Raw genomic sequence first — 57,394 nt, forward strand, 5'->3', positions numbered from 1 at the left:
CCAACTGGTTTTTGGTTGTACATAGTATAGAATGTAACTACCTCATATACCTCAATTGGAGTTATATTTAAAATTTCTGCAACTTTATCCATTAGTTCAGCACTTAACCAATTGTCATGAGCATCTTGTACTTCATGTAAAACAGGCAATAGAGCTGATTTCCTTTTATCAGCAGGGTAGTGGCTTAACAATTCGTCAATACGTTGTTGAAGCTCTGCTGTGATATTGATATTTTGTTTATATTTCTTAGTTTCCATGATATTAAGCGTCTAATTCTCCTGCAATAATATTTAAACTTGACAAAGTGATAATCGCATCTGAAAGCATTCCACCTCTCACGATATCATTATATGCTTGATAGATAATGAAACAAGGTCTTCTAAAGTGTAAACGATAAGGTGTTCTACTACCATCAGTTATAAGGTAGAAACCTAATTCTCCATTACCTGCTTCAACAGGGTGATACAATTCTGTAACAGGTACAGGAATCTCTCCCATAATAATTTTGAAGTGATAAATTAGAGCTTCCATATTTGTGTACACGTCTTCTTTAGGAGGAAGGTAGTAATCTGGTACATCTGCGTGGTAAGGTCCTTCTGGCATTTTGTCTAAAGCTTGTTTGATAATTTTTAAACTCTCCCAAACCTCTGCATTTCTAACACAGAATCTATCATAGCAGTCACCGCTTGTTCCTACAGGAATTTCAAAGTCAAAATCTTCATAAGAGCAGTAAGGAGTTGCAATACGAACGTCGTAATCTACACCTGCAGCTCTTAAGTTTGGTCCTGTAAAACCAAAGTTTATAGCCTCTTCAGCAGATATTCCACCTACGCCAATTGTTCTGTCCATGAAAATTCTATTACGAGTTAATAGACCTTCAAATTCACTCCAAATAGCGGGGAATTCAGCTAAGAATTCATCAATAAGTTGATATACTTTTGGACTCCAGTCTCTTTCGAAACCACCAATTCGTCCCATATTAGTAGTTAAACGAGCACCACTAATTTCTTCAAATATTTCGTATATTTTCTCTCTGTATTGGAATACATATAAGAAACCAGTTAAGGCCCCTGTATCTACTCCCATAACAGAACTACATACAATATGGTCAGCAATACGAGCTAACTCCATTACGATTACTCGCATATATTGTACCCTTTTAGGGATATCAATACCTAATGCTTTTTCAACAGTCATCCACCAAGCAGTATTGTTGATAGGAGACGAACAGTAATTTAAACGATCTGTTAGTACGTTAATTTGAAAGAATGGCCTGTTTTCAGCTATTTTTTCAAATGCTCTGTGTATATATCCTACAGTACCTTCACCATCAATCACTTTTTCTCCATCAAGTAAAATGATGTTTTGAAAAATACCGTGAGTAGCAGGGTGAGTAGGACCTAAATTTAATATTTGTAGTTCAGTTCCATCTTCTTGAAACTTCTCTTCAATTAGCTTTGCGTAACGCTCTTCAGGAGGTAATAATAAGTCTGACATAATCTTTTTCCTTTCAGTTTGTATTATGAATTATGAACTGTTCTACCAAAGAATCTATCATCTTTGTCAGTACGTCCTGAATCTTCCATAGGGAATTCTTTTCTCAACGGGAAAGATTCCATTTGGTCCATATTCAAGATTCTTTTTAATTGCGGATGATTTTTGAAAGTAATTCCATAAAAATCATACGTTTCTCTTTCTTGCCAGTTTGCACTTTTAAACAAATCTGTTACAGAATCAACAACAGGATTTTTGATATCTATATACGTTTTAATACGTATTCTTACATTATCTATCCAATTATGCATATGATATACAGTAGCTAATTGTCTGTTATCAGGGTTTTCTGCATAGTGAACTCCACAAACATCAGTTAGGAAATTGAAGTTCATTTCTGAATCTTCTTTTAGAAACTTAATAATGTTATGTAAATCATTAGAAGCAACTTCAAATGCTAACATTCCATGTTGTTCATGAAATTCTGATACTGACATACCGAAGTTGTCAATTAGTTTCTTTTGAATTGTATTATTATCTAATGCCATACTATTTGTTTATGTTGTAAGAATCTAATAAATCATCGTATTCTTTAGTTCCTCGTCTATTAACAGATTCAGATTTTATGATTTCTTGTAGTCTAAGTACCCCATCTAAAATTTGTTCAGGTCTTGGAGGACATCCAGGCACATAAACATCAACAGGGATAACTTTATCAATTCCTTGTAATACAGAGTAAGTATCAAAAATTCCTCCTGAACAAGCACAAGCACCAACTGCGATAACCCATTTTGGTTCCGCCATTTGTTCGTATACTTGACGTAAGATAGGTGCCATTTTTTTAGATATTGTACCCATTACCATTAACATATCAGCTTGTCTTGGAGAGAAACTCATACGTTCAGATCCAAAACGTGCCACGTCATAAGTAGCAGCCATAGTTGCCATAAATTCGATTCCACAACAAGAAGTTGCGAAAGGAAGAGGCCACATTGAGTTTGCTCTTGCTAATCCGACTACAGAACTTAATTTTGTTGCAAAAAATCCTTCTCCTACATATCCTTCAGGAGCTTCTACTGTATTGTATTTTTTATCGCTCATCTCTTTCTGATTTTTTAGTCCCACTCGAGACCTTTTTTCTTAAATTCATATAGTAATCCTACCAGAAGTAGGAATAAAAAGATTCCCATTTTCATTAATCCATCCCATCCCAATTCTTGGAAATTGATAGCCCACGGGTATAAGAAGATTACTTCAACGTCAAATAATACGAATAATATAGCTACCAGGAAATATTTTACGTTGAAAGGGATACGAGCACTACCAAGTGACTCTAATCCACATTCCCAAGTACTATCTTTAATTTTAGAAGATTTTTTTGGTCCTAATTTACCAGATACCCAAATTGTCATTGAAACAAAACCAGCTGCAAGCGCTATTTGCATCAGAATAGGTATAAAATCGAGTTGACTTGACTGCATAAGTTAAAGTATTTATATTAATACAACATACAAATATACTGCCGAAGTATCGTTTTACAAAGTTTTGTAACTCTATGAGTTGTAGCATTTAACTCGATAGTGTCAATATGTATTTAGATTAACTCTAAATAGAAGTTAAAGGCATAAAAAAAGCTATTCTTTCTACAAGAATAGCTTTTTAGTAATTGAAAATTATATGTCGTAAAATTAATTTCCTATCACTTCTACGTCAACAGCAATCAATCCTTTTTTACCTTTTTCTTCGTTGTAAGAAACGTGATCACCTTGGCTAACATTTTTAGTTTTTAATCCTGTGATGTGAACAAAAATGTCTTGTTTTGTAGCTTCGTTAGTAATAAAGCCAAATCCTTTGTCTTCGTTGAAGAACTTAATTACACCTGTATGCATTGTATTGAAATAAATAAATTATGTTCAAATATAGCGTTTGTTTCTAACTAAATTTAATTTTTTTTAATTTTTTTTAAAAAAGTGATTAAATCCATTTTTCTGTTAAAAAAAATGGGATTGTTAGCTCATAGCCTTTAAAGTTAATTTATTGTGATATAATAAAGCTTTTTTATTGCTTCTTTAAATGGTAGAGAAAGAAAAAGCCAGCTATTTAGCTGGCTTTTTAAATTATATTTTATTCTTCTTCCAATGGTTTCATTACAAATGTATCCATAAATGCAGTAGTGTAATTACCTGCTACATAATTAGGATCATCCATAAGTTGTCTATGGAATGGAATAGTTGTTTTAATACCTTCAATTACGAATTCATCTAACGCACGTTTCATTTTGTTGATTGCTTCTTCTCTTGTTTGAGCAGTAGTAATAATCTTAGCGATCATTGAATCGTAGTTTGGTGGAATAGAGTATCCAGAATAAACGTGAGTGTCTAATCTAACTCCGTGTCCTCCAGGAGCATGCATCGTGGTAATTTTACCCGGTGCAGGTCTGAAGTCATTAAACGGATCCTCTGCATTGATACGACATTCAATAGCGTGTAATTTAGGGATATAGTTTTTACCAGAAATAGGGGTACCAGTAGCCACTAAAATTTGCTCTCTAATTAAATCGTAGTCAATTACTTGTTCTGTAATCGTATGTTCTACTTGAATACGAGTGTTCATTTCCATGAAATAGAAGTTTCTATCACGGTCAACTAAGAACTCAATTGTTCCTGCACCTTCGTATTTAATGTATTCTGTTGCTTTTACAGCAGCTTCACCCATTCTTTGACGTAAATCATCTGTCATAAATGGAGAAGGAGTTTCTTCAGTTAATTTTTGGTGTCTTCTTTGGATAGAACAGTCACGTTCAGATAAGTGACAAGCTTTTCCATATTGGTCACCAATAACTTGGATTTCGATGTGACGTGGATCTACAATAAGTTTTTCCATGTACATACCGTCATTTCCAAAAGCAGCAGCTGCTTCTTGTCTTGCACTTTCCCAAGCTTTTTCAACATCCTCTTCTTTCCAAAGCTCTCTCATACCTCTACCACCACCACCGGCAGTAGCTTTCATCATAACAGGGAAACCAATTTCTTTGGCTACTTTTTTAGCGTGTTCTAATGATTCGATAAGTCCGTCTGAACCTGGAACCGTTGGAACACCTGCTTTTTTCATTGTTTCTTTAGCAGTTGCTTTGTCTCCCATTTGTTCAATCATCTCAGGTCCAGCTCCAATGAACTTAACACCGTGTTCTTGACAAATTTTAGAGAATTTAGCGTTCTCAGCTAAGAAACCATAACCTGGATGAATTGCGTCTGCGTTTGTAATCTCAGCAGCTGCAATAATATTTGAAATCTTTAAATAAGATAGGTTACTTGGAGCTGGTCCAATACAAACAGCTTCGTCTGCAAAGCGAACGTGTAAGCTATCTGCATCTGCAGTAGAATAAACTGCTACAGTTTTTATGCCCATTTCTTTACATGTTCTAATAACACGTAGGGCAATTTCACCTCTATTAGCGATTAATATTTTTTTAAACATCTCTTGAAACTTTAATTTGTACTCTTGTTAATTCGTACTATAAAATAGTGCGATAGTTTGTTTTTAAAAATTTCTTAAGATGGATCTACCAAGAATAATGGTTGGTCAAATTCTACTGGTGAAGCGTCGTCAACTAATACTTTAACGATTTTTCCTGAAATTTCAGATTCGATTTCGTTGAATAATTTCATTGCTTCAATTACACAAACTACATCTCCTGTTTTGATTGTTTTTCCAACTTCTGCGAAAGGCTCTTTATCTGGAGCTGGTTTTCTGTAGAAAGTACCGATAATAGGGGATTTAACAGTAATGAATTTTGAGTCATCATCTGCTTTAACTTCAGTAGCAACTGGAGCTGCTACAGGAGCAACACCTTGTTGAGCAACAGGCGCTTGAGCCATAGCTGATGCAACAGGTACTTGTTGAATGTAAGTTGTCTCAGTGTTACCTGCTTCAGTTGTTTTAATGGTGATTTTAAAATCATCCATTTCTAATTTCACTTCTGTAGCACCTGATTTTGCTACAAATTTGATTAAATTTTGAATTTCTTTAATATCCATACCTAATGTATTGGTTAGTTGTTTTTTACTTTTTTGTATATGCCCACTTTAAATAAATAGAACCCCACGTAAATCCTCCTCCAAAAGTAGCGAAAATAATATTATCTCCTTTCTTAAGTAGGTGTTCGTAATCGCAAAGTAATAGTGGTAAAGTGGCAGATGTTGTATTTCCGTATCTTTCGATATTCATTAATACTTTAGAATCATCAAGACCCATTCTATGAGCAGTTGCATCAATGATTCGTTTGTTTGCCTGGTGTGCTGCAAGCCAAGTTACATCATCGTGTGTAAGGTTGTTGCGTTGCATAATTTTTTCACTAACATCGGCCATATTTGAAACAGCATATTTGAATACTGTTTTTCCATCTTGGAATACGTAATGTTGTTTGTTAGCTACTGTTTCGGCATTGGCAGGTAAAATAGAACCACCTGCGTCAATTTTAAGATATTCACGACCGATACCGTCACTGCGTAAGTACTCATCTTGTATTCCTAAACCTTCTGAGTTAGGTTCGAATAATACTGCACCAGCAGCATCTCCAAAAATAATACAAGTTGCACGATCAGTATAGTCGATAATTGATGACATTTTATCAGAACCAATTAACAATACTTTTTTGTATTTACCTGATTCAATATAAGCAGAAGCTACAGACATTCCGTATAGGAAGCTTGAACAAGCTGCTTGTAAGTCAAAAGCAAAAGCATTTACTGCTCCAATTTTTGTTGCTACATATACACCTGTTGAAGCAACTGGCATATCTGGAGTAGCAGTAGATAAAATGATTAAATCGATGTCTTTAGGATCGGTTCCTGATTTTTGTAGTAAATCTTCGGCAGCTTTAATAGCCATAAAAGAAGCTCCAGCACCAGGTGCTTTAAGAATTCTTCTTTCCTTGATTCCTGTTCGACTAGTTATCCATTCGTCGTTAGTGTCAACCATCTTTTCCAGAAGAGCATTTGTAAGCTTATCTTCCGGCAGGTAACATCCAACTGCGGTAATGGCTGCATGTATTTTTGTCATATGGTGTTGCTTTACTTTATAAAAACATTCCAAAAAGAGACGAAAATTACAAAAAAAAAACGAATTTTCGGCCTTTCCGAGCTATAAAGTACTTTTTTTGGCTTTTTATGTCCAAAAAAAAACTCTCACACATTGTGAGAGTTAATCTGTACTTTTCAAAAGTTATGCCTCTACTGCAGCAGTCTTGTCAATTACAACTTGCCCTCTGTAGTAAAGTTTTCCTTCATGCCAGTAAGCTCTGTGGAATAAGTGAGCTTCTCCTGTTACTGGACAAGTAGCGATAGTTGGAGCTACTGCTTTGTAATGAGTTCTTCTCTTATCTCTTCTTGTTTTCGAGGTTTTTCTCTTAGGATGTGCCATTTTACTATATTATTTATCCGTTAATAGTTTCTTTAATTCTGACCAACGAGGGTCAATATTGTCATTATCTTTAATATCTTCTTCTATTTCTTCCTCTTCATCAATATCGTCAAGATCTAAATCATCAAATAAATCATCGTCTTCAAACAAATCATCTATTTCTTGATCATAAGTACCTCGATATCCTAATATATCTAAAGCTTCAGAATCTAATGTTCCGTCTAAAACACCAGGGTGAACCCTTTTTTGTGGAATAGCCAGAGCAATTATTTCATATATGTATTGAGCAACGTTTACTTGATGTTCAGAAAATGGGATGATTAATATCTCATCGTGATCATCGTTGTATTCTTCGCCAAACTTAACAATTATGTCGATATTTCCTTCAATCGGAAGGTCAAAATCTACATTTGTTACATCGCAAGGTACATTTGCAATACCATTTACTGCGATATTTAATTCTAACAAGGTACTTTTTTTGTCAAGAAGTACTGTTATATCAGCATTTATGTTGTTGAAATCGTCGTAATTATAGTTTTCAAAAAAACTATTGTCAACCTTAAATTCAAACGTATGCTTACCGTTTTTCAATCCAGTAAAGTGAATTGAAAAGTTTTTTTCAATATTCATGGAATACATGATTTGAGCGTGCAAAGATAAAAAATAATTACAATTACAAGCTAATTATCAATTTTTTTTGTACTAAAATCTTTTTCTTGAGGCTGTAATGGGTTCTTAGCAGATTCTAAATTTCTGTTTCTATTATTATAGATATCTATGGCTAAGTACACAGCTTCTCTAAAAGAAGTTACGTCTGCTAATCCTTTTCCTGCTATTTCATAAGCTGTTCCGTGATCAGGAGAGGTTCTAATTTTGTCAAGTCCTGCTGTATAGTTTACACCTTTTCCAAACGAAATTGCTTTAAAGGGAGCTAATCCTTGGTCGTGGTAACAAGCAATTACTGCATCAAAATGTTTATAGGTTTCAGAGCCAAAGAATCCATCAGCGGCAAAGGGACCAGATACTAAAATTCCTTCTTCGTGTAATTTTTTAACGGTCGGGATAATTGTTTCTATTTCTTCTTTACCGATAACACCTCCGTCGCCAGCGTGAGGGTTCAATCCTAAAACGGCAATTTTTGGAGTAAATACGTTAAAGTCCTTTTTTAAGGTATTATTGATTGTTTTTACCTTTTGTTCTATCAATTCAGGTGTGATTGCTTTTGCTACATCTTGAATAGGTAGGTGATCTGTAAGTAATCCTATTTTTAACTCATCACTAACTAAGAACATTAAGGCATCTCCTTCTAATTGTTCGTTTAAGTAGTCTGTATGCCCAGGGTATTTGAACTCTTCGTCAACACTGTTATATTTATTTATAGGAGCTGTAACTAAAACGTCAATTTCACCATTTTTTAATGCTTCAGTAGCGCTTATGAATGATTTAATTGCATATTTCCCAACTAAAGGATCGTTTTTTCCAAAAGAAATGTTGATGTTTTCTTTCCAAAGATTGTAAACGTTTAATTTATTTGGGATAACTTGTGATAGACTATCTATTCCTTGAATAGCAGTATTATTTCCTATTGTTTTTTTAACGTATGATAGAGGTTTTGAATTTCCAAATATTATAGGAGTGCAAATTTCAAGCATTCTACTGTCCTCGAAACATTTGAGTATAACTTCACTGCCAATTCCATTTAGGTCTCCTATTGAGATCCCTACTTTTATAATTTCTTCTTTCTGGCTCATAGTTTCGTTTAAATTATTGCTACTTTTGAAAGCAAATTTAATAAAAATAAATGGAGTTATGTTTACAGGTATTGTTGAAAACATCGGAAAAATAAAAAGTATTGTAAAAGAACAAGAGAATTTACATATTACTGTACAATGTGGTTTTGCACAAGAACTTAAGGTAGATCAGAGTGTTTTACACAATGGTATTTGTTTAACGGTTGTTGCTGTAGAAGGTGACAGTTACCGTGTAACTGCTATTAAAGAGACAATAGCTGTAACTACTGTTGGTTATTGGCAAGAAGGTCAAGAGTTAAATTTAGAAAGAGCAATGCTTTTTAATGGGCGTTTGGATGGACACATAGTTCAGGGACACGTGGACCATATTGGAGAATGTATTTCTATTGAAGAAGCGGGAGGAAGTACCTATTTTGGTTTTGAATATAAGAATGATTCACAACACGTTACTATAGAGAAGGGGTCAATTACGATTGATGGAACAAGCTTAACAGTTGTTGATTCTGGTGTTAATACATTTAAAGTAGCTATTATTCCGTTTACAATAGAGCATACGATATTTAAGAACTATACGATAGGAACAAAGGTAAATCTTGAGTTCGATGTGGTTGGTAAATATGTTGCTAAGTTGATGAGTGTTGGTAAATTATAGTTTTACATTTTAGCTTTTATCTATAAAAAAGTTTAATTTGTATGCGTAAATAAAAAGTATGAAGTTTAATTCACAGAATAGTAATTTTGCGGCGATGAATGATGAAGAACTGGTTCAGTTTATTGTTCATAGCGGTAATACTAATTTATTTGGAATACTTTACGATAGGTATGCGCAGAAAGTTTTTGGAAAATGTCTGGGTTTTGCAGAGTCAAGAGATGTAGCAGAAGATTTAACACAAGATATCTTTGTTAAATTATATTTGAATTTGAAGAACTTTAGAGGGGATTCAAAGTTTTCTACTTGGATTTACTCATTTGCATATAACCATTGTGTAAATTATTCTAAATCGGTTTTAAAGAAAAAGAGAAAAGAAGAGAATTTGAGCGACGAAAATCAATATGATATTGCAGTTGAAGATGAAATCAGTGATGAAGAAATCTTTGCATTAAGTGTTGGTAAGTTACAAGAGTCTTTAGTAAGGCTTGATTCTGAAGATAAGATTCTATTATTGATGAAATATCAAGATGATAAGCCTATTAAGGAAATATCTGCCTTGTTAGATTTGGGAGAAAGCGCTGTTAAAATGCGTCTTCATAGAGCTAAGAAAAGAATTGTAGAAATTTATAACTCATTGTAATTATGGATAATCCGTTCAAAAAAATACTTCAGGATGAAAAATTACCAGATTACTTAAAGGATAGGGTAATAGATAATCTTAATTTTATTAAGTTGTCATTGGATATGTCAGAGTTATATACCGTTAAAATTCCTCAGACAATCCAAAGCTTAATGGGAGAAAAAGATATAAAAAGAGAAAACGAAATAATCGAGAAAATTAAAAATAGTAAGAATGATGGAACTTTATAGTTTTGAGTATCCAAGCCAAATGATTAGCTCAGTAACAGGGTCTTTGTTAAAGGGATTGATGGGCTTTGTTTTTTTAGTAGGTTATATTTTGCTTTGCTGGTTAGTGGTAAAGTTGCTTTCTTATATTTTAAAGAAAGTTTTTAAAGTAATTAGATTAGATAAAATACAAAAGCTAATAAATGAGAACGAGTTTTTAAGTAAGCTAAACTTTTCAATAAAAGTAGAGAGTATATTAATCTTTTTTGTAAAGATTTTTGTTGTCTTTCTTATGGTTGTTGTAGGAGCTGAGTTATTCGGACTTGATATTGTTTCTCGAGAAGTAGGGAATTTAATGCTTTATGTTCCTAAGGTTTTTGTAGCATTGCTAATCTTTGTAGGAGGGCTGTATTTTGCTTCTTGGATCAAGAAAGCCGTTGTAGGAGTTTTGAAAGCTGTTGATTTTAGTGGCGCTCGTATGATTGGGAATATACTTTTTTATTTGATTTTAGTGTTTGTAATTATTACTACATTAAACCAAATGGGTATAAATACTGATATTATTACAAGTAATATTTCTATTATAATAGGAGCTTTGTTGTTAACAGTAGCTCTGTCTTTAGGATTAGGGTCTAAAGATGTTATTACAAGACTACTATATTCATTTTATGCGAGAAAGAACTTAGAACTTGGTCAATTGATTCGAATTGATGGATTAGAAGGATATGTGATTTCCATAGACAATATCTATTTGTGTTTATTAGTAGAAGGGAAAAAGCATTATTTGCCGATAGCAAAAGTTTCAGAAAGTCATATTGAAATTATTAAATAAGAATTGTGCGATTGTTGAATAGAAAATAATTGGCAATGTAGCGCAAAAGAATATATATATTTAAACTGCATCATATACGAAAGTATAGGTGCAGTTTTTTTTATGCAGTTTTTTGTTGGTGACATTGAAAAGGGAAAGGAGATTCGCTGTTTAATAGAGGACTTATATTTCTTTATAGGATAGGGCGAACAAGAAGAAGTATTCGAAAGTGAAGCGGCTTTTTGTTGATACTTAGTCGACTCTTGTACCACATAGACACCACATAAGTACCACACTTGTTCGGAAATGAGGGGTGTTTTCCGAGTGAATGTGGGCGATGTGTCGAAGATGTGTGGTACGAGTGTTGTACAAGATACGCATAAGCCTTGCGGTCGCTCAGTTTGTGGAGGAGGTAATGTAGTTTTAAATGGTACAAAAAAAACAGTAGTAAACGGATGTCTACTACTGTTATATATTTAAACTACTTTGTTTGTTTAAAACAAGTCAAGAATAATTAGTCAATTTTGATTGTTAAAACTGATATTTTTGAGTGATTAACTAAATCTTCACTGATACTTCCGTTGAAGAAATGAGATAATCCTGTTCTACCGTGTGTAGCAATAGTAATTAAATCAGCATTAATCTTTTTAGAGAAATTGATAATTCCCTTTTCAACATTTAAATCATTATAGATTGAAAGATCAAAAGAGCTGTCAGTAATATCTTGTAAGAAGTCATTTAAAATTTCTTCTGCTACGTGAGTTGGTTTGAAGCTATTTGGAGTATTAACCATTAGCAAGTGTAAATTTGCATTCAGTAAGTTGTTTAAGCGCAATATTCTTTTGAAAGGTTCTTTCATATTGTCTGAAAAGTCAGAAGCAAAAACAACATCATTGATGTTAAATTCTTCATCGTCTCCTTTAATTACAAGAACAGGAATGTCAGAAGTGCGAACTACTTTTTGGGTATTAGAACCAACGAAGTATTCTTTAGCACCACTTACCCCGTGAGACCCCATTACAATTAGATCTACATCATTTGTTTCGGCTGTTTTGATAACACCAGGAGAAGTTCTTTCAAGAATTAAGCTTGTAGATACGTTTACTCCGTTGAATATTTCAGATAAAGCAAGCTCTTTTAGTTTGTGTTCAGCAGCATTTTTGAAGAACATAACCTCAGGAATCGGAGAACCTTTGCTTATGCTGTCGCTACCTTGTTGTGGTAAATCAAGAACGTGTAATAATAATATTTCAGAGTTCGATTTTTTAGCAAGAACAGCAGCTATTTTTATAGCGTTATAAGCTTGAGAAGAAAAGTCTGTTGGGACAAGTATTTTTTTCATGGTATTATTAGTTGTTTTATCTATTTATTTGTGTGATTTAAAGTTAAGAATATAATTATCAATAGGCAAAAGTTTTATTTGTAATAAAAAAATTAATATCTTTGTGCTGTTATTTATTAAAACAAGTTAAATAATGAGGGGACATAGACGTCCCCTCTTTTTATAGCATATGACATTAAAAGGTAAAGTACAACAATTAATTGATCAGGCATTAGAGCAGTATCCGTCTATATTTATTATAGATTTTACTATATCGTCTGATAATAAAATTACTGTTATTATAGATGGTGATGAAGGCGTAGTATTACAAGATTGTATCAATTTTAGTCGCGCTATTGAGCACAATTTGGATAGAGAAGAAGAAGACTTTTCTCTTGAAGTAGCATCGTCAGGAGCTGCTTCGCCAATAAAATTGTTTCGCCAGTACAACAAGAATATTGGTAGAAAGTTAAAAGTGGTAACACACGAACAAGAAAAGTACGAAGCTACATTAGATAGCATTGTAGACGACAAAATAGTTCTTAAGTGGAAAACAAGAGAGCCAAAACCTGTCGGAAAAGGGAAAGTAACGGTAGAAAAAGAAGCCGTAATTCCTTTTGAGAGTATCAAAGAAGCGAATGTTATAATTTCATTTTAAAAATATAAAGATCACATGGAGAATAGAGATTTAGTAGATTCATTCTCAGAATTTAAAGACGAAAAAGATATCGAGCGTGTAACGCTGATGGCTATTTTAGAAGATGTATTTAGAAATGCGTTGAAAAAAAGATTTGGAGCTGATGATAATTTTGATATTATTGTTAACCCAGATAAAGGTGATTGCCAGATATTTAGAAACCGTACTGTTGTTAATGATGGTGAAGTAGAGGATGATAATTATGAAATATCATTATCACAGGCGCGTAAAATCGAACCAGATTTTGAGGTAGGAGAAGAAGTTTCTGAAGAAGTGAAATTGGAGCAATTAGGAAGACGTGCTATTTTAGCGTTACGTCAGAACTTAAACTCTAAAGTTACTGAACATGATAATACTACTTTGTACAAACAGTTTAAAGACATCGTAGGTGAAGTTTATTCTGCTGAAGTGCATCACATCCGTCCAAAAGTTGTAATTTTGATGGATGAAGAAGGAAATGAAATCGTATTGCCTAAAGAAAAACAGATTGCATCTGATTTCTTTAGAAAAGGTGATACAGTAAGAGGTATTATTGAGTCTGTTGAATTGAAAGGTACAAAACCACAAATCATTATGTCTCGTACTTCTATTAAATTTTTGGAAAAATTGTTTGAACAAGAGATTCCGGAAATTGCAGATGGTCACATCTCTGTAAAAAAAGTAGTGAGAATTCCAGGAGAAAAAGCGAAAGTTGCTGTAGATACATTTGATGATAGAATTGACCCAGTTGGTGCTTGTGTAGGTATGAAGGGGTCTCGTATTCATGGAATTGTTCGTGAGTTAGGAAACGAGAATATTGACGTTATCAACTTTACAAACAATGTAGATTTATTTATTAAACGTGCATTAGCACCAGCTCGCGTTAACAAAGTTGTTATCGATGAGGAAGCTAAAAAAGCAAACGTTTATTTAGATTTAGAAGAGGTATCTCGTGCGATTGGTCGTGGAGGTCAAAACATCAAGTTGGCTGGTATGTTAACTGGATACGATATTGATGTTATGAGAGAACTAAACCCTGAAGATGATGATGTTGAATTGAAAGAATTCAAAGATGAAATCGACGAATGGGTTATTGAAGAATTTGCAAGAATTGGTTTGGATACAGCAAAAAGCGTTTTAAGTCTTAGTGTTGATGAGTTGATGAAACGAACTGATCTTGAGGAGGAAACAATTGAAGATGTGATGAGAATCTTGAAGGAAGAGTTCGAAGATTAACACCAGCTAAACAACACAACACATTTAAATACACTAAAAAGATAATATGTCTGAAGAAAGAGCAATAAGAATAAATAAAGTTTTAAGGGAATTGAATATTTCTCTAGATAGAGCCGTTGACTTTTTAAAAGGTAAAGGGCATGATATCGACGCAACACCTAATGCTAAAATTTCTGAAGTAGAATATAGCGTTTTGTGTAAACAATTTTCTGCTGATAAAGGCAAGAAAGAGGCATCTATTGAGGTGAGTGAAGAGAAAAAGAAAGAGAAAGAGGCTTTTAAATTGGAGCGCGAGAAAGAGCTAGAGGAAAAGAAAAAGCAAGAAGAATTACGTATCAAACGTGAGCAAGAAATCATCAGAGCTAAAGCTGAAGAGATTGCTGCTATTAAAACGGTTGGTAAAATTGATCTTGAGCCTAAAAAAACTAAAGCTCCTTCAGAAGATGTAAATAAAGTGAATAAAACTTTAGAAAAAGATGCTAAAGCTCCTGCTAAAGATAGTAAGGGTAAAGAATCTAATACAGTTGTAGAAAGCAAAAAAGAAACTGCTCCTAAAACTGAAGTTAAGAAAGAGGCATCTAAAGTAACGAACCCAGGTAAACAAGTGGAAGGTAAAAAAGAGGTAGAAAAACCAAAACAAAAGGAATCTACAGGAGGTAAAGATGCTTCATTTAAAAAGGTTGATTCTAAAAAAGTAGAAGAGACTAACAATGCAGATGCAAAAGTTGGAGATGAAGTAATCAAAACAAATTACCAAAAGCTTTCAGGAACTACTTTTACAGGACAAACAATTGACTTGTCTCAATTTAATAAGCCTAAGAAGAAAAAAGAAGATCCTAAAAAAGGAAATGGTAACGCTTCTAATAAAGATAACAAAAAAGAAGGTACTCCGGGTGCTAATAAGAATAAGAGAAAACGTATTGCAAAACCTGGTGAGGGTACAAATACTAATAATACTAATTCTAACAATACTGGAGGGAATAACAACAATAACAGAGGAGGTCACAACAAGAACAATAGTGGTGGTGGAAAATTTGGTAATAAGAATAACCAAAGAAGAAATACTACTCCTATCGTAAAAGCTGAGCCTACTGAAGAAGAAGTTAAAAACCAAATTAAGGAGACACTTGAGCGTCTTCAAGGTAAAGGTAACAAGTCAAAAGCTGCTAAGTATCGTCGTGATAAACGTGATACACACCGTAAGAAAACGGATATGGAGCAGTTAGAAATCGAAGCAGGAAACAGAATCTTGAAAGTAACAGAATTCGTTACTGTAGGTGAAGTTGCTACGATGATGGATGTGCCTATTACTAAGGTGATTGGTAGCTGTATGTCATTAGGAATTATGGTTACAATGAATCAACGTTTAGATGCTGAGACATTAACTATTGTTGCTGATGAATTCGGATATGAAGTAGATTTTACTACTGCTGATATTGATGAAGCTATTGAAGAAACTCCAGATAGAGAAGAAGATTTACAACCAAGAGCTCCTATTGTTACGGTAATGGGACACGTGGATCACGGTAAAACATCTTTATTGGATTACGTTCGTAAAGCTAACGTAATTGCTGGTGAGTCTGGTGGAATTACACAACACATTGGTGCGTATGGTGTAACGTTAGAAGGAGGACAAAAGATTACTTTCTTAGATACTCCTGGTCACGAGGCCTTTACAGCAATGCGTGCTCGTGGTGCTCAAGTTACTGATATTGTTATTATCGTAATTGCAGCGGATGATGACATTATGCCACAAACAAAAGAGGCTATTAGCCACGCTCAAGCGGCTGGTGTGCCAATTATTTTTGCAATTAATAAAGTTGATAAACCAACTGCAAATCCTGATAAGATTAAAGAGCGTTTAGCTTCTATGAACTTATTAGTTGAAGAGTGGGGTGGTACTTATCAATCACAAGATATTTCTGCTAAACAAGGTATTGGTATGACGGAATTACTTGAAAAAGTTCTTCTTGAAGCTGAAATGTTAGAGTTAAAAGCTAACCCTAATAAATTAGCTGTTGGTACTGTTGTTGAAGCATTCTTAGATAAAGGTAGAGGATATGTATCTACTGTATTAGTTCAAGCTGGTACATTAAAAGTAGGTGATTACTTATTAGCTGGTCGTAACCATGGTAAAGTTCGTGCTATGCATGATGAACGTGGTAATTCAGTGAAAGAAGCTGGACCTTCAAGACCAATTTCTGTATTAGGTTTAGATGGTGCTCCTACTGCTGGTGATAAATTCAACGTATTTGATGAGGAAAAAGAAGCAAAACAAATTGCTGCAAAACGTACTCAGTTAGTTCGTGAACAATCTGTACGTGCTCAACGTCATATTACATTGGCAGAGATTGGACGTCGTATTGCTTTAGGAGACTTCAAAGAGTTGAACATTATCTTAAAAGGAGACGTAGATGGTTCTGTTGAGGCATTATCTGATTCATTCTCTAAATTATCTACTGAAGAAATTCAAATCAATATCATTCATAAAGGTGTTGGTGCGATTACAGAATCTGACGTATTGTTAGCTTCTGCTTCTGACGCAATTATTATCGGATTTAACGTTCGTCCTATGGCATCTGCTAAACAATTAGCTGATAAGGAAGAAATTGATATCCGTAATTACTCAATCATCTATGATGCAATTGATGACTTGAAAGATGCAATGGAAGGTATGTTGTCTCCAGAGATGAAAGAAGAAGTTACAGGAAGTGCTGAAATTCGTGAGTTGTTCAAAATTTCTAAAGTTGGAACAATTGCTGGATGTATGGTTACTGATGGTAAGATCTTCCGTTCTTCAAGAATCCGCTTAATCCGTGAAGGTGTAGTTATCTATACTGGTGAGTTACTTGCTTTAAAACGTTTCAAAGACGATGTTAAAGAAGTTGCTAAAGGATATGATTGTGGTATTCAAATTAAAAACTACAATGACATTAAAGAATACGATGTTATTGAAGCATTCCAAGAAGTGGAAGTTAAGAAAAAACTTAAATAATAATATATTATTAGAAAGGGGTTACGCAAGTAACCCCTTTTTTTATGCCATTGTGTCATTTTTAAAGTTTGGCTTGTCATTTGATGTTATATTTGTATATAACTAAAAAAAAACGTGTTATGGGAATTTGGATTTTTATGATACTTATTATGGGAGTAAGTTGGTTTGTTGGTAATCGCTTACAATCTAAATTTGATAAGTACTCTAAGGTGCATTTACAAAATGGAATGAGTGGTGCTGAAATTGCACAGAAGATGTTGTTTGATCATGGAATTAGAGATGTTAAGGTTATATCTACTCCAGGGAGATTGACAGACCACTATAACCCTGCTGACAAAACGGTAAATTTAAGTGAAGCAGTATATAATGAGCGCAATGCAGCAGCAGCAGCTGTAGCAGCACACGAGGTAGGTCACGCTGTGCAACATGCACAAGCTTATCATTGGTTAACTATGCGTTCTAAATTAGTTCCAGCGGTTAGTATTAGTTCTCGTGTTATGCCTTTTATTTTATTAGGAGGAGTATTGATGATTAATACATTTCCGCAGTTATTGTTGTTAGGGATTGTTTTATTTGCCCTTACAACGCTGTTTTCTTTTATTACGTTGCCAGTAGAGTACGATGCAAGTAATCGTGCTTTAAAATGGCTTCAAAGCAAGAATATGGTTAATCAACAAGAGTATGCTGGAGCTAAGGATGCCCTGTCTTGGGCTGCTCGTACATACGTTGTTGCTGCAATATCTTCTTTAGGTACTTTGTTGTACTATGTAATGATTTATATGGGTAGAAGATAATAGCCCCTTTTGATAGACAAAAAAAGCCTCATTTGAGGCTTTTTTTTGTTTATAATATATTGACTTCTATCATTATTGGAATGTGGTCTGATACTTTTCTGGCTTCTGTTATGTCTTCAAAGTCTTCAAAGAAATAGATAGGTTTAGCTTTGATTAAATCTACTTTTTTAGGGTGTATTAATATGTTGTCATATTCAGAAGCTAAACAATCTCCATTAATACATTTTTGTCTTAAACTTGTTTTTTGTTTTTCGAAAGAAGAAATATATCCTTGTTTCTTTAATGGATTAAAGACAGAATGACTTTCAGGTAAATTAAAATCTCCTAAGAAAATTAAATTATGATCTGGATATAAGTCTGGTAGAAATTTCAAGTACTTAATTTCAGTTTCAGGTTGATGCTTTTTAGGCAAGGCGTGCAAACTACTTATGGTAAACTCTTTTCCTTTGTATATAAAGGTTGCAAAATAAGGTTCTCTTTCTATGTCATCTTTATAAGTTGGCTCTAAGAAAGGTTTTCCTTTTAGCTTGACCGTTTTTGTTTTCCAAAGATAAGCATAGCGTTCAGATCTGTATGGAGAGCTCTCTGTAGGATTACTAATAGCATATTCCCATTTTGCTCCTGATTTTCTATTTAACTCATCGTGTAGTTTCGCGATAGCTTGTGCGCCACTTGGATTTGTTACGACTTCTTGAATTGCTATAATATCTGTTTGCTTTATTACTTTAGCAATGTAAGTAATAGTTTCGTCTGATTTACTTTTACCAATATTTTGCAAATTCCAAGTCATCACTTTGACTTGAGAAAACAATTGTGGAGAAAGAAGAGTTGTAAAAATAAAGGCGATTAATAGTTTTAAAAACTTGAATTTAGGCATTTTGAAATTTGTTAAAGGGGGTGTATTTAGGCGTTTTTTATAAAGTTGATTAGTAAAAATGATGTATTTTTACACGAATTATTTTTGGGCTCATTTAATAGGAACGGCAAAAATAGTGATGTAATTGAATAAACTTTACAAAGTGAAAACATTTTCTTCTATTAATAATTTTCAGACAGACAAAAAGGTTGTAGCCACGTTAGGTACTTTTGATGGAGTACATATTGGTCATCAAATGATTATCAAAAAAATAGTTGATTCAGCTAAAGAAAGTGGTGCTGAAAGTTTGGTGTTAACTTTTTTTCCACATCCAAGAATGGTTCTTAAACAAGATCATTCTATTCGATTATTGAATACTTTGGAAGAGAAGAAAGAGCTTTTAGAAGAGTTAGGATTAGATAATCTTATTGTGCAAAAATTTGATTATGAGTTTTCTCAACTTAGTGCGGAGGAATTTGTAAAACGTGTTTTAGTTGATAAATTCAACATAAGTAAGATCATCATTGGTTATGATCATCGTTTTGGAAAGAATCGTACGGCAGACATTAGTGATTTGAAAATGTATGGTGAGAAATATGGTTTTGAAGTAGAAGAGATTTCAGCTCAAGAGATAGATCACGTTTCTATTAGTTCGACTAAAATTAGACAAGCTCTTTTAGATGGTGATATAGCGTTAGCAAATGAGTTTTTAGGATATGATTTCTATTTTTCAGGAATGGTTGTTCATGGAAAAAAGTTGGGAAGAAAACTTGGTTTTCCAACTGCGAATATTTCAATAGATGAAGATTATAAAATGATTCCTAAGAATGGTGTTTATATTGTTGAATCTACTATTAATGGCGAAAAAGTAAAAGGGATGATGAGTGTTGGTATAAACCCAACTTTTGAAGGGCATCCTTATACTATTGAAGTAAATTATTTAGATTGGACAGGTGATTTATACGACAAAACGTTAAAAGTTCGTATCTTAGACAGGATTAGAGATGAATTAAAATTTAACGGACTTGACGAGTTAGTAGCGTGTTTGCAAAATGACGAACGCATAACTCGTGAGTATTTTGAACAGTATGTGGAAAAAGGCATTTCAACCAATTGATAATTCTCCATTAGTAATTTTTAGGATATTATTCGGTTTTTTATTTGCTTGCGAATCTTTCGGAGCAATAGCTACAGGATGGGTAAAAAGTAATTTAGTAGATGTAAACTTTACTTTCTCTCATATTTATATGGACTTTTTGCAAGTGCTTGTAGGACCACAAATGTATGTGTATTTTGCATTAATGGGCTGTGTATCTGTGGCCGTAATGTTAGGGTATAGATATAGGTTGAGTATGATATTACTTACCATTTTATGGGCGGGTGCCTATTTTATTCAAAAGACTTCTTACAATAACCACTATTATATGTTATTGGTTATTTGTTTCTATATGTGCTTTTTACCAGCAAATAAGTATGCTTCTCTTGATGTAAAACAAGGAAGAGTGAGCCAAGGGCTATTTATGAATCAGTATGTTTCGTGGATATTTATATTTCAAGTTTCAATCTTGTATATTTTTGGAACAGTAGCTAAGTTTTATCCTGATTGGCTTGATGGTACCTTTACTAAATTGATGTATGAAGGAGCTAATATTCCATCTGTTTTCAAAGAGATGTTTACTGCGAAGTGGTTTTATATTTCAATTGCCTATTTAGGTATTTTGTTTGATGGGTTAATTGTTCCTCTATTACTTTTTAAACGAACAAGAACGTGGGCATTAGTAGCTTCTTTGATTTTTCACTTGTTTAATTCTATCACGTTGCATATTGGTATATTCCCTTACTTTGCGTTGAGTTTTGCTGTGTTCTTCTATGAACCAGACCAAATACGTGCATTGTTTTTCAAGAAGAAACCAATTTTAGATATAAACAGTATTAGTTATCAACAAATCAAAAAGGAAGCTCTTTCTAAAACTTCTTTAATAATTGTTAGTGTATTTGCGTTTGTTCAATTGGTTTTACCTTTGCGTATGCATTTCATAGAAGGAGATGTATTGTGGACAGATGAAGCACATCGTTTAAGCTGGCGTATGATGCTACGATCAAGAGCTGGTTATACAAACTATATTGTGGAGAATAAAAAGACGGGAGAACGTCGTTATTACGATATAGAAAATGTTTTGACTACGAAACAAGAAGCAAGATTAACATCCCCAGATATGATATGGCAAATGGCTCAATATATTAAAAAGGAGTATGCTAATAAAGGTGAAGATGTTGCTGTATATGCAGAAAGCTATGTATCTATCAATCGACGTGATTTAAGTAGATTTGTAGATCATAAAGTAGATTTAGGTAATGTTAAGTGGGATTATTTTAAACATTGTGATTGGATATTAGAAAAGCCATTTTAAGAAGAAATGACTATTCATAAAAAAAGCGTACTTAATAGTACGCTTTTTTTATTTATCTTGATTTTAGTTCCTTCTTATAATCAATTAAATGAAAATCAGTATCTAATTTACCATAAGTAAAATAGACTATCCAGTCTCCTAAATTAATATATTTAGACTTTTCGTTTAAGTTGATAATCATTGGTAAATGTCTATGTCCAAAAACAAAGTAGTCAAAGTGTTGAGTTTCTAATTTGCGTTTTGCATATAAAATTAACCATTCTTTATCTTCCCCTAAAAACTTAATATCCTCATCACCTGATATTAGCTTGTTTTTTACCGAAAGATAAGAGCCTAACTTAACCCCAATATCAGGGTGAAGCCATCTAAATAGCCATTTCGAGAATTTATTAGTGAATACTTTCTTCATTCTTTTATATCCCATATCACCAGGGCCTAATCCGTCTCCATGAGCTATAAAAAGAGACTTTCCATTGATTTCAAAAGTTTGTGATTCGTGAAATACAGGAATACCTAATTCAGTTTGGAAGTAGTCATCCATCCATAAATCGTGATTACCAACGAAGAAAAAGATGGGAATACCTTTGTCTTTTAGTTCAGCTAACTTTCCTAATATTCTTACAAAACCTTTAGGTACAACAGTTTTATATTCAAACCAGAAATCAAATAAATCTCCTAAGATGAATAAAGCTCCCATATCTTCTTCTTTCTCCTTTAACCATTGTAAAAAAAGTTGTTCACGAGGAAAGCTTTTTTCACGTGTAGGAGCTCCGAAGTGTTGATCTGAAGCAAAGTATATACTTTTATTTGTATTGATTGTAAAATTCAATGCTTATAAATTATCAGATTGATGCCATTCAGCATATGATGATTCAGTTTCTTGCAAACGCAAAGAGTATAATTCAATTCCTTCTGGTAATCTACTTTTAATTTTAGCAGCAAAGTCAATTACCATATTTTCACTTGTAGGTTGATAGTCAACTAAAATAACGTGATGACCACGATCTTTAAGTTCTTTAGCAAGTTCTACGTGTGGAGTATTTTTATTAAAAACAGTTGCGTGGTCAAATACATCAACGATATCTTCTTTTACGATTTTCTTTAAATCTCCAAAATCGATAACCATTCCGTATTTCACATTGTTGATGTCATCAATAGGTGTTCCAATAACTGTAACTCCTAATTTATAACTGTGGCCGTGTACGTTTCTACATTTACCATCATAACCATATAATGCATGACCTGTTTCAAATGTAAACTGCTTTGTAATTCTAATCTTAGGCATAACTAAAAATTTTGGCAAAGGTAAGGAAAAATATAGTCCTTCAAATTTTTTGCAGTACGCTTTTGTTTCTTAGAAGATTCTATAGTTTAATTGTAAGTTAACCATAGGCCACCAACTCATCCATTTTGTGTACTTATCCGCATCTTCAATTGAAGCAGAGATATCAGAAGTAGAAGCTACTTTTTTGTTATTTTGCTTTAAAATATATTCTCCTTGATATAATACACCTAATTCGAATTTTACACCAATTCTTCGTTTAGAAACTGCTCGGCCTAATCCAACACCAAAATAAGGTTTAATTGTATTACCTAATGTTAGTTCTGCATTAAGTTCCCCATTTGTAATATCTAATTCTCTTCCGTCAAATTCAAGTGTTGGCCAATCATACCCAGGTTTAATAGTTACAGCTGTTCCATTGCCATCAGTTAAAAAACCATTCGCTTTAATTTTAGTATTACCGATATAAAAACCACCAGTTAAATGAAATATTCCTTTTTTGAATGGGTAATAATCTACTAAAGCGTGTGCGTGAAATGTATTGAACTGAGCTTTCATTTCATAGGTAGGAGCAATGCCAAAAGCTTCATATAATGTGCCATTTTCGTCATCAATATCAATGTCGTATTTGCTACTATTGAGGTTGAAGAAGTTTAAACCTCCTCTCAGCTTTAAATTTTGTGTTAATGGTGTTGCTGCTTCAATATTGAATCCTAAAGTAGATATTCCAACAGATACATTTAAATGACTGAAGCTTTTGTTTGTGAAATGAGCAGTGTGCTGCTTTTTTTCGTTTGTAGGAATATCTTTTTCTATCGCTGTGTTTTCAGTATTTGCGAAAGAAGTTTGTGAAAGTAATAAGTACCCACAGATAGTTAGTAATGTTTTTTGCATACTCTTTTAGTAAGTAAAGATAGAGTATATTTAGTAAGTGTGTTAATATTGTGTTGGTAAAAATAAAAAAAGCTGCTTATTAGCAGCTTTTAATTATTTGTTTTTAAATTGATTTAGGGCGTTAATTGTAAATTCAGATAAAACTAATTTACCAGATATTTCTGCTCTTTTATGTAATAGTTCAGTCCAGTTTTCTGTTCCTTCCCAAAATATTTTTTTCATTTCAATTAAAGCATCAGGGTTATATTCACTAACTCTTTTAGAAAAAGCATCAATTTCGATATCCATCATTTCTGTAGTTTCGTATAATTCTGAATATAAACCATGATTATATGCCCAAGTTGCAGTTTTCCATTCGTGTGCAGCAAGTGACATTTGAGTAAAAGCTGTTTTTCCTATTTTACGAGACACAGCTGGTTCAATAACAAATGGACCAATTCCAATGGCAAGTTCAGATAGCTTAATAGAGGCTTTGTCAGTAGCAAAACAGTAATCACAAGCAGCAGCTAATCCGACACCACCGCCTACTGTTTTTCCGTGAATCCTACCGATAAATATTTTAGGACTTCTACGCATTGCATCTATTACAGTTGCAAAACCTGAAAAGAATTGTTTTCCTGTAACAGAGTCTTTTATAGAAAGTAATTCATCAAATGAAGCACCGGCGCAAAAAGCTCCATCTCCATCACTTTTTAATATGATTGTGGTGATTTCATTATTCTTGCTTAGTTCTTCGATTGTATTAGTAAGCTTTGTTAAATAAAGACTTGGGAATGAATTGCTGGCTGGTGTATAAAATGTAATTGTAGCAATTTTATTAGTTATAGAAGAATTAATATAAGGTTGTTTTTTATCTGTATTCATAATAAATGGTTTTATTCAAATGTAACAATTAAATCTTTTTATGTGCAATACAAAAGATAAAACGCCAAATCATAGCAGTTAATTTTAAGTTTAGAGCAAAAAAAAATAGCCGATTAGCTATTTAAGTTATAAAGAATAAAGAAGGCTTATAGATTGGAGGAGGATCTATCAGTGTTATATATGGTGTCGAATGGATGACAGGTTTGAAGAAATACTGATTGCTATTGAAGAAACGAGTATCATTAATCTCTTGTTGTGTAACCACTTGGTTTATAAAAAAAGTTTCACAGCTAATATTAACTATTTTACTTGTTCTTTGCTCAGTATGTTGGTCGTTTGTATTTTGATTATCAGCATCTAAAACAGTATAAACATACATATTTGCTGTTGGGCAAAACATTAGTTTTTTGTCACACGTCTCTTCGGTAATGAAATTGAGTTTTTCAATACCGAAAATAGTGAATATAATCACTAAAGCCCAAGCTATGTATTTGTTTTGCTTAAACATAAGTGTTGCAAATATATTTTATTTTAGGATATATGCATCAGTGTACGGGTAATTTGTACAAATGTTTAACAGTAGAAGTAAATGTATTAGCTGAGAAAACGTCTGTTATTCGTCAATCATTTTTTTCACTGAGTAATTTAATCCGAATGCTGCAATAGCAATGATTACAGCAGTTCCAATCCATAAAACATTATATCCGAATGTTGCAGCTACTTTTGTACCAACAACAGGAGAGATTATGAAGCCTACAGCAAATGTTAGACCATTCACTCCCATATAAGCTCCTTTGCTGTTAGCTGCAGCACGCATTGCTGTTACAGTTGACGTATATGGCATTGCTAACATTTCAGAAACACATAGCATTGAAATAGAGAAATAAATCGTATAAATACTGTGGTCAAAGATTAGAATACCAAAAGCTATTGAACTGATGAGAACTCCGTAGAATATTGTTTGTTTAATCGATAAGTATTTGTCTGCAAGGTGTACTAATAACATCTCGGTTAAGAATATTAGTAATCCACTGTAACCTAAAACAAGACCAATTTGTGCTTCGTTAAGACCTCCTACCTTTCTGTAGAAAAGAGGTATTGTACTAAATAATTGTAAAAAGGCAATTGAGTATAACGTACAAAAAACACTAAAAATAAGGAACATCTTATCTTTATAAGGAGATTGATTTGTACCACTTCCTATTTCAATATCTTCATTTGAAGTATTCTTTATTTCATCTTCTGCGTCTTTTTTAAGATCTTTTGTCGTTTTTCTTCCTCTAAAGAAGGCAATAAAAACGATGGCAGCAACAAATGCAGCAGCTGCATTTATTTGAAACAACAATGTATATGAAATTGCAGCTAATAATCCTCCCATAGCAGGGCCAATAGAGAAACCAAGATTAACTGCCATTCTATTTAGAGAAAAAGCACGTGTTATGTTTTCTGGTTTTGCATACATTGTGATTGCAACAGAATTGGCAGGTCTAAAAGATTCACTAACAGTACTCTGAAAAAGAATCATTAGTGCTAAACTCCAAACTGTAGTAAAGTAAGGAAGCATAATAAAGATTGGTATACTACCCAGTAAGCTTAGGTATTGTACTTTGTAGTTTCCGATTTTGTCAGTTACCCAACCACCAAAAGTAGAACCAATAATAGATCCCACACCATAGCAAGCTAATACATATCCAGTCTGTTCGTCTGTAAAGTTTAGCTTTTGTGTCATATAAACTCCTAAGAAAGGAAAAACCATGGAACCAGCTCTATTTATTAACATTACAATTGCTAACATCCATGAGGCAGATGATAAACCTCGGTAAGAATCTAAATAGATTTGGTAGATTTTTTTCATAAGAGTGGTGGTTTTTTAAAAGGTTTTAGTCTTTATTATGATCTGTAGAAGTATTTGTTTGACTTTCTTTTTTTAATTTTTCGGCTTCACGCATAGCATTAAAGTAAGCTGCTCTACTCAAAGGTTCGTACTCTTGAGTTTCTCCAAGCATTACAATATCCTCACTTGCAGCCTTTCTAAAACTATAATTAGCAAGGTTTCCTGTTCTTGTGCAGATAGCATGAACTTTTGTTACATACTCAGCTGTTGCCATAAGTGCTGGCATTGGTCCAAAAGGATTTCCTTTAAAGTCCATATCAAGTCCTGCTACAATAACACGAATACCTGAGTTTGCTAAGTCATTGCAAACACTTACTATTTCGTCGTCAAAAAATTGAGCTTCATCAATTCCAATAACATCGCAACCATCAGCTAATAATCTAATGTTAGCTGCAGCAGGTACTGGAGTAGAACGAATTTCGTTTGAATCGTGAGATACAACGTATTCGTCGTCATAACGGGTGTCAATAGCCGGTTTAAATATTTCGACTTTTTGTTTGGCAAAATTTGCTCTTTTCAGTCTGCGAATCAGTTCTTCAGTCTTACCAGAGAACATTGAACCACAGATTACTTCGATTGAACCAAATTGTTCTTTGTGATTAACGGGATTTTCGAGAAACATTTTGTAAATTTCAAGCTGAAACCAGCAGTTTTTTCTGTTATTTTTGTAATGAGCAAATTTATCAAAAAAAGCTCGTCAATTTACTAATGCAAAATAAAAGTTATGAAGAAAGTCTTGGAGGGAGAGTTATTAAGTCTTGCTCACCGTATTTTACAGATGAAAGAGAAGGATGTAAGCAATCTCTTAATAGAAGCAAAAGAATTATATGAGAAGCTTTTGATAATGAAGTTTTATCAAGATCATTTAGTGGGGGGACAGATTAAAGATGTTACAAATGAGCAACTTGAAGAAGCATTAACTGCTGTTTCTTTAGGAGGACAAGTTGTTGTTGAGAATCTTGATCGTCATCAAATGCCAAATGATTTGGTAGAAGAAGACTATCCGATTGTAATTGATAATGAAGTTGAGCCAACAGTAATGGGGGAGGATAGTTTTATTGCAGATATTGTAAATAAAATTGCACCAGAAATAGAAGAAAAAGAATTTCTTGTTAGTGAAGAAATGAATTATAACAAACCTTTTTTGACTGATGCTGTTCACGAAGATTTTACAAATGAAGAGGAAGATGCTGAGTTGAATCGTTTTTTAGATGAGCATGAAGCAATGTTGAAAGAGACAGAGGAACTTGAAGCAGCGCGATTAGCAGAAGAGGAAGCACGTCGTATTGAGGCAGAGGAACTTGAAGCAGCACGATTAGCAGAAGAGGAAGCACGTCGTATTGAGGCAGAGGAACTTGAAGCAGCACGATTAGCAGAAGAGGAAGCACGTCGCATTGAGGCAGAGGAACTTGAAGCAGCGCGATTAGCAGAAGAGGAAGCACGTCGTATTGAGGCTGAATTACAAGCAAAAGAAGACGCTCGACTTGAGGCAATTGAAGCAGAAAGATTAAGATTAGAAGCTGAGGTGGCAGAGCAAGCAGAACAGGCACGTCTAAGTGATGAAAGAGCAAAAGAGTTAAAGCTTCAGCAAGAAGAAGATGATTATTTAGAGTTTCTAATTCAAGAAGAAGAAAGAGAAAAAGAAGAACTTTTACTAAGAGCATTAGAAGTAAAAGAAGAGCAATTAAAAAAAGAAGATAAAAATAATTCTAAGGAAGAACAAGTAGATCGTACTACTTCTTTTTTCTTTTCTAAAGAAATTGTAGAGGCACAAAAACAAAAAGAACAGCCTAAAACAGAGTTAGATCCTTTCTTTGGATTTGATTTCGGTGATGTAGAGTTTGTTCGTGTTGAAGATGTTGTTGCTGAAGAAAAAACAACTACAGAGGTTACATCGGATTCCAAAGAAGAAGATGTTGTTGGGAATCAAACTGGTGTAGAACATTCGCATTTAGTAGAGCAAGGAACAGCTAATACATTATTTGATGTAGAACATATGTCTGTAAAGGAACCTAAAATTGTAAAACCAAAATCAATTAATGATATCTACAATACTACAATTACAGTAGGTTTAAATGATAGAATTGCTTTTGAAAAGCATTTATTTGGAAATAGTGCGGAGGATTTTAATAGAGTGTTATCTCAATTAAATACAGTGAGTACGTTTGATGAAGCAATGAGTTTGATAGAGCACCTTGTGAAGCCAGAATATAATAATTGGGAAGGTAAAGATGAGTATGAAGAACGTTTTATTGCGTTAGTAGAAAAACGCTTTATTTAATTATGGGGAAATTATATTTAGTACCAACGCCAATTGGAAATTTAGATGATATGACTTTTCGTGCTATTAAAGTGCTTAAAGAAGTAGATTATATATTAGCAGAGGATACACGTAATAGTGGAAAGTTATTAAAGCACTTTGAAATTATGACTCCAATGGCGAGTCATCATATGCATAACGAGCACAAGACTGTTGAAGGGATAGTGAAAAGAATTCAGTCAGGAGAAACCTTTGCATTGATATCTGATGCAGGAACACCTGCTATTTCTGATCCAGGATTTTTATTAACACGAGCTTGTGTTGAAGCAGGAGTGGAGGTTGAATGTTTGCCTGGAGCGACAGCTTTTGTCCCTGCACTTGTTAATAGTGGATTGCCAAATGATAAGTTTGTTTTTGAAGGATTCTTACCAGATAAAAAGGGAAGACAGACAAGATATTTAGTCTTAGCAGAAGAAACCAGAACAATGATTATTTATGTTTCTCCTCATAAGCTTGTTAAAACATTACAAGAGTTTAAAGAATACTTTGGAGAGGAGCGTCAGATTTCTGTTTCAAGAGAATTATCTAAGCTTCACGAAGAAACTGTAAGAGGAACTGTAATAGAAGTGTTAGCTCATTTTGAAGCTAAACCTCCCAAAGGAGAAATAGTTGTGATTGTAGGAGGAAAAGGTAAATAGATTATATCGAATTATAATAAAAAGAATCAATGTTTAATATTTTTACAAATATCGAACATTGATTTTTTTTTGATACATTTGGTAAAAACAGAATAAATTATGTCACATAAAGTAACAACAAGTTGGATTGAAAATATGCAATTTGAATCTACTAACCCAAGTGGAGGAACAATTAGAATAGATGCAGGGCCTGAAAATGGTGGGGATAATATGGGATTGAGACCAAAGGCACTTATGTTATCGGCTTTAGCTGGTTGTTCAGGGTTAGATATTGCTCATTTAATAAAAAAAATGAGATTAGATGTTGAAGCTTTTAGAATGGAAACAGAAGGACTTCTGACAGATTCAGATCCAGCAACTTATCATACTGTAATATTGGAATATCATTTCACTGGAAAGAATTTAGATGAGGCAAAGTTAAAGCGTGCAGTAGATTTATCAATTGAGAAGTATTGTGGGGTAATGGATATGTTTAAAGAATTTGCTGAGGTACAAACAAATATTTTTTATCATAAAGAGTAAACTATGCGCTGGAATTTAAAAGAAGATCCAGACAAAGAAATTGTTACTCATTTACAAAATGTTTTAGGTGTTGATAATGTTATAGCTAAGCTCTTAGCAAAGAGGGATATTAAGAATTATGAAGAAGCAAAAAGCTTTTTTAGGCCTTCTTTGAGTGATTTGCATGATCCATATTTAATGAAGGATATGGATAAAGCAGTTATGCGTATTGAAGAGGCATTTAATAAAAAAGAGTCTATTTTAGTTTTTGGAGATTATGATGTCGATGGAACTACTTCCGTTGCTTTGATGTACTCTTATCTTAAAAGTTTTGACATTAATATTGAAACTTATATTCCTGATCGTTACAACGAGGGATACGGAGTGTCATATCAAGGAATTGACTATGCAAAGCAAAAGAATATCACACTTATTATTGCTTTGGATTGTGGAATAAAATCAATTGAACATGTTGCTTATGCAAAAGGTTTAGGAATAGACTTTATTATATGTGATCACCATTTGCCAAGTGACGAAATTCCTAATGCAATAGCAGTTTTAGATCCTAAAAGAGAAGATTGTAATTATCCTTATAAAGAGTTATGTGGTTGTGGAGTTGGTTTTAAATTGATCCAAGCACATTCAATGCATCTACAGCAACCAATCGAGAGGATTATACCTTATTTAGATTTAGTGGCTACTGCAATTGCAGCTGATGTTGTTCCTATCACAGGAGAGAATCGTATTTTAGCTCATTTTGGTTTAGAAGTTATTAATAATACTCCTCGACCAGGAATCGAAGCATTAATGGATTTATATGATATAAAACCATACACGATGAGTGATATTGTTTTTAAGTTAGCTCCTAAAATCAATGCTGCAGGTAGAATAGAGCACGGTAATTATACAGTTGATCTATTAACTAAGTTTACAATTGAAGAAGCTAAACAAACAGTTAAGAAGATTGTTGAAATAAATGTAGAAAGAAGAACTCTTGACCAAGGTATTACTGAAGAAGCTTTAAAACAAATTATAGATCAAAAGGCAATAAATACTAAAAGTACGATTGTTTATAGTCCATCTTGGCACAAAGGAGTGATTGGAATTGTAGCCTCAAGATTAATAGATACATATTATAGGCCTACGTTAGTTTTTACTGATAGTGGTGAGTATTTAGCAGCGTCGGCGAGGTCAGTTAAGAATTTTGATATTTATCAAGCTTTAGAAGCATGTTCGGAATACTTAATTCAATTTGGAGGGCATATGTATGCTGCCGGATTGACAATGAAAAAAGAAAACTTTGAAGCTTTCAAAAGTAAGTTTGAACAGGTAGTAGAAAGTACAATTCAAGAAACTGATTTAATTCCAGAGATTGAAATTGATTCTATTATTAGATTTTCAAATATAACGGATAAGTTTTTGAGAGTTTTAAAGCAATTTGAACCTTTTGGACCTGGGAATCCAAGTCCTATTTTTATGAGTAAACAAGCTTTTGATACTGGTTATGCAAAAACAGCTGGCGCCAATGGAGAACACTTAAAAATGACTCTAAAGCAGAGGGGAGTATCCAATAAAAAATTTCCAGCAATTGGTTTTAATTTTGGAAGACAGTTTGAAAAGGTAAAAGAAAAACAATTTTTAGATATTGTATATTCTATCGAAGAGAACAAATGGCGAAATAAAGTTAGTATTCAGGTTCAAATAAAAGATATGCAATTATCGTGGTGATAAAAAATATCTTATTTTTATACCATACAATATAAAAAAATAATCAATTATAAATTGTAAAAGATGAGAATAGCAGTAGTAGGGGCTACCGGAATGGTAGGAGAGATTATGCTAAAAGTATTAGCAGAGAGAAATTTTCCAATAACTGAGTTAATACCAGTTGCTTCTGAAAGATCAATTGGGAAGCAGATTGAATTTAATGGTAAAAAATATACCATTACGTCCATGGAAGATGCTGTTAATATGAAACCTGAAATTGCTTTATTTTCTGCAGGAGGGACAGCTTCTTTAGAATGGGCTCCAAAGTTTGCAGAGGTTGGTACAACTGTAATTGATAATTCTTCTGCGTGGAGAATGGATCCAACAAAAAAATTAGTTGTACCTGAAATTAACGCAAATCAATTAACAAAAGAAGATAAGATAATAGCAAACCCTAACTGTTCTACTATTCAGTTGGTGATGACACTTGCTCCTTTGCATAAAAAATATGGTATAAAGCGAGTAATTGTATCGACATACCAATCAATAACAGGTACTGGAGTTAAAGCTGTAAAACAGCTTGAAAATGAATATGCTAATCAGAAGGGAGAAATGGCATATCCTTATCCAATACACAGAAATGCATTGCCACATTGTGATGTTTTTGAAGAGAATGGTTACACAAAAGAGGAAATGAAGCTTGCAAATGAAACAAAGAAAATCTTATGTGATGATTCTGTTTTAGTTGCTGCTACGGCTGTTAGAATCCCTGTTGTAGGAGGACATAGTGAAACAGTAAATATTGAATTTACTAAGGATTATGATATTAATGATATTCGTAAAATATTGCACGATACTCCTGGCATAGTTGTTCAGGATAATACAGATACTAATACTTATCCAATGCCTTTGTATGCAGAAGGAAAAGATGATGTGTTTGTTGGACGTATTCGTAGAGATTTTACAAGAGATAATGCTGTTAATATGTGGATTGTTGCAGATAATCTTCGCAAGGGGGCAGCAACAAATACAATTCAAATTGCAGAATATCTTGTTGCTAATAAATTAGTATAAATTTATTTTACTTTATAAAAAAAAGACTCTTAGTGTTGTTCGCTAAGAGTCTTTTTTTGTTTTATTAGAATAAGTAGTTAAAAGTTTGTATTTTTAAGGTTAGATTTGCACTGTGTTCTTAATAGAATAAAATAAAAGCTGTAATAAATTTTACAATAAACGGTATTTTAAAAAACAAGTAAAATAATGAGTAGAATACTATTAGTTGACGACCATCCACTTATTGTTGAAGGGTATGTATTAGCTCTTTCTAAAGATTTGGAATATTGGGGAGATATTACTTTCGAGAAGTCTTTTGATTGTACAAGTGCTAAGGAGAATATTGATAAAGCTGTTGATATTGGACTTTTTTATGATTTAGCAATTATTGATTTTTCTTTGCCCAAAAATGAGGTTTCTAAGTGGGAAGATGGAGGAGATATAGTTAAGTACATTCAAAAAGTTATGCCTTCGTGTAAAACAATTATATTAACAGGACATACTGAAGTAATTACTCTTTATAATATTTTTAAAAATATAAAGCCCAATGGGTTGGTAAGTAAGCATGAAATTACACCAGAAAATTTGATTGATATTGTAAGAAAGGTTTGTAGTGGAGAGAGATATCAAAGTGAGATAGTCAAACATTGTTTAAGTGAGATAGTACGCAAAGAAATGATGTATGACGATTTTAATAGAGAAATATTAGTTTTGCTATCAAAAGGATACAAACTTCAAGAGTTAGACAATCATATTCCTCTTTCAAATCCTACTATAAAAAAGCGTTTAGCGAAAATGAAGCAAGTATTTGAAGTGGCAGATACAGCAACCTTAGTTCAAGAAGTTATTAAGCAAGGTTTTGTTTAGTTTATAAGGGGTATATCAAAAAAAGCCTCCAATAGAATATTCTATTGGAGGCTTTTTTTTGATATAAAAGTTTAAGGATATGTCGTTTAATATAAATAGAAAAGTATTTAGTTAATTAAAAGAAGTGGTTGGTAATAAGGTGGTTATGTGTTGTTTAATATGATAGATATCATTTTATTTTCTTTTAAGGGAATGTAAATTTACTTTTCTAAAAACGACTTATTATGAAAATAGAACAGATTTATACTGGATGTATTGCTCACGCAGCTTATTATGTTGAAAGTAATGGTGAAGCAGCGATTTTTGATCCTCTAAGAGATGTACAACCTTATATTGATAGAGCAAATAAAGATAATGCAAAGGTTAAGTATGTATTTGAAACACATTTTCATGCAGATTTTGTTAGTGGACATTTAGATTTAGTTGAAAAAACAGGAGCACAAATTGTTTTTGGGCCTACTGCGCTGCCTAATTATCAGGCTATTATTGCTGAGGATAATCAAGTGTTTACTGTTGGTAATATTAAAGTACAAGTACTTCATACTCCTGGACATACAATGGAAAGTACAACTTATTTAATTATTGATGAGGAAGGGAGAAAGAGCGCTATTATGACAGGAGATACGTTGTTTATTGGTGATGTAGGAAGACCTGACTTAGTTCAATTAGTAAAGTCTGAAATTACGGAAGAAATACTTGCTCGTCATTTATTTCAATCTCTTAGAAATAAGATTATGCCATTGCCTGATGATTTAATTGTTTATCCAAACCATGGAGCAGGTAGTGCTTGTGGAAAAAATATGAGCAAAGAGACAACAGATACTTTAGGAAATCAAAAAGCAACGAATTATGCATTAAGAGCTGATATGACAGAGGATGAGTTTGTAAAGGAATTGTTGTCTGGTTTAGCAACGCCTCCACAGTATTTTCCTAAAAATGTTTTAATGAATATTCAAGGTTATGAGCATTTAGAAGATATTTTGAAAAGAGGGAATACTCCTTTTAATTTAGTTGAGTTTCAAAAAGTTATTCAAAATGATGAGGTTTTGATATTAGATACACGTGATCCTCAAACTTTTTCAGAAGGATTTATTCCTAATAGTTTAAATATTGGATTAAATGGACCTTTTGCTATGTGGGTCGGTGAAATGATTAGTAATATTAAACAGCCAATAGTTTTAGTTACAGAAAAAGGAAAAGAAGAAGAAAGTATGATTCGTTTATCTCGCGTAGGGTATGATAATACAATCGGTTTCTTAGAAGGAGGATTGTTAGTTTGGAAAAATGCTGGTTTACCAGTAAATACTATTACTCGTATTACTCCAAAACAGATGGATGAGGCATTCTTTAAAAATGATGCCACACTTTTAGACGTAAGAAAAGTTAATGAGTTTAAATCAGAGCATTTAGAAGAGTCGATAAATATTCCATTAAATACTTTAAATACGCAGTCTGAAGATCTTGCAAAACAGAATAAATATATAATTTATTGTGCAGGAGGATATAGAAGTATGATTGCATCTTCTTTATTATATAAAAAAGGAGTAACTAACATTGTGGATGTTATAGGAGGATACAATGCAATTAGTAAAGAAACAACTTTAGATAAAACAGAATTTGTTTGTCCAAGTTCTTTGCTATAAAAGAGTAAAATAGTTATCAACATTGTTTAGCTATATGTTGATAACAAATAAAAAAGTATGTAATGACAAAAACAATAGGTTTTGTAGGAATTGGTTTGATTGGGGGATCAATGGCCTTAGACTTAAAAACAAAAGGTTTTGCTAACAAAGTAATTGGTTTTGATGCATCACCAACAAATGCAGAAAAAGCATTAGAACTAAGTATAATAGACGAAATAGTTTCATTAGATGAATTATTACAACAGTCAGATATTGTGGTAATGGCTACACCTGTGAATGTAACAATTGAATTGATGGCTTATGCTTTGGACAATATTAGAGAGGGTACATATATTATGGATGTTGGATCTACAAAATCCTTATTATCTAAAAAGATAGATGAACATCCTAATAGGGGGGCTTTTGTAGCGACACACCCTATGGCAGGAACAGAGTATAGTGGGCCAGAGGCTGCTTTTAAGGGATTGTTTAAAGAAAGAGTAGCAATTATCTGTAATCCTGAGAAATCTTCTCCTAAAGCATTAAATCAGATTTCTGAGTTATATTATCATTTAGATACGCGTTTGATTTTAATGGATGCAAATTCACACGATGAACACGTTGGTTATGTGTCTCATTTATCACATGCAATATCTTATGCTTTAGCGGTAGCAGTATTAGATAAAGAAAAAGATGATACGGCTATATTTAATTTGGCAGCAGGAGGATTTGCATCAACAGTCCGACTTGCTAAAAGTTCTGTTGATATGTGGTTACCTATTTTTGAACAAAATACAGAGCATATTTTACCTATTTTAGATATTTATTTAGAGAAGTTAAATATGTTTAAAACTTATTTAGAAAATAGAGATACAGCTCAATTAGCTGGGTTTATCAAAGAAGCTAATCGTATAAAAGATAAATTAAAAAAATAAAGGAAATACTTCCAGAAGCAAAGGTTTTTTAATAAATTGTTCAGGAAATAAAAAAAGGATATTATGTTAAAACACATCGTGATGTGGCGTCTTAAAGAAGAAAATAAAGAGGCTAATAAAATTGAAATGAAAAATCAATTAATGGCATTAAAAGATAAAATTGAGGCGTTGAAAGCTATTTCTGTAGAGTTTAATCATATAGATGCTACTCAAGCAAATTTTGATGTTATGCTTTATACTGAGTTTTTAAATTTTAATGATTTAGCAATATATGCAAATCATCCAGAACATTTAAAAGTTGTTGATTTTATTAAATCTGTAGTTACAGAAAGAGTAGCAATTGACTATTAGTTTTGTACTGTATTTAATTCAATATAAAATATTGTTATTTATTTATCGGTTTTGTAAAAGGTAGTATTTATAAAAGATGCTACCTTTTTTATTTTAAGAGTTTTTGGAAGAATTAAACGAATTGGACAAAAAAAATTAGTACTAAGTATAAGTATCCTTTTTTCTATAAGTAATAAAACAAAAGAAGATTTTAAATATAATGCATTGAATTCTGCTCGCGATAAAGAGTGTGTCATAGTGTAGTTTTAAACGTACTATGTTCGAGACATCTCCCACTCAAGTCCCATACACTTTCGAAAAAAAGCCTTTTTCCCGAAAGTGTGTGGGAGAAGTGTGGTACTTGTATCGAACAAGTATCAAAGAAGTGTGTAATGACAATACTGTTTAACTTATATTGTGATAGTAAAAAGGCATATTATTTAGTTGAGGGTTTACGAATAATACATCATTAAAAATGTTGAAAAAAGTAGCAATTACAAAGCTTACTCACTGGTTTTAGAATATTCATATTGCTTCTCTAAAATCTTTTAATATCATTTAAAGACTTTTGAAATTATTAATTGCTTAAATGATAGAAATACGAACACTTATTTTTCCTTTTTAAATATATCTATTAACAATGAAATAACTGTTGTAATGTGAAAAAAGGCTGTCTCTATTTGGAGACAACCTTTTTTAGTTGTTTTATTTTTTATAAACAGGAATACCTTTGTATGCTGCTTTATATTTTTGAGTGTAATCCTGTTTTACCATATTGATATCTATTGTATATTCACTGTCTTTTTTAGTGATTACCATATCTCCATAATCAATATCTTTTATTGTTTCTCCCGTTTTTTTGTTTTTAATATAGAAATCAGATCCTATGCGTTCTACTGTTGGTTTTCCTGGATCTTTGTATGCTGGTAAGGTATATTTTCCTTCAGGAATAACATCGAGTATTGAACTAACATTAGCGATTTCAAACTTAGCTTCCCAATCAGCATTGCTTAATGAAAGCGTGTAGAATGAAATTTTACCCTGTGTAACAGGATCTTTTTCGCTTTGAAATGAAAGTGTAGTGAAGTTCATTATTCCATCTTCAGATGGCTTTTCAGGTAAAGCAGCAGTACGTACTTCTGCATATTTTAATACTTTTGCTCCTGTTGCAGATAATCCAGCTGCGTAAATAATATATTCTGTGTCAGCATCGAAACCTTTCGGTCTTAGATTTGAAGTTACTTTTACATTAAATAACTTGTTTCCTGTTTCTAAAACTTCGTCAGCAGTAAGTTTAGTTCCTTTTTTAACTATTTTGTAATTTGCTTGTACAGCGTCGATAGGTTGAATACTAAACAAGATTTGCTCATGCGTAGCACTTACATTTGATAATATAATAGAAACGTCAATTTTTTGTAATGTTGAAAATACTTCTGGCTTTTCAAGAACAGATATAACATTTTCTGTGTTTTTTGCAGCAGCTACAATAGCATATTCAGTTAGGTTCTCTAATTCAGTTACAATAATTTCTTTGTCAAGATCTTCTATTTTAGTTCCTTGTTTAACGATTTCTTCTCCATCGATTTTTGGAAGTTCACCTTTCACAGGATTTTTAAAAATATAATAGAATACTTCTGTTGCATTCGTAGCTTGAACAGTAAAAGAGACTGATGTATCATCAAATTCGTTAACTGTTAGTTTTACTGTTGCTTTTTCAGCAGGAGTAGTTGGTGTTCCTGGAGTTTCTGGTTTATCCGGAGCTACAGTTATTGGACTACTATCATCATTAGAGCAAGATATAGTTGACAATAATGAAGAGCCAATTAGCAAGCCTAAAAATAATTTTCTGGTTTTTTTTCTCATTTCTATAATTATTTAGTTTTTAGTAATAGTGTAGGTTGTATAATAATAGTTAATATTATGAAAAATTTTAGTATAAAAAAATAACTGGTGTTGAAATTTATTAATATTTATAGTTTTTATTTTGATTAAATTTCGTTTTATGATTGTTTCTTGTGAAGATTAAAGGCAAATTAGTGTTGTTGTATTTTGTAGAATATGGTGGTTTAAATGTGTAATAAGTTGGATTAACTGCTCTCTTTTACCAACTTGAAACAGTATATATAAAAGGACAGAATCTTAAGATTGAGTTGTCTTATGATTAAAAGGATGAATTAGAAGGAATGATTAACGACAATGCAATAGAAGGAAAGCTGCGTAAAAGGGTTTCAGATGTGTATTTAGAGGTGCCTTTTATTGTGCATAAATCAAACGAATCAAGATTTACAGAAGTAGAAATCCTACCACTATTCCACCTGATAGGATATGGAGATTACAATATGATACTTTTAAAGCTTTGAAAAAAGAGATAGTGAAGTAACAGTAAAAAAGATAGACAATATTTTTATTACGCTTATTTTATTAGTTAAGGCATATTTTGAGCATTTATAGTTCTGTGAAAAATAAGTGTAATATAAAAAAAGCTACCTGTTACGGTAGCTTATACGATATGCAGAGGAGAAGGGATTCGAACCCTCGATACATTGCTGTATACACACTTTCCAGGCGTGCGCCTTCGACCGCTCGGCCACCCCTCTAATTCGCCTAATATAGTAATTTAAATCTCCATTTCTCCACAAATAGGAGTTTCAAATGCTTCTTTAAAGTCTACAACATTTTTTTGAGCCAATAAAAACATTAGTTTAGTAATGGCTGCTTCAGTAGTGATATCTTTTCCAGAGATTACACCAATTTCTTTTAATTCAGTACTCGTTTCGTATTTCCCCATATGAACACTACCACTTGAGCATTGTGTAACATTAATTACTTTTAGTCCTTTTGCGATAGCTTCTGCCAGAGTGTGTAAGAACCAAGACTCTGTAGGAGCATTACCAGAACCATAAGTTTCTAATACTATGCCCTCTAAATCTTCAATATTTAAAATTGCTTTTAGCACTTTTTGTTGAATACCAGGGAAAACTTTTAAGATCATTACATTTCTCGACATTTCTTTATGAACAGTCAAAGGTAACGTCTCATTTTTGTATTCTAACAAAGCTTTGTTTACTCTCAAGTTTACACCCGACTCTGCCAAATGTGGAATATTTGGTGAGGTGAACGCATTAAATAATTCAGAACTCACTTTAGAGGTTCTATTTCCACGATATAATTTATATTCAAAATACAAGCATACTTCTTGAATAACAGGTTTGCTATTTTCTTGTAACGCTGCGATTTGAATAGCCGTAATTAAATTCTCTTTTGCATCAGTACGTAAATCTCCAATAGGCAATTGAGATCCTGTCAAGATAATTGGTTTTCGTGTGTTTTCTAACATAAAACTAAGAGCAGATGCAGAATATGACATCGTATCAGAACCATGTAGAATCACAAAACCGTCAAACTTTTTATAATTTTCTTCAATAACACTTGCCATTTGAACCCACATCTCAGGACGCATATCAGAAGAATCAATCGGCACCTCAAAAGAGTATGTTTCAATAGAACATTCTAATAAGTGTAATTCTGGAATACGTTCAACAAGTTGGTCGAAATTGAAGGCGCGTAATGCCCCTGTCTTAAAATCCTTAACCATACCAATGGTACCACCAGTATAGATAAGCAGAATTGCAGGTTTATTGTTCATTATTCAGTTTTAACTTATTAATTACAGGGTTAGCATACATTGCTAAGAAATTTTCAACCACTACTTTATTTGCTTTATCTACACGTAATTCCAAACGTCTTTCAAAAAGTTGTTTTTCTTTTTCAGTGTATTTATCAGCATATTCATTAGTTTGATTTAATAAATCGTAAGCAATATAATTCGTAGGCCACAGGTGATAATTTTTAATTACAGACTTGTCTATAATTGTAGCAACGGCTTGCATTTGTTTATTGACTTTTTCTGAGCTATTAATTAAACAATCTAATTCTTGGTCTAAAACTTCTCCAACATGAATGTGAATACCTCTCTTTTGGCCAATGATACCACTATATAGATTAATGAAATCTTCATTTTTATCTTTTACATAAACTTCATCATTAGCTTTTGCAAGGATTTGCGGCATTTTTAGTGCATCCGTAGGGTCATATTCATAAGAGATAGAAACTGGTACTATTTTAATCTTTTTTAGATACTCAATAGGATTCATTTCTCCACTTGCCATTGCAAGCATCTTTAAAACTCCTTGGTGAGTAGCATCATTACCGTCTTTAGTACGTCCTTCTCTTTGTGCAATCCACACAGAACGATTTTCTTCTGTTAGTAAGTGCTGAATATATTCAGACATTACTTTTGAACTCTCTAATAATTCACGAGGAGGTAATCCACGTTTTACTAAAAAGTTTCTATTTACTTTTGCTAATGCTAAAAGAAAGGATTTCTGTACGAGATTATCTCCAATAGCAGAAGCCGTCATAATCAAACCATTATCTTTCAGAGCTACGTTTAACAGAGACGTATCCATAAGAATATCACGGTGATTAGATATATATAAATAGGGTGTGTTTTTTTCTAATTTTTCAAAACCTGAAGTTGTCAAGCCACTTGAGCTTTTTTCCAGAATCTTTTGAATAGAATAATAAGCAAAGTTATCTTGAAATTGCTGTATAGATTTTATTTCCCTTAACCTTTCCATCCATTCTTCTTCAGTTTTATTAGGAAAAGTAAAACCCATTAACGCTTTTATCATTGGGTGTTTAGAAATCTGTTGTAAGACTTCGTTTACCTCAAGATCTTTGTAATGGCGTATTGAATCAAACTTAGACATTAGTGTACTTTATTATGTAAACAAATTAATGTTGCTTTCTGTTGTTAAATTCCAAAAACAGCTTGTGAATTGGCTGTTGTTTGTTTTGCTATTTCAGCTAATGAAAGTCCGTAAATATCAGCTAATTTTTCTGCAATATGGACAATGTAGGCACTTTCATTTCTTTTTCCTCTAAATGGAACCGGTGCAAGATACGGAGAATCAGTCTCTAATACGATATCCACAATTGAGATTTTATTTAAGAACTTATCAATTTGGCCATTCTTAAAAGTGGATACTCCACCTATTCCTAATTTAAGGTTGTATGAAATAGCTTTTTCTGCTTGTTCTTGTGTTCCTGTAAAACAATGGAAAATTCCTCTAAGGTCATCACCTTTTTCTTTTTCTAATACTTCAAAAACTTCATCAAAAGCATCTCGACAATGTATATTGATGGGTAGTTTATATTTTTTTGCTAATTGGATTTGGTATTGAAAAGCTTCTTGCTGAATCTGTAAAGTTGATTTATCCCAATATAAGTCAATTCCTATTTCTCCAACAGCATAAAATTTTCTTCTTTCTAATTCTTTTTCTACAAAAGCTAATTCTGACTTATATGTTTCTGGTTTCACATCTGTAGGATGTAGTCCCATCATTAAAAAAATATTATCTGGAAATTCTGATTCTAATTCATACATTGCATTTGTATAACTGGAATCAATAGCTGGTATAAAAAAACGCGTCACTCCATTCGCTATTGCGCGATTAATTGTTTCTTTGCGATCATCTGCAAAGGCGTCTGAATAAAGGTGTGTGTGCGTATCAGTAAAAATCATTCTAAAGGTGTATTTTGTATAAAATGCTATTTTAAGATACAAAAGTACCTTATAAAAAGAATTTAAACTATAATTGTTCAATGGAAAAAATAAAAGAAGTACTAAAAAAGGAAGGTTACAAGAGAATTCCTTTCAAAATTTCTAAAACACATCATCTGTTTGTGCGTGCAAAAGTAAATGGTGCAATCGGAGATTTTATTATAGATACAGGTGCTTCGAATAGTTGTATAGATTTTACTCATATTGATTTGTTCAATATTACACCTTTAGAGTCTACGACGAAAGCTTCCGGAGCAGGAGCGAATGGGATGTATACACAAGTAGCCTATAATAACCATTTACAACTGAGTCGTTGGCATAACAAAGAGTTTAATCTTGTGTTATTAGACCTTACTCACGTGAATGTAGCGTTAACTGAATACGGTACAAAAACGGTACATGGTATTATAGGCTCTGATGTATTATTACAAGGTGAAGCAGTTATTGATTATAAAGAAAAAGTACTTTATATTAAGTAATTACCTATTTTTTGAATTTAGTGTATTCATCTGCAACTAATTCCAGTTCTTTATACCAATCTTCTCCGTATTTTCGAATTAAGGGGTCTTTTAGAAACTTATATACAGGTACGCCTAATTCTTGTCCTAATGTACAAGCATCTCCACAAATATGCCATTTATGATAGTTAACAGCTTCAAATGATGAGAATTCTTTGATTCTTATAGGGTATAAATGGCAAGAAATAGGTTTTTTCCAGTCAATTAAACCTTCATTATAGGCTTTTTCGATTCCACACAATGCCATTTCGTTTTCGTATATAACATAAGCACATTCTCCTCCTTCAATAAGGGGAGTCTCTAACTCACCATCTTCTCCAATTATTGAAGTACCTTGTGTTTCAATAGCCTCTATTCCTTCAGGACGTAAGAATGGCTTTACGTGTTCATATACCTTATTTAAAATATCAACTTCTCCTTTTTCAACGGGCGCACCAGCATCTCCATCAATACAACATTCACCTTTGCAAGCTGAAAGGTTACAAACAAATTCTTTTTCAAGAACATCCTCTGACACAATCGTTTTTCCTATCTGAAACATAATATTCATAAATTAATGTGTGCAAAACTACAAATCTTTAATCTAATAATTCTGTCTATAAAACTGTTATATGTTTTTTTATACTGATGCTAAATAAACTGATAGTCTTGTATACGTCTTTTTAAGGAAAATAGGAATATTACTTACGCTATTTATAATTGATAGTTTGTTGAAATATAAGCATTTGGAGTCTTTTTTTTTTGATAAAAATTATATAGCTAAGTTAGATTAGAAGGAGAATTGTAATTATTAAAGAGAATAGACTTTTGTTTCTTATTAAATCATTAAGATGTAAGTTGTTAGTTTTTATGTATTTATGTAAAAAGTTTTTTTATTTATAGGCTAAAAGAACAAAAAAAAGGATATTTTTATAGGTATTCTTTTTTAAAAGCCTTGTTATGGATGTAAATGTTAGAGATATTGTTAGTATAACAATGATATTGTTTGCTGTTATTGATATTATGGGGGCAATACCTATTATCGTAGATTTAAGAAATAGAGTAGGATATATAGAGTCTGAAAAGGCAACCTTAGTATCGGGTGTAATTATGATCGCTTTTTTATTTTTAGGAGAGCAAATGTTGAGGTTGATAGGTATTGATGTAAGTTCATTCGCTGTAGCAGGAGCTTTTGTATTATTTTTTTTAGCTTTAGAAATGATATTAGGAATTAGAATTTATCGAGACGATACACCGACAACTGCGTCTATTGTACCTTTAGCGTTCCCTTTAATTGCAGGTACAGGAGTTTTGACAACTATTTTATCGTTGCGTTCACAGTATTCAAATGCGAATATTATCATTGGTATAATTGTTAATCTTGTATTAGTGTTTTTTGTATTAAAGTCATCTGCTAAAATTGAAAAGCTATTAGGAGCTGGAGGATTGAGTGTTATACGTAAAATATTCGGAGTAGTACTACTTGCGATTGCTGTTAAATTATTTAGTACTAATGTTAAAGGCTTGTTTGACTAGGTAATATTTTTGTACTTTCGAAGAGTAAAATTAAATTCTTTATCATTCATAATGAAAATATTTAGCTACGTTATCATTGTATTTGCTGCGGCATTAATGATTTTAAACATAACGATGTTGGATTTTAGCAACTTGTTTCAAGGGGATAGTTTAATCGCTATTATAGGGATTGTTGCACTACTTTGTGCTGTATGTATCGTACTGATTTATCGTACTTCAAAAGTAATAGACGACAAAACTAAATAACAATCATGGCAATTTTTGACATACTTATTATTGGTGGCGGTGTAGCTGGAGTTTCTTGTGCTCAAGTTTTAGGGAGTGCTTTTAAAAAGGACTTTGTAAAAGATAAAAAGGTTGGAATTGTAATGCATCAGAAAGCTTCAATGTTGCAAGATGCTGTTTTTTTCAATGCTTACGGTATTAAATTAGGTACTTTAGGAAGAGATCTTTTAGAGCAATCACAAGAAGATTTAGCTTACTACCAAGAAATTGAACAAATAAAAGGAGAGAAGGTTGTTTCTGTTTATCTAAAAGAAGGGTATTTTGAAGTAACCACGAATAGGGCAAGTTATCAAGCGAAGGCTGTTGTAATTGCTACTAATTCAAGCCCCTCATTCGATATTGATGGTTTAATGGAATATGTAGAGCCTCATAAGAAGTCATTGCCAACTAAAAATCGCATTCAATTAAAGAATGAGGATCATTTAGTAAAAGAAGGATTATATGTAGCGGGAACTTTAGCAGGACACCGTAGTCAGTTAGCAATTGCTGCTGGAAGTGGGGCTGCTGTTGCTACAGATATTTTAACATTGTGGAATGGAGGCGTTGAGACTCATAGCCATGATAGTTTAAGGAAAAAGTAAAATAGAATTGATATAGTATTCATTGCTATTTTAAATAGATAAAAAAAGCGCGTTTAGACATAAACGCGCTTTTTCTATATGTAATTTTTTAATAAACTAAACCAACATTGTCAATCCATAATCTACTATCTGTATTTCCAATGTATGCACCTCCATTACTTGAAGAGAACTGAATAATTAAGTGCGTTACTTCATCATCTGCTGTTCCCCATCCTTCTTCTATGATAGGAACCATTTTTCCTTTGCTATTTCTTGTATAGTAAGCATCTTCTCCTTTGCGAAGTGCCATATGTGAACCATAGAATTTTTCTTTACTAATATCACCGTAGTTAACATTTAAACGATGTTTGTTCTGCCAAGTTTTAACGGATTTATCAAAGCGCTCCCATCCAGTACCTACTCTTTTAGCGTGTACATTTCCATTGCTGTCTTCCCATCTCTTTTGAAGTAAAATTTGAATTTCAGCCATGTCATTTCTATTCACTTCAGAACCTTTTCCCATTCCGTTTACTCGACGAGATGGACCTCCTGTAGTTACCTTATAGTCATATTGCATTGCTTTTGGCTTTTTAGTAAAAGGAATACCTGTTACTAATTTACTCTGAGGATTTTTAGTGTCTGTAATTGGTTCTATCATTTCCCCTAAGAAAATTGTACCACTTGCTAATACATTAATATTGATAACTCCAAGAACTTTTACTCGTTCAATACGTGTTTCTAAACGTGCAGCAAATCCCTTGTCTCTTTTTTCTGGATAAACGGTTACACTTCCTTTTGTAATACCACTTACTGTAGCTAATACAGAAGAGGTAGCCCAAGGTGATTTTATATTTTTATAAGGAGTATTGTCTTTTAAAGTGTCTTTCTTTTCTGTAATCTCATACAGGTATTGCGTGTTTCCTCCGATAATAAATGATTCTTTTATTTCGCGAACCATCCAATTATTCATATTTCCTAAAGGAAGTAATTCTACTTTTTCATTTTGTGCTTTGGCAACAAAAGCAAATAAGAAAAGTAATGATGATAAAAGCAATTGCTTATTAAATTTAAACATGATATTTCGTATTATTTTTTGATGTTATTTTTTTTCAACATATTGAAGTCTTGCTTCTTTAAGTTCATTTTTACATATGGAATTGCAATGTCATGATCATTCAAGTACATTCTATCTCTGATTGCAAAATCAGGATTTACTAACGACAAATCTTCTTCTAAATAAGGAGTATGTATCGTAGATGCATCAATCATTGTGTGGAAAACAGCATTTGTTGTGATTGGTTTTACTTTATTCACATTAGCCATTCTGACTTTTTCAGGAAACTCTTGCTTATATGGTTCAGAGAACCACATAACAATTGGAATTCTCAATTGATAGTAAGTTGGGCTTGGTGAAGCATGTAAGAAACGACCTCTTTCATCATCAAATAAATCTTCTCCATGATCAGAAGTATAAAGCATAGCAACTGATGCTTCTGTTCTTTTTAAAGCATCTATAGTCCCTGAAAGGAAGTAATCTGTATATAAGATTGAATTGTCATAAGCGTTTACTAAATGCTCTTTCTCAGATTTACTAACTCCTGCCACTGCATCGGGCATATACTTTTGGAAAGACTCAGGATATCGCTCCATATAATTAAAATGAGAACCATATGTGTGTAGTAAAATGAATAAATCTCCTTCTGTTTCAGCTATTTTATCTTCCATTAGAGCAATTAACTCTTCGTCATAATGATTCTCTGTCATTCCAGTTCCACTATGCGTTTTACGGATTGTTTGATAGATATCAGCTTCTTTGGTGAAGTACTCTATAAAAGAAGAGTTTTCAGCTTGGTTAGAGAGGCATATTGTTGTAAAACCTGCTTCTTTAAAAGCGTGAATAATTCCCTTTCTTTGATAGATTAAATTGTAGTTTTCAGCTTCAGCATCTGAAAGTATAATTGAAACACTTTTATGTGTGGTATTTGATTGAGTTAAAGCATCTTCAAATACCACAAGGTTTTCTTGTTGACTTAGATTAGGATTAGTTTCTCTTTCATAACCATACAAAGACCAATTATCTGCTCTACTCGTTTCACCAACAATCAACACGTAGATTTGTCTGTTAGTAGTTGTAGTAGTGTCTTTTACAGCTTTGTAAGAGAAGTCTGCAGATGTTAATGGATAACGTTTTACTTTATCCCATTTATTTACGGCAAAACCAAGGTTGTGTATTGCATTTACAGGGTAAACATCTTGGTTAAAAGCAAAGGTGTTTGTATTGTTATTTGCACTGGCAAAAGAAAGAACTAATGAGGCAAGTAATAAAACTAAAGCAGGGAGAACTTTTCTTTTTCTGAATGTTACATCTAAAAAGTTTTTGCGCTTCCATTGTAAAATTGCGAAAATAGTTGGAGGAATGTATAAAACACAAACCAAAACAATTGAAGGAATTAAGCTTCCTAATAGCTCGTTGATTTCAGAAGTATTTGTTGTAGCTACGTTTAAAAACATATCTGCAGCAATAACATCCTCTCCAAATAAGTAGAAAAGGACAATCTGAAAGGCGTGTAAAAATAATAAAGGGAAGAATAAGATTTGTAAGAACCCAGTATTCTTAACAACTGAAAATATCAGCATATAGAGTCCTAATGGAAAAATAATAACAACTAATTTTCCGATTATATTAACGGGTTGTGTAAAAGCAAAAAATATAGTTGGAGCCATATTAACTGCAATATAAAACCAGAATAAAATGATAGGATTATTGATGAGTCTTGTTATCAGACCTTTTTTAGCAACTTCATTTTCCATGCTATACAATTAGAATGATTCGTTAATATTAAAATAGAATCCGCTTTGACCTTTTCCTAATCCATAGTCAAGTCGAATATTTACTCTGTTTTTAAATTCCCATCTATAACCGATACCATAAGCTGGTAAGGTATGATTCCAATCAAAGTTTTTAAAGTTTTCGAAAACATTTCCTGCACCTCCCCAAACAGCTATACCGTGTCTGTTATATATTTTTTGACGTAATTCTACTTGAGAGTTAATTTGTTTTCTATCTCTATATTGACCTGTGTAATATCCTCTCATCTGACGTGAACCACCAATTTGAGATAACATTGACCAAGGTACTTCTCCATTGTTGAAAATTCCATTTAGGTCAAAAGCTAACGTTGCATTTGTCCATATTTCTTGGTATGCTCTCGCTGTAAAGTCAATACGTCCAAAATGTTTATTGCTTCCTAATGATTTAGGAAAGAATGTTTGTTCATATTTAAGATATAATCCTCGAGATGGATTTGGGATAAAGTCTCTTGAGTCATAGGTAGCCAAAAAACCACCACCAATAGCTGTGTTTTTAGGGTTTGCTTCTGGTCTCATACTTTCATCTTCAAAGTTTCTACTTTTTATATTCTGAGCAGAGAAAGTTAAACCAACATAAGTATTAGGTAATACTTTTCGCAATAAGTCAAACTTTAAGCCTAACTGGTAGTTGTCATATTTTGTAAAATCTCCTTTGTCTCCTGCTTCATATCCAATACCGTAGAATTTGCTTGGCATATACTGAAAAGCCATGTCATAAAAGATACGGTAGTCGTCATTAGGAAATATTGTTGTGTTTTCAATTCCCACAGAGAAGAAACCACTTGTAGTAAAATTAGTATAGATAGATACGTTAGAAGGATTAAGAGTCATATCTTCTTTGTCTAAACGGTATAAACCTGAAGCAACAATCCCAAGTCCGAGTTTAGTATCAACAGAGTAACTTGGTCCTCCAATAAAAGAAAGGTCAAATTTACTTTGAGATTTATCTTTTTTTGCTTCTTCAAAATAACTTACAATACGATCAAAAAACTTTTGTTTCTCAATGATTGTATCGTGCGGTGTTTCTGCTAATGAAATATTTGTGTTTTCTTGCGAAAAAGATATTGTGCTGAAAAACAGAAAGATAAATAAGGATTTTATTAGTAAGTAATTTTTTATCATATACGGAAAAAATAAGCCGCAAAGATACAAAAAATCTAAGTGTTCATATTTTCAATATTGGTAAATAACAGCCTTTAGAAGAATTGATTAACGTTATTTGGCAGTATTTTGGTTTATATTAAGAATTATTGGTTTTGAACCACGATTAGTTGTGCATATACAATGATCACAGAGAAAATAAAAATCATTGCCAATAAGATATATTGATACAATGGAATTTGAATTTTGTGAAATTTCATTGCCCTTAAATATAAAATGCTCGGTATGATTAGAGCTAAGATAACTCCTGCTATAGCTGCATAACCTAATGCCAAGATAAAACCTTCTGGGTAAAATAAGGCAAACATTAACGGTGGCACAAAAGTTAGTGCTCCTGAAAGAGGTTTGATGAATTGCTTCTGCTTATTTTTAAATAAATCCTTATAGTAATCGTAAAGACCGATACTAACTCCTAAGAATGAAGTTCCTAATGCTGCTGCTGCGAAAAAGCTAAATAAGGTTTCTACAGAAGAGGATTGTGCCATTTCACGAACACTTAATATTAAGCCTTTTAAGCCTAAGTTGTCGTTCAATATTTGCATAAATGAAGTTTGATCTAAACTTCCTAATACAACTGTTTGCCAGATTAAATAGATAACTAATGGCAATAAGCTTCCTAAGATAAAAGCTTTTTTAAGTAGTTTTTTATCTCCATCTAAATAGGTTACTATACTCGGAATACTTCCGTGAAAACCGAATGAAGTAAAAATAGCAGGGATAGCGGTAACGATTAGGCCTTGTGATAAAGGCATACTTAATAAATTGATTCCTTCGATTAAAGGAGTCATAAGTACCACAAGTAAGAATAAGAAAATAAGTTTTGCAACAAATAATCCTCTTGTAAATAAGTCAACCCATCGCGTTCCAATTAAAACAATACTACTGAAGAGAATGGAGAAAATAAGAATTGCTAATCTGCTATCAATATTTGTATCAAAAAGTTGGTCGGCATTAGTTTTAAGAATTGTTCCTCCTCCTGTCATATAAGCAGCAGTAAGTCCATAAATTAAAAACATCAAGCTTAGTCCAGCAATTCGATTAACAGCCATACCAGCATATTTTTTTGTCAATGTGTCAAAACCATCTGTCGGTAAATTAAAATCATATATTCGAACCATTAACAAGGCTGTATAGCACATAGCAAACCAAATTACGAATAGCAATAATAGTGTGCCTAAAAAACCTACTCCTGCAGAAGTAATGGGCATTGCAAGCATCCCTCCACCAATAGATGATCCTGCAATAATCAATATGCTACCTAAAAGTTTACTATTCATAATTAAATTCTTGTTTGCTTGCAAAGGTAAGAAAGGATTTGGCTTAATCAGAGAATCAATTACTTTCCTTTTTGTAAAAAATTTAGATAAAGTGTAAACTAATTAATTTTCTGTCTATATTTGCCATTATGCAAAGAAAGAAGAACATAGCAAGAATTTTGTTAATGGTGGCGTTTATGTTTACCATTGTTTTTCAATTTGTGCATAGTTATGAGCATATTTTTTCTTCTTCTACTTATGAAAAAGAACATAGTTCTCATGCTCACTTTCATGAAAAGAGAAGTGACAATGGACATACTTTACAATTAAAAGAACACCATGGTCAGCTTGAAAAATGTTTTGCTTGTGACGTAATTATTACGCCATATATACAAGCAGACATTATGGAAGTAGACTTTGTGAATTTTGAACTGTCTCAAAAGGTTCAAGATTTAGCAATTCTTGAGTTTATTCCATTATCACATGTTTACTATTCTTTAAGGGCACCTCCTGCAAACGTTTAATTTTCGTTTGGTACGTCTTTGTAGACCTACCGTATTTTTTACGTTTAATTAAATTATTGCAATCAAATGAGAATGCTATTTATTGTGTTTTCACTAATGTTTTCAGTAGTTACTTTTGGCCAAACTTATACAGTTAAAGGTGACGTTTCTAATTTTAATGGAGAAGCATTAGTGGGAAGTACTATATCTTTTAAAGACCAGGCACTTATGTCTGATTTAAAAGGTAGATTTATCTTTAACCCTGTTGTCGAAGGAACTTATCGTTTAAATATATCTTATTTAGGGTATATGCCTATTGATACACTTTTAAATGTGAAGTCTGATGTTACTTTACATTTCCATTTGAAAGAGGATTCGACTCTTTTAGACCAAGTAGTGGTATCTACTGCTGGATTAAAAACAATTAGTAATACAGAAAAAGTGTCTAATGAGAAGTTGGTTGAGAATTTCTCCGGATCTTTTGCAAAGACATTAGCATCAGTGCCTGGTGTGAATGCTATGGAAATTGGAGCAGGAGCTTCTAAGCCAATTATACGTGGACTTGGATTTAATAGAATCGCTGTTGCTGAAAATGGAGCAAAGCAAGAAGGACAACAATGGGGAGCAGATCACGGATTAGAGATTGATGCTTTTAGTACAGAAGAAGTTGAGATTATTAAAGGAGTTGGAGCTATTGAGTATGGTAGTGATGCAATTGGAGGTGTAATTAAAATTAATAATGAAAAGATACCTCAAGTTCACTCATTTACAGGAAATGCTACTGTATTTGGTAAAACTGTCAACGATTCTTATGGAGCGTCTGTACAGCTAAAGGCAAGAGAGGATAAGTTTTTCTATAAGTTTAAAGCAACAGGACAAGAATATGGTGATTACCGTGTTCCGACAGATCGTATAAATTACTTAGATACAACCATTCCTATTTATGGTAGACGTATGAAAAATACGGCAGGAAAAGGTTTTGCGTTGTATGGACAAGTTGGGTATGTATCTAATGACTTTTCTAATATTTTAAGCGTTAGTGATGTTTATGATAAGAGTGGTTTCTTTCCTGGTTCACACGGATTGCCAAATATTGCTTCTGTAGTTGATGATGGAAACCATAGAAATATAGAATTACCAAATCAAAGTGTAAATCACTTCAAGATTGTAAATACATCAACGTTTAATTTATCTGATAGAGAGAAGTTGAGTTTTGTATTGGCTTTTCAAAATAATAAGCGTCAAGAGATGAGTAAATTTCATACTCACTTTGAAGATCAAGTTGCTCCAGAAAAGGACCCTAATTTAGAGTTACAGTTTACTTTAAATACATTTGATGCTTCTGCTAAGTATGAATATATTTCTCCAAATAATCACAAATCTACAATTGGTGTTCAATATAATTATCAGAACAATGTAATTGATGGATACGGATTCTTACTTCCTAAATTTAATCGTTTTGGAGTAGGTGCTTTTGCAATGCACGAACATTTTGTAAATGATAGATTGTCTTGGGAAGCAGGAGCAAGAGTTGACTACGCAGAAATTCATATAAAACCTTTTTATGATAATGTGTTGTATGATTATTTAGTTGACTTAGGACATTCTCCTAATTTCGCTGGAGATTATGCACAACGCAGTAGTAAGTTAGATAAAAGCTTTACAAGTTTTAACGGAATGATTGGTGCTAAGTACGAACTTACTTCTAAAATTCAATTAGCAAGTACTTTCGGAACAAACTTTAGATTTCCAACTGCAATTGAGTTGGCTTCAAATGGTGTGCATCACGGAGCGTTTAGACACGAAAAGGGATATGCAAATTTAAAACCAGAACAAGGAGTTGCTTTTGATTTTAGAGCAAGTTACGAAACAGAAGGTTTTAATACTTCTGTAAGTCCTTATGCTTATTACTTTACAAATTATATTTTTTTAAGACCTACTGGTACTTTCTCTGTACTACCTGATAGTGGGCAAATTTATCAATATTCACAGTCTAAAGCATTAATTACTGGTTTTGAATGGAAGATTGAAAAGCAATTCTTGAAGAACTTTACGTTTGAGGGAGTGTTTGAATATATTTATAATCGACAGTTGTCTAATGGTAAAAAAGGAGACTATCCATTGCCTTTTTCTCCTCCAATGAACTTTTATGGGGAGTTGAAATATGCCTTTAACGATTGGAGATTTTTAAAACAACCGGAAGTGCATTTTAATGGGAAGTGGTTTGGAAGACAAGAGAGAATTGCTCAAGGTGAAGCTATAACTCCAAGTTCACAAAGCTTTGGAGCAGGTATTTCTTCGACTTTATTATTCGGTAAGTTTGAAGCGAAAGCAAGCTTAACAGCAACAAATATCTTTGATACTAAGATATTAAATCATATGAGTTTCTATCGCCCATTAGAGATTCCGGAGTTAGGTAGATCAATTCAATTGATGATACAGATTCCGTTTTAATGACAAAAAGAAGCATACGTGTAATTTGGTTCGCCTTTATGTATGTGGTTTTTTTAGTTCCACATATAAGCAATCTTTTACACTATGTCATCATAGAGCACCAATATGGTGTTCGAACTAATAAAACGGAGTGGGTTGATGCAGATACTGTTCATTATTGTGATCAATATCTATATAAAATATCACCTGCTCTTGTTATGGACATTGTTGAATGGGAGCCTTTCTATGTACATCAGTATATTGAAAAAGTTGCCTTTAGAGAATGTCTTATCCTACTGAATACTATTAATTTCTATTGGTTAAGAGGACCTCCAAATGTATTTTACATTTAGGAAACTCAATTATCAAAACAAAGAAATTTTAATAGTAAAAAAGTAAAAAAATGAAAACAGTAAAAAATATATTCGTTTTATCAATTTTAAGTATAGTAGGTTTTAGTTCGTGTACTACTGGTGATGACGGTATTGATACAGAAAAACCAGTAGTAATATTAAATGCACCCGTTGAAGGAGCAAAACTTGAAGCGGGAAAAGACATTCACTTCGATATGGAATTATCGGATAATATCGCTTTAGGAAGTTATAAAGTAGATATACATGGTAATTTTGACGGACATGATCATGGAAGCCATAATCATTCTCATTCGATTGTAATTTTACACGATGATCATGATCACGATCATGATGAGGAAAATGAAAAACGTAAGGCTTTTAAGTTTCAACGTGTTTGGGATGATATTTTTGGACAGAGAAATGCAAATGTTCATCATCACGATATTGTTATTCCTGCAGATGTTAAACGAGGAGCATATCATTTTATGGTTCAGGTTCTTGATAAAGCCGGAAACCAAACAATGGTTTTTAGAAACATTGAAATTGTTGGACCTGGTGAAGGTAGTGGTGGACACGATCACGACCACGACCATGAAGAAGGAGATCACGACCATAATCATTAATAAAATAACAAAGAGCAAGGATATCCTTGCTTTTTGCTTTTGGTATAGTGCCATAAAGATGGGATTACTACCTATATTTATTTATATTTGTTTTATAACTAATTATTACCCTATTTATGAGAAAAACATTTATGACTCTGCTTGTTGCTACAATCGTTATATCGTGTAAACAAGGAGATAGTTCAACTGCTGAGGCATTGAAATACCCAGTAACGAATAAAGGTGAAGTAGTAGATACTTATTTTGGAGTTGATGTTGCTGATCCTTATCGTTGGTTAGAAGATGACCGCTCTGAAGAAACTGCAGCTTGGGTGAAAGCAGAGAATGAGGTTACTTACAATTATTTGGCTCAAATTCCTTTCCGAGATGATTTGAAAAAACAAATGGAGGAAGCGTGGAATTACGAAAAAATAGGTGCTCCTTTTAAAGAAGGAAAGTATACTTATTTCTTTAAAAATGATGGTTTACAAAATCAATCTATCTTATATAGAAAAGATGAGGCTGGTAAGGAAGAGGTTTTCTTAGATCCAAATAAGTTTTCTAAAGATGGAACAACTTCTTTAGGTAGTGTTGATTTCTCTGAAGATGGTTCTAAAGTTGCATACGCAATTTCTGAAGGAGGAAGTGATTGGAGAAAGATTATTGTTTTAGATGCTGAAACAAAAAAGGTAATTGGAGATACACTTGTTGATGTAAAGTTTAGTGGTGTTTCTTGGTTTGGTAATGAAGGATTTTATTACTCAAGTTATGACAAGCCTGAAGGAAGTGAATTGTCTGCTAAGACTGACCAACATAAGTTGTATTACCACAAATTAGGTACTGCACAAAAAGAAGATGCTCTAATTTTCGGAAAAGATAAAAAGAGAAGATATGTAGGTGGTTATGTTACAGGTGATAATAAATATTTAGTTATTACAGCTGCAAATTCTACTTATGGAAACGAATTGTATATTCAAGACTTAACTAAAACAAATAGCCCAATTATTAACATTGTTAATAACTTTGAGAGTAGTAGTGGTGTTTTAGATAGTAAAGATGGTAAGTTGTTTATAGCAACAGATTATAAAGCACCAAATACGCGTGTTGTAACAGTTGATGCTAATAATGCTGCTCAAGCAAATTGGGTTGACTTTATTCCAGAGACAAAAAATGTTTTAACGCCAACAAAAGGTGCTGGATATATCTTTGCTAACTATCTACAAGATGCTGTATCTGTTGTTAAGCAATACGATTATACAGGAAAAGAAGTTAGAGTGGTAGAATTACCTGGAATAGGAACTGTTAGTGGTTTTGGAGGTAAAAAAGAGGATACTACGTTGTACTATTCTTTTACAAATTATATTACTCCTGGAACTATTTATGCTTTTGATGCAAAAGAAGGAGCATCTAAAGTTTACGAGCAACCAAAAGTTAAGTTTGATTCTTCTCAGTATGAGTCTAAACAAGTATTCTATACTTCTAAAGATGGTACTAAAGTTCCGATGATTATTACACATAAGAAGGGTATTGAGTTAAATGGAAAGAATCCTACAATGCTTTATGCTTATGGTGGATTTAATATTAGCTTAACGCCGTCTTTCAGTATTGCTAATGCTATTTGGTTAGAAAACGGAGGTATTTATGCTGTTCCTAACTTAAGAGGTGGAGGGGAATATGGTAAAGAATGGCACGTAGCTGGTACTAAAATGCAGAAACAAAATGTATTTGATGACTTTATTGCTGCTGGACAGTATTTAATTGATAATAAGTATACTTCTTCTGATTTCCTTGCTATTAAAGGAGGTTCAAATGGAGGATTATTAGTTGGAGCTACAATGACTCAACGTCCTGATTTAATGAAAGTAGCTTTACCTGCAGTTGGAGTGTTAGATATGTTGCGTTACCATACATTTACAGCTGGAGCTGGATGGGCGTATGACTATGGAACATCTGAAGATAGCAAAGAAATGTTTGATTATTTAAAAGGATATTCTCCTCTTCATAATGTGAAAGAGATTGCTTATCCTGCAACGATGGTTACTACTGGAGATCACGATGATAGAGTTGTACCTGCGCACAGTTTTAAATTTGCTGCTACGTTACAAGAGAAGAACAAAGGAACTAACCCTATGTTGATCCGAATCGAAACAAATGCTGGTCATGGTGCTGGTAAGTCGATAGCGCAACAAATACAAGAGAATGTTGATCTACAAGCGTTCACTTTGTATAGTATGGGAATTAAAAAATTAAAATAATAGTAGATTTATTATAAACAGAAAAGCCGAGTTAATTAACTCGGCTTTTTTTATTCGTATTTGTAATCTTTTACTCCCGCATTAATATCTGCTTCAATGAAGTTCTGTTCTGGTGGAATAGGACAAGAAAATTTAGGATTATAAACACAATATGGGTTATATGCTAAATTAAAGTTGATGATAATTTTGTCCCCTTCAGGTATTTGTAAATCTATATATCTTCCGCCTCCGTAAGATGTAACTCCAGAAGTTAAGTCTGTAAAAGGAAGAAATAAGTGTTTAGCATATTCTTTCTTTTCACGTAATGCTACATCTTGAAAAACATCAAGCTTGAAATTTTTATTGTTTAATGAAAAGTTTATCTCCCCATATTTTACATAAACAGGTTTTCTGTGCGTTGTAGTTGGCATTTCAAAAGGTTGTTCATCTGGAGTTCTTACTAATGTTCCTTCAATGACGAAATCTTCAGAGATAGGGAAGTAGTCTAACGATTTAAACTTTTTAAGTGCATCTTTAGGAAGTGGAGATGACTTAGCATCACTGAATTCCTTATTTAAGTTTTTTTGAAATTGTTCAGCACGTGCTTCTTCTGATTGTTCATTGTTTGAGCAAGCTACTCCAACTAAGGCTAACATTGCCATAGCGATGAATTTTTTCATATTACTTTAGTGTTTGTGATTTGTAAATATACTATACTTTATTGAAGTAGGTATAAAGTAAAAGACTTGCCTATATATAGGCAAGTCTTTTATCTTTTTCTTAAGCAATTGTTTATTTTATATGCGCACGTAACATCCACGCTGCTTTTTCGTGTTCTTCCATTAATCCAATTAAGAAGTCAGCTGTTCCAGCATCATTAAGTTCTTCAATTGTTTCAATATTCTCTCTGATAAAGATAATAATGGCCTCGTGGTCTTTCGTTAAGTCTTTTATCCAAGAAGCACTATCATTTCCTTCATTGTCTCTTTCTTCAGTTAAATGAGTCAATCTAAGGTAGTCTTTTAATGAAGAAGGTGCGTAATGACCTAAATGGCGAATTCTTTCTGCTACAGCATCAATTCTTTCTTCTAATTCGTCATATTGTGTTTCAAAGAATAAATGCATCGCGTGAAAGTCGATACCTTCAACGTTGTAATGTGCATTTCTTGTTTTTGTAAATAATACAAACTCGTCAGCTAATAATTGTGATAAAATGTCTGTAATTGATTGACGAGCTTCCGGTGTAATTCCAATATTTGTTTTCATAGTTATTCATTTTTTTTGTTGATGTAAAATTACTTATTCA

At 32.7% G+C, this 57,394-nt stretch carries 61 protein-coding genes and 1 tRNA gene (1 of these 62 running past the window's edge); 29 read left to right on the plus strand and 33 right to left on the minus strand.

Going from position 1 to position 57,394, the window contains the following annotated elements; genetic code table 11:
- From AABL81_RS03185 to pdxA, 12 genes are all read right to left on the minus strand, one after another.
- Positions 1–257: the 5' portion of an NADH-quinone oxidoreductase subunit NuoE family protein gene (locus AABL81_RS03185; protein ID WP_341340336.1), read on the minus strand. Its footprint begins 274 nt before the window's first position; 257 of the gene's 531 nt are visible here — the first part of the coding sequence; it begins with the start codon at positions 255–257; the stop codon falls past the left edge of the window.
- A gap of 4 nt (positions 258–261) precedes the next feature.
- On the minus strand, positions 262–1,497 hold the full coding sequence (locus AABL81_RS03190) for an NADH-quinone oxidoreductase subunit D (protein WP_158209625.1): 1,236 nt from the start codon (positions 1,495–1,497) through the stop codon (positions 262–264).
- A gap of 23 nt (positions 1,498–1,520) precedes the next feature.
- Entirely contained in the window at positions 1,521–2,042 is a 522-nt protein-coding gene (locus AABL81_RS03195; RefSeq protein ID WP_090407904.1) for an NADH-quinone oxidoreductase subunit C, read from the minus strand.
- Position 2,043: 1 nt separating this feature from the next.
- Positions 2,044–2,595 (minus strand): NADH-quinone oxidoreductase subunit B, encoded by a 552-nt coding sequence (locus AABL81_RS03200; RefSeq protein WP_158209624.1) that lies wholly within the window; start codon positions 2,593–2,595, stop codon positions 2,044–2,046.
- A gap of 14 nt (positions 2,596–2,609) precedes the next feature.
- Entirely contained in the window at positions 2,610–2,975 is a 366-nt protein-coding gene (locus AABL81_RS03205; protein ID WP_090407901.1) for an NADH-quinone oxidoreductase subunit A, read from the minus strand.
- Positions 2,976–3,182: 207 nt separating this feature from the next.
- A complete protein-coding gene (locus tag AABL81_RS03210) occupies positions 3,183–3,383 on the minus strand; it encodes a cold-shock protein (RefSeq protein ID WP_090407898.1) in 201 nt (66 codons plus the stop codon).
- Positions 3,384–3,618: 235 nt separating this feature from the next.
- On the minus strand, positions 3,619–4,971 hold the full coding sequence (accC, locus tag AABL81_RS03215; protein WP_158209623.1) for an acetyl-CoA carboxylase biotin carboxylase subunit: 1,353 nt from the start codon (positions 4,969–4,971) through the stop codon (positions 3,619–3,621).
- 74 nt (positions 4,972–5,045) lie between these two features.
- Positions 5,046–5,531, minus strand: a complete 486-nt coding sequence (gene accB, locus AABL81_RS03220; RefSeq protein WP_158209622.1) for an acetyl-CoA carboxylase biotin carboxyl carrier protein — start codon at positions 5,529–5,531, stop codon at positions 5,046–5,048.
- 25 nt (positions 5,532–5,556) lie between these two features.
- Positions 5,557–6,555, minus strand: a complete 999-nt coding sequence (locus AABL81_RS03225; protein ID WP_090407889.1) for a beta-ketoacyl-ACP synthase III — start codon at positions 6,553–6,555, stop codon at positions 5,557–5,559.
- 162 nt (positions 6,556–6,717) lie between these two features.
- The gene (rpmF, locus tag AABL81_RS03230) at positions 6,718–6,915 is read right to left on the minus strand and encodes a 50S ribosomal protein L32 (protein WP_010251658.1); all 198 of its coding nucleotides are present in this window, start codon (positions 6,913–6,915) and stop codon (positions 6,718–6,720) included.
- 9 nt (positions 6,916–6,924) lie between these two features.
- Positions 6,925–7,545 (minus strand): YceD family protein, encoded by a 621-nt coding sequence (locus tag AABL81_RS03235; protein WP_341340337.1) that lies wholly within the window; start codon positions 7,543–7,545, stop codon positions 6,925–6,927.
- Positions 7,546–7,595: 50 nt separating this feature from the next.
- Positions 7,596–8,666 carry a 4-hydroxythreonine-4-phosphate dehydrogenase PdxA gene (gene pdxA, locus AABL81_RS03240; RefSeq protein ID WP_158209620.1) on the minus strand — a complete coding sequence of 357 codons (1,071 nt, stop codon included), beginning with the start codon at positions 8,664–8,666 and terminating at the stop codon, positions 7,596–7,598.
- Positions 8,667–8,724: 58 nt separating this feature from the next.
- Here pdxA and AABL81_RS03245 point away from each other — a divergent pair, with 58 nt between their 5' ends.
- Genes AABL81_RS03245 through AABL81_RS03260 form a run of 4 tightly spaced genes read left to right on the plus strand, consistent with a single transcriptional unit; the run spans position 8,725 to position 10,996 of the window.
- On the plus strand, positions 8,725–9,318 hold the full coding sequence (locus AABL81_RS03245) for a riboflavin synthase (RefSeq protein WP_158209619.1): 594 nt from the start codon (positions 8,725–8,727) through the stop codon (positions 9,316–9,318).
- A gap of 58 nt (positions 9,319–9,376) precedes the next feature.
- Positions 9,377–9,958: an RNA polymerase sigma factor gene (locus tag AABL81_RS03250; protein ID WP_090407880.1), complete on the plus strand. Its 582-nt coding sequence runs from the start codon at positions 9,377–9,379 to the stop codon at positions 9,956–9,958.
- Between the two features lie 2 nt (positions 9,959–9,960).
- Positions 9,961–10,188 (plus strand): hypothetical protein, encoded by a 228-nt coding sequence (locus AABL81_RS03255; protein ID WP_158209617.1) that lies wholly within the window; start codon positions 9,961–9,963, stop codon positions 10,186–10,188.
- Complete coding sequence (locus AABL81_RS03260) at positions 10,172–10,996, plus strand: mechanosensitive ion channel family protein (protein WP_233269306.1); 825 nt, start codon at positions 10,172–10,174, stop codon at positions 10,994–10,996. Before AABL81_RS03255 ends, AABL81_RS03260 begins: the two co-directional genes overlap by 17 nt.
- Positions 10,997–11,489: 493 nt before the next feature.
- Here the strand turns inward: AABL81_RS03260 and AABL81_RS03265 are convergent, their stop codons facing one another.
- Positions 11,490–12,317 carry a universal stress protein gene (locus AABL81_RS03265; RefSeq protein ID WP_158209616.1) on the minus strand — a complete coding sequence of 276 codons (828 nt, stop codon included), beginning with the start codon at positions 12,315–12,317 and terminating at the stop codon, positions 11,490–11,492.
- A 169-nt stretch (positions 12,318–12,486) separates the two neighbouring features.
- Here AABL81_RS03265 and rimP point away from each other — a divergent pair, with 169 nt between their 5' ends.
- The 4 genes from rimP (at position 12,487) to AABL81_RS03285 (ending at position 17,997) form a co-directional block, all read left to right on the plus strand.
- On the plus strand, positions 12,487–12,954 hold the full coding sequence (rimP, locus tag AABL81_RS03270; RefSeq protein ID WP_158209615.1) for a ribosome assembly cofactor RimP: 468 nt from the start codon (positions 12,487–12,489) through the stop codon (positions 12,952–12,954).
- A gap of 15 nt (positions 12,955–12,969) precedes the next feature.
- Positions 12,970–14,208: a transcription termination factor NusA gene (gene nusA / locus AABL81_RS03275; RefSeq protein WP_090407867.1), complete on the plus strand. Its 1,239-nt coding sequence runs from the start codon at positions 12,970–12,972 to the stop codon at positions 14,206–14,208.
- Positions 14,209–14,254: 46 nt separating this feature from the next.
- Positions 14,255–17,203: a translation initiation factor IF-2 gene (gene infB, locus AABL81_RS03280; protein WP_341340338.1), complete on the plus strand. Its 2,949-nt coding sequence runs from the start codon at positions 14,255–14,257 to the stop codon at positions 17,201–17,203.
- Positions 17,204–17,322: 119 nt separating this feature from the next.
- A complete protein-coding gene (locus AABL81_RS03285; RefSeq protein WP_090407861.1) occupies positions 17,323–17,997 on the plus strand; it encodes a zinc metallopeptidase in 675 nt (224 codons plus the stop codon).
- 49 nt (positions 17,998–18,046) lie between these two features.
- Here AABL81_RS03285 and AABL81_RS03290 read toward each other — a convergent pair whose 3' ends face one another.
- On the minus strand, positions 18,047–18,874 hold the full coding sequence (locus AABL81_RS03290) for an endonuclease/exonuclease/phosphatase family protein (protein WP_341340339.1): 828 nt from the start codon (positions 18,872–18,874) through the stop codon (positions 18,047–18,049).
- Between the two features lie 142 nt (positions 18,875–19,016).
- Here AABL81_RS03290 and AABL81_RS03295 point away from each other — a divergent pair, with 142 nt between their 5' ends.
- The gene (locus AABL81_RS03295) at positions 19,017–19,970 is read left to right on the plus strand and encodes a bifunctional riboflavin kinase/FAD synthetase (protein ID WP_341340360.1); all 954 of its coding nucleotides are present in this window, start codon (positions 19,017–19,019) and stop codon (positions 19,968–19,970) included.
- Complete coding sequence (locus AABL81_RS03300; protein WP_158209611.1) at positions 19,942–21,264, plus strand: HTTM domain-containing protein; 1,323 nt, start codon at positions 19,942–19,944, stop codon at positions 21,262–21,264. Before AABL81_RS03295 ends, AABL81_RS03300 begins: the two co-directional genes overlap by 29 nt.
- Before the next feature lie 52 nt (positions 21,265–21,316).
- Here the strand turns inward: AABL81_RS03300 and AABL81_RS03305 are convergent, their stop codons facing one another.
- The 7 genes from AABL81_RS03305 to AABL81_RS03335 form a co-directional block, all read right to left on the minus strand.
- Entirely contained in the window at positions 21,317–22,093 is a 777-nt protein-coding gene (locus AABL81_RS03305; RefSeq protein ID WP_341340340.1) for a UDP-2,3-diacylglucosamine diphosphatase, read from the minus strand.
- Between the two features lie 3 nt (positions 22,094–22,096).
- The gene (locus AABL81_RS03310; RefSeq protein WP_090407845.1) at positions 22,097–22,549 is read right to left on the minus strand and encodes a 6-pyruvoyl trahydropterin synthase family protein; all 453 of its coding nucleotides are present in this window, start codon (positions 22,547–22,549) and stop codon (positions 22,097–22,099) included.
- Positions 22,550–22,618: 69 nt separating this feature from the next.
- A complete protein-coding gene (locus AABL81_RS03315; protein ID WP_158209609.1) occupies positions 22,619–23,440 on the minus strand; it encodes a hypothetical protein in 822 nt (273 codons plus the stop codon).
- Positions 23,441–23,533: 93 nt separating this feature from the next.
- Positions 23,534–24,304, minus strand: a complete 771-nt coding sequence (locus tag AABL81_RS03320) for an enoyl-CoA hydratase/isomerase family protein (protein WP_158209608.1) — start codon at positions 24,302–24,304, stop codon at positions 23,534–23,536.
- Positions 24,305–24,425: 121 nt separating this feature from the next.
- Positions 24,426–24,812 carry a hypothetical protein gene (locus tag AABL81_RS03325; RefSeq protein WP_158209607.1) on the minus strand — a complete coding sequence of 129 codons (387 nt, stop codon included), beginning with the start codon at positions 24,810–24,812 and terminating at the stop codon, positions 24,426–24,428.
- A gap of 105 nt (positions 24,813–24,917) precedes the next feature.
- Positions 24,918–26,159, minus strand: a complete 1,242-nt coding sequence (locus AABL81_RS03330; protein WP_158209606.1) for an MFS transporter — start codon at positions 26,157–26,159, stop codon at positions 24,918–24,920.
- Positions 26,160–26,184: 25 nt separating this feature from the next.
- A complete protein-coding gene (locus tag AABL81_RS03335) occupies positions 26,185–26,820 on the minus strand; it encodes a thymidine kinase (protein ID WP_158209605.1) in 636 nt (211 codons plus the stop codon).
- A gap of 102 nt (positions 26,821–26,922) precedes the next feature.
- Between AABL81_RS03335 and AABL81_RS03340 the strand changes: the two genes are divergently transcribed.
- From AABL81_RS03340 to AABL81_RS03380, 9 genes are all read left to right on the plus strand, one after another.
- On the plus strand, positions 26,923–28,479 hold the full coding sequence (locus AABL81_RS03340; protein WP_341340341.1) for a hypothetical protein: 1,557 nt from the start codon (positions 26,923–26,925) through the stop codon (positions 28,477–28,479).
- 2 nt (positions 28,480–28,481) lie between these two features.
- A complete protein-coding gene (gene rsmI, locus AABL81_RS03345; protein ID WP_158209603.1) occupies positions 28,482–29,156 on the plus strand; it encodes a 16S rRNA (cytidine(1402)-2'-O)-methyltransferase in 675 nt (224 codons plus the stop codon).
- Between the two features lie 99 nt (positions 29,157–29,255).
- Positions 29,256–29,678 carry an OsmC family protein gene (locus AABL81_RS03350; RefSeq protein ID WP_158209602.1) on the plus strand — a complete coding sequence of 141 codons (423 nt, stop codon included), beginning with the start codon at positions 29,256–29,258 and terminating at the stop codon, positions 29,676–29,678.
- A 3-nt stretch (positions 29,679–29,681) separates the two neighbouring features.
- The gene (gene recJ / locus AABL81_RS03355; RefSeq protein WP_341340342.1) at positions 29,682–31,385 is read left to right on the plus strand and encodes a single-stranded-DNA-specific exonuclease RecJ; all 1,704 of its coding nucleotides are present in this window, start codon (positions 29,682–29,684) and stop codon (positions 31,383–31,385) included.
- 63 nt (positions 31,386–31,448) lie between these two features.
- Entirely contained in the window at positions 31,449–32,438 is a 990-nt protein-coding gene (locus AABL81_RS03360; protein ID WP_158209600.1) for an aspartate-semialdehyde dehydrogenase, read from the plus strand.
- 186 nt (positions 32,439–32,624) lie between these two features.
- The gene (locus AABL81_RS03365; RefSeq protein WP_158209599.1) at positions 32,625–33,284 is read left to right on the plus strand and encodes a response regulator; all 660 of its coding nucleotides are present in this window, start codon (positions 32,625–32,627) and stop codon (positions 33,282–33,284) included.
- 224 nt (positions 33,285–33,508) lie between these two features.
- Positions 33,509–34,927: an MBL fold metallo-hydrolase gene (locus AABL81_RS03370; protein WP_341340343.1), complete on the plus strand. Its 1,419-nt coding sequence runs from the start codon at positions 33,509–33,511 to the stop codon at positions 34,925–34,927.
- A gap of 62 nt (positions 34,928–34,989) precedes the next feature.
- Complete coding sequence (locus AABL81_RS03375) at positions 34,990–35,841, plus strand: prephenate dehydrogenase (RefSeq protein ID WP_341340344.1); 852 nt, start codon at positions 34,990–34,992, stop codon at positions 35,839–35,841.
- Between the two features lie 63 nt (positions 35,842–35,904).
- Positions 35,905–36,192, plus strand: a complete 288-nt coding sequence (locus AABL81_RS03380; protein ID WP_158209596.1) for a Dabb family protein — start codon at positions 35,905–35,907, stop codon at positions 36,190–36,192.
- A gap of 684 nt (positions 36,193–36,876) precedes the next feature.
- Here the strand turns inward: AABL81_RS03380 and AABL81_RS03385 are convergent.
- On the minus strand, positions 36,877–38,034 hold the full coding sequence (locus tag AABL81_RS03385; protein ID WP_158209595.1) for a hypothetical protein: 1,158 nt from the start codon (positions 38,032–38,034) through the stop codon (positions 36,877–36,879).
- Positions 38,035–38,354: 320 nt separating this feature from the next.
- Here AABL81_RS03385 and AABL81_RS03390 point away from each other — a divergent pair, with 320 nt between their 5' ends.
- Positions 38,355–38,531 (plus strand): hypothetical protein, encoded by a 177-nt coding sequence (locus tag AABL81_RS03390; RefSeq protein ID WP_341340345.1) that lies wholly within the window; start codon positions 38,355–38,357, stop codon positions 38,529–38,531.
- Between the two features lie 152 nt (positions 38,532–38,683).
- On the opposite strand, the gene AABL81_RS03395 is transcribed toward AABL81_RS03390, so the two are convergent.
- From AABL81_RS03395 to AABL81_RS03410, 4 genes are all read right to left on the minus strand, one after another.
- Positions 38,684–38,768, minus strand: a tRNA-Ser gene (locus AABL81_RS03395).
- Between the two features lie 20 nt (positions 38,769–38,788).
- A complete protein-coding gene (locus tag AABL81_RS03400) occupies positions 38,789–39,817 on the minus strand; it encodes an asparaginase (RefSeq protein WP_158209593.1) in 1,029 nt (342 codons plus the stop codon).
- Entirely contained in the window at positions 39,807–40,943 is a 1,137-nt protein-coding gene (locus AABL81_RS03405) for a 1-acyl-sn-glycerol-3-phosphate acyltransferase (protein ID WP_158209592.1), read from the minus strand. Before AABL81_RS03405 ends, AABL81_RS03400 begins: the two co-directional genes overlap by 11 nt.
- A 44-nt stretch (positions 40,944–40,987) precedes the next feature.
- Positions 40,988–41,758, minus strand: coding sequence for a TatD family hydrolase (locus AABL81_RS03410; RefSeq protein WP_341340346.1), 771 nt, complete (start codon positions 41,756–41,758; stop codon positions 40,988–40,990).
- Positions 41,759–41,838: 80 nt separating this feature from the next.
- Here AABL81_RS03410 and AABL81_RS03415 point away from each other — a divergent pair, with 80 nt between their 5' ends.
- A complete protein-coding gene (locus AABL81_RS03415) occupies positions 41,839–42,276 on the plus strand; it encodes a retropepsin-like aspartic protease (protein WP_158209590.1) in 438 nt (145 codons plus the stop codon).
- Between the two features lie 4 nt (positions 42,277–42,280).
- Here AABL81_RS03415 and AABL81_RS03420 read toward each other — a convergent pair whose 3' ends face one another.
- Complete coding sequence (locus tag AABL81_RS03420; protein WP_158211319.1) at positions 42,281–42,856, minus strand: DUF3109 family protein; 576 nt, start codon at positions 42,854–42,856, stop codon at positions 42,281–42,283.
- Positions 42,857–43,254: 398 nt separating this feature from the next.
- On the opposite strand from AABL81_RS03420, the gene AABL81_RS03425 reads away from it, so the two are divergent.
- Genes AABL81_RS03425 through AABL81_RS03435 form a run of 3 tightly spaced genes read left to right on the plus strand, consistent with a single transcriptional unit; the run spans position 43,255 to position 44,696 of the window.
- Complete coding sequence (locus tag AABL81_RS03425; RefSeq protein ID WP_158209589.1) at positions 43,255–43,830, plus strand: MarC family protein; 576 nt, start codon at positions 43,255–43,257, stop codon at positions 43,828–43,830.
- A 51-nt stretch (positions 43,831–43,881) separates the two neighbouring features.
- Entirely contained in the window at positions 43,882–44,076 is a 195-nt protein-coding gene (locus AABL81_RS03430) for a hypothetical protein (protein WP_090407780.1), read from the plus strand.
- Between the two features lie 5 nt (positions 44,077–44,081).
- Complete coding sequence (locus AABL81_RS03435) at positions 44,082–44,696, plus strand: FAD-dependent oxidoreductase (RefSeq protein WP_158209588.1); 615 nt, start codon at positions 44,082–44,084, stop codon at positions 44,694–44,696.
- Positions 44,697–44,784: 88 nt separating this feature from the next.
- Here the strand turns inward: AABL81_RS03435 and AABL81_RS03440 are convergent, their stop codons facing one another.
- From AABL81_RS03440 to AABL81_RS03455, 4 genes are all read right to left on the minus strand, one after another.
- Positions 44,785–45,750, minus strand: a complete 966-nt coding sequence (locus AABL81_RS03440) for a PCMD domain-containing protein (RefSeq protein WP_341340347.1) — start codon at positions 45,748–45,750, stop codon at positions 44,785–44,787.
- Between the two features lie 11 nt (positions 45,751–45,761).
- Positions 45,762–47,486, minus strand: coding sequence for a sulfatase-like hydrolase/transferase (locus AABL81_RS03445; protein ID WP_158209586.1), 1,725 nt, complete (start codon positions 47,484–47,486; stop codon positions 45,762–45,764).
- Between the two features lie 9 nt (positions 47,487–47,495).
- Positions 47,496–48,668: a BamA/TamA family outer membrane protein gene (locus tag AABL81_RS03450; RefSeq protein WP_158209585.1), complete on the minus strand. Its 1,173-nt coding sequence runs from the start codon at positions 48,666–48,668 to the stop codon at positions 47,496–47,498.
- Between the two features lie 125 nt (positions 48,669–48,793).
- The gene (locus AABL81_RS03455) at positions 48,794–49,984 is read right to left on the minus strand and encodes an aromatic amino acid transporter (RefSeq protein WP_341340348.1); all 1,191 of its coding nucleotides are present in this window, start codon (positions 49,982–49,984) and stop codon (positions 48,794–48,796) included.
- A 128-nt stretch (positions 49,985–50,112) separates the two neighbouring features.
- On the opposite strand from AABL81_RS03455, the gene AABL81_RS03460 reads away from it, so the two are divergent.
- The 5 genes from AABL81_RS03460 (at position 50,113) to AABL81_RS03480 (ending at position 56,109) form a co-directional block, all read left to right on the plus strand.
- Positions 50,113–50,487 (plus strand): hypothetical protein, encoded by a 375-nt coding sequence (locus AABL81_RS03460; RefSeq protein WP_158209583.1) that lies wholly within the window; start codon positions 50,113–50,115, stop codon positions 50,485–50,487.
- A 66-nt stretch (positions 50,488–50,553) separates the two neighbouring features.
- Positions 50,554–52,920, plus strand: a complete 2,367-nt coding sequence (locus AABL81_RS03465; protein ID WP_341340349.1) for a TonB-dependent receptor — start codon at positions 50,554–50,556, stop codon at positions 52,918–52,920.
- Complete coding sequence (locus AABL81_RS03470; protein WP_341340350.1) at positions 52,920–53,252, plus strand: hypothetical protein; 333 nt, start codon at positions 52,920–52,922, stop codon at positions 53,250–53,252. The genes AABL81_RS03465 and AABL81_RS03470 overlap by 1 nt, the downstream gene beginning before the upstream one ends.
- A 50-nt stretch (positions 53,253–53,302) precedes the next feature.
- Positions 53,303–53,875: a DUF4625 domain-containing protein gene (locus AABL81_RS03475; RefSeq protein WP_341340351.1), complete on the plus strand. Its 573-nt coding sequence runs from the start codon at positions 53,303–53,305 to the stop codon at positions 53,873–53,875.
- A 131-nt stretch (positions 53,876–54,006) separates the two neighbouring features.
- Positions 54,007–56,109, plus strand: a complete 2,103-nt coding sequence (locus AABL81_RS03480) for a prolyl oligopeptidase family serine peptidase (RefSeq protein ID WP_341340361.1) — start codon at positions 54,007–54,009, stop codon at positions 56,107–56,109.
- A gap of 50 nt (positions 56,110–56,159) precedes the next feature.
- Here the strand turns inward: AABL81_RS03480 and AABL81_RS03485 are convergent, their stop codons facing one another.
- Positions 56,160–56,768: a DUF1684 domain-containing protein gene (locus AABL81_RS03485; RefSeq protein WP_341340352.1), complete on the minus strand. Its 609-nt coding sequence runs from the start codon at positions 56,766–56,768 to the stop codon at positions 56,160–56,162.
- 112 nt (positions 56,769–56,880) lie between these two features.
- On the minus strand, positions 56,881–57,354 hold the full coding sequence (locus AABL81_RS03490; protein ID WP_158209578.1) for a Dps family protein: 474 nt from the start codon (positions 57,352–57,354) through the stop codon (positions 56,881–56,883).
- Positions 57,355–57,394 lie beyond the last annotated feature (40 nt).

Source organism: Myroides sp. C1519 (assembly GCF_038039755.1).
GTDB lineage: Bacteria > Bacteroidota > Bacteroidia > Flavobacteriales > Flavobacteriaceae > Flavobacterium > Flavobacterium phaeum_A.

Bases quoted from the DNA above. Each gene is read 5' to 3' on its own strand.
- AABL81_RS03350 (WP_158209602.1), top strand. From the start codon at position 29,256: ATGTCACATAAAGTAACAACAAGTTGGATTGAAAATATGCAATTTGAA.
- AABL81_RS03480 (WP_341340361.1), top strand. From the start codon at position 54,007: ATGACTCTGCTTGTTGCTACAATCGTTATATCGTGTAAACAAGGAGAT.
- AABL81_RS03190 (WP_158209625.1), bottom strand. From the start codon at position 1,497: ATGTCAGACTTATTATTACCTCCTGAAGAGCGTTACGCAAAGCTAATT.
- rsmI (WP_158209603.1), top strand. From the start codon at position 28,482: ATGGGGAAATTATATTTAGTACCAACGCCAATTGGAAATTTAGATGAT.
- AABL81_RS03415 (WP_158209590.1), top strand. From the start codon at position 41,839: ATGGAAAAAATAAAAGAAGTACTAAAAAAGGAAGGTTACAAGAGAATT.
- AABL81_RS03225 (WP_090407889.1), bottom strand. From the start codon at position 6,555: ATGACAAAAATACATGCAGCCATTACCGCAGTTGGATGTTACCTGCCG.
- AABL81_RS03325 (WP_158209607.1), bottom strand. From the start codon at position 24,812: ATGTTTAAGCAAAACAAATACATAGCTTGGGCTTTAGTGATTATATTC.
- AABL81_RS03450 (WP_158209585.1), bottom strand. From the start codon at position 48,668: ATGATAAAAAATTACTTACTAATAAAATCCTTATTTATCTTTCTGTTT.
- AABL81_RS03420 (WP_158211319.1), bottom strand. From the start codon at position 42,856: ATGTTTCAGATAGGAAAAACGATTGTGTCAGAGGATGTTCTTGAAAAA.
- AABL81_RS03290 (WP_341340339.1), bottom strand. From the start codon at position 18,874: ATGCCTAAATTCAAGTTTTTAAAACTATTAATCGCCTTTATTTTTACA.
- AABL81_RS03320 (WP_158209608.1), bottom strand. From the start codon at position 24,304: ATGAATACAGATAAAAAACAACCTTATATTAATTCTTCTATAACTAAT.
- AABL81_RS03430 (WP_090407780.1), top strand. From the start codon at position 43,882: ATGAAAATATTTAGCTACGTTATCATTGTATTTGCTGCGGCATTAATG.
- AABL81_RS03460 (WP_158209583.1), top strand. From the start codon at position 50,113: ATGCAAAGAAAGAAGAACATAGCAAGAATTTTGTTAATGGTGGCGTTT.
- AABL81_RS03380 (WP_158209596.1), top strand. From the start codon at position 35,905: ATGTTAAAACACATCGTGATGTGGCGTCTTAAAGAAGAAAATAAAGAG.
- AABL81_RS03405 (WP_158209592.1), bottom strand. From the start codon at position 40,943: ATGTCTAAGTTTGATTCAATACGCCATTACAAAGATCTTGAGGTAAAC.
- AABL81_RS03300 (WP_158209611.1), top strand. From the start codon at position 19,942: ATGTGGAAAAAGGCATTTCAACCAATTGATAATTCTCCATTAGTAATT.
- AABL81_RS03400 (WP_158209593.1), bottom strand. From the start codon at position 39,817: ATGAACAATAAACCTGCAATTCTGCTTATCTATACTGGTGGTACCATT.
- AABL81_RS03315 (WP_158209609.1), bottom strand. From the start codon at position 23,440: ATGCAAAAAACATTACTAACTATCTGTGGGTACTTATTACTTTCACAA.
- AABL81_RS03455 (WP_341340348.1), bottom strand. From the start codon at position 49,984: ATGAATAGTAAACTTTTAGGTAGCATATTGATTATTGCAGGATCATCT.
- AABL81_RS03285 (WP_090407861.1), top strand. From the start codon at position 17,323: ATGGGAATTTGGATTTTTATGATACTTATTATGGGAGTAAGTTGGTTT.
- AABL81_RS03245 (WP_158209619.1), top strand. From the start codon at position 8,725: ATGTTTACAGGTATTGTTGAAAACATCGGAAAAATAAAAAGTATTGTA.
- AABL81_RS03440 (WP_341340347.1), bottom strand. From the start codon at position 45,750: ATGTTTAAATTTAATAAGCAATTGCTTTTATCATCATTACTTTTCTTA.
- AABL81_RS03205 (WP_090407901.1), bottom strand. From the start codon at position 2,975: ATGCAGTCAAGTCAACTCGATTTTATACCTATTCTGATGCAAATAGCG.
- AABL81_RS03360 (WP_158209600.1), top strand. From the start codon at position 31,449: ATGAGAATAGCAGTAGTAGGGGCTACCGGAATGGTAGGAGAGATTATG.
- AABL81_RS03195 (WP_090407904.1), bottom strand. From the start codon at position 2,042: ATGGCATTAGATAATAATACAATTCAAAAGAAACTAATTGACAACTTC.
- rimP (WP_158209615.1), top strand. From the start codon at position 12,487: ATGACATTAAAAGGTAAAGTACAACAATTAATTGATCAGGCATTAGAG.
- AABL81_RS03210 (WP_090407898.1), bottom strand. From the start codon at position 3,383: ATGCATACAGGTGTAATTAAGTTCTTCAACGAAGACAAAGGATTTGGC.
- AABL81_RS03465 (WP_341340349.1), top strand. From the start codon at position 50,554: ATGAGAATGCTATTTATTGTGTTTTCACTAATGTTTTCAGTAGTTACT.
- recJ (WP_341340342.1), top strand. From the start codon at position 29,682: ATGCGCTGGAATTTAAAAGAAGATCCAGACAAAGAAATTGTTACTCAT.
- rpmF (WP_010251658.1), bottom strand. From the start codon at position 6,915: ATGGCACATCCTAAGAGAAAAACCTCGAAAACAAGAAGAGATAAGAGA.
- AABL81_RS03255 (WP_158209617.1), top strand. From the start codon at position 9,961: ATGGATAATCCGTTCAAAAAAATACTTCAGGATGAAAAATTACCAGAT.
- AABL81_RS03365 (WP_158209599.1), top strand. From the start codon at position 32,625: ATGAGTAGAATACTATTAGTTGACGACCATCCACTTATTGTTGAAGGG.
- AABL81_RS03390 (WP_341340345.1), top strand. From the start codon at position 38,355: ATGATTAACGACAATGCAATAGAAGGAAAGCTGCGTAAAAGGGTTTCA.
- AABL81_RS03200 (WP_158209624.1), bottom strand. From the start codon at position 2,595: ATGAGCGATAAAAAATACAATACAGTAGAAGCTCCTGAAGGATATGTA.
- AABL81_RS03265 (WP_158209616.1), bottom strand. From the start codon at position 12,317: ATGAAAAAAATACTTGTCCCAACAGACTTTTCTTCTCAAGCTTATAAC.
- AABL81_RS03445 (WP_158209586.1), bottom strand. From the start codon at position 47,486: ATGGAAAATGAAGTTGCTAAAAAAGGTCTGATAACAAGACTCATCAAT.
- AABL81_RS03250 (WP_090407880.1), top strand. From the start codon at position 9,377: ATGAAGTTTAATTCACAGAATAGTAATTTTGCGGCGATGAATGATGAA.
- accC (WP_158209623.1), bottom strand. From the start codon at position 4,971: ATGTTTAAAAAAATATTAATCGCTAATAGAGGTGAAATTGCCCTACGT.
- AABL81_RS03335 (WP_158209605.1), bottom strand. From the start codon at position 26,820: ATGTTTCTCGAAAATCCCGTTAATCACAAAGAACAATTTGGTTCAATC.
- AABL81_RS03410 (WP_341340346.1), bottom strand. From the start codon at position 41,758: ATGATTTTTACTGATACGCACACACACCTTTATTCAGACGCCTTTGCA.
- AABL81_RS03385 (WP_158209595.1), bottom strand. From the start codon at position 38,034: ATGAGAAAAAAAACCAGAAAATTATTTTTAGGCTTGCTAATTGGCTCT.
- nusA (WP_090407867.1), top strand. From the start codon at position 12,970: ATGGAGAATAGAGATTTAGTAGATTCATTCTCAGAATTTAAAGACGAA.
- AABL81_RS03425 (WP_158209589.1), top strand. From the start codon at position 43,255: ATGGATGTAAATGTTAGAGATATTGTTAGTATAACAATGATATTGTTT.
- AABL81_RS03370 (WP_341340343.1), top strand. From the start codon at position 33,509: ATGAAAATAGAACAGATTTATACTGGATGTATTGCTCACGCAGCTTAT.
- infB (WP_341340338.1), top strand. From the start codon at position 14,255: ATGTCTGAAGAAAGAGCAATAAGAATAAATAAAGTTTTAAGGGAATTG.
- AABL81_RS03435 (WP_158209588.1), top strand. From the start codon at position 44,082: ATGGCAATTTTTGACATACTTATTATTGGTGGCGGTGTAGCTGGAGTT.
- AABL81_RS03470 (WP_341340350.1), top strand. From the start codon at position 52,920: ATGACAAAAAGAAGCATACGTGTAATTTGGTTCGCCTTTATGTATGTG.
- AABL81_RS03490 (WP_158209578.1), bottom strand. From the start codon at position 57,354: ATGAAAACAAATATTGGAATTACACCGGAAGCTCGTCAATCAATTACA.
- pdxA (WP_158209620.1), bottom strand. From the start codon at position 8,666: ATGAGCCAGAAAGAAGAAATTATAAAAGTAGGGATCTCAATAGGAGAC.
- accB (WP_158209622.1), bottom strand. From the start codon at position 5,531: ATGGATATTAAAGAAATTCAAAATTTAATCAAATTTGTAGCAAAATCA.
- AABL81_RS03475 (WP_341340351.1), top strand. From the start codon at position 53,303: ATGAAAACAGTAAAAAATATATTCGTTTTATCAATTTTAAGTATAGTA.
- AABL81_RS03260 (WP_233269306.1), top strand. From the start codon at position 10,172: ATGATGGAACTTTATAGTTTTGAGTATCCAAGCCAAATGATTAGCTCA.
- AABL81_RS03375 (WP_341340344.1), top strand. From the start codon at position 34,990: ATGACAAAAACAATAGGTTTTGTAGGAATTGGTTTGATTGGGGGATCA.
- AABL81_RS03310 (WP_090407845.1), bottom strand. From the start codon at position 22,549: ATGCCTAAGATTAGAATTACAAAGCAGTTTACATTTGAAACAGGTCAT.
- AABL81_RS03235 (WP_341340337.1), bottom strand. From the start codon at position 7,545: ATGAATATTGAAAAAAACTTTTCAATTCACTTTACTGGATTGAAAAAC.
- AABL81_RS03340 (WP_341340341.1), top strand. From the start codon at position 26,923: ATGAAGAAAGTCTTGGAGGGAGAGTTATTAAGTCTTGCTCACCGTATT.
- AABL81_RS03330 (WP_158209606.1), bottom strand. From the start codon at position 26,159: ATGAAAAAAATCTACCAAATCTATTTAGATTCTTACCGAGGTTTATCA.
- AABL81_RS03485 (WP_341340352.1), bottom strand. From the start codon at position 56,768: ATGAAAAAATTCATCGCTATGGCAATGTTAGCCTTAGTTGGAGTAGCT.